At 53.2% G+C, this 56,037-nt stretch carries 55 protein-coding genes, 1 tRNA gene and 3 pseudogenes (1 of these 59 cut by a window edge); 31 read left to right on the plus strand and 28 right to left on the minus strand.

All coding sequences use genetic code 11. The annotated features are described in order from the left end of the window. The first annotated feature begins 479 nt into the window (after positions 1-479). Together AC2FAK_RS05650 and AC2FAK_RS05655 are read left to right on the plus strand one after the other, a co-directional pair. Complete coding sequence (locus AC2FAK_RS05650) at positions 480-731, plus strand: helix-turn-helix transcriptional regulator (protein WP_023620425.1); 252 nt, start codon at positions 480-482, stop codon at positions 729-731. Next, complete coding sequence (locus AC2FAK_RS05655; protein ID WP_023620426.1) at positions 686-1,027, plus strand: DUF3024 domain-containing protein; 342 nt, start codon at positions 686-688, stop codon at positions 1,025-1,027. Before AC2FAK_RS05650 ends, AC2FAK_RS05655 begins: the two co-directional genes overlap by 46 nt. Positions 1,028-1,627: 600 nt before the next feature. Here the strand turns inward: AC2FAK_RS05655 and AC2FAK_RS05660 are convergent. Both AC2FAK_RS05660 and AC2FAK_RS05665 read right to left on the minus strand, forming a co-directional pair. Beyond that, on the minus strand, positions 1,628-2,383 hold the full coding sequence (locus tag AC2FAK_RS05660) for a DUF4225 domain-containing protein (RefSeq protein ID WP_028027969.1): 756 nt from the start codon (positions 2,381-2,383) through the stop codon (positions 1,628-1,630). Between the two features lie 66 nt (positions 2,384-2,449). Further along, positions 2,450-2,903: pseudogene (locus AC2FAK_RS05665) on the minus strand (recombinase family protein); the annotation flags it as partial. Between the two features lies 1 nt (position 2,904). On the opposite strand from AC2FAK_RS05665, the pseudogene AC2FAK_RS05670 reads away from it, so the two are divergent. Then, a pseudogene (locus tag AC2FAK_RS05670) lies at positions 2,905-3,087 on the plus strand (integrase); the annotation flags it as partial. A gap of 15 nt (positions 3,088-3,102) precedes the next feature. Here the strand turns inward: AC2FAK_RS05670 and AC2FAK_RS05675 are convergent. After that, positions 3,103-3,179: transfer RNA gene (locus AC2FAK_RS05675), tRNA-Arg, on the minus strand. 278 nt (positions 3,180-3,457) lie between these two features. Between AC2FAK_RS05675 and AC2FAK_RS05680 the strand changes: the two genes are divergently transcribed. From AC2FAK_RS05680 to fimZ, 3 genes are all read left to right on the plus strand, one after another. Then, positions 3,458-4,156, plus strand: a complete 699-nt coding sequence (locus AC2FAK_RS05680) for an EAL domain-containing protein (protein ID WP_095454682.1) — start codon at positions 3,458-3,460, stop codon at positions 4,154-4,156. 24 nt (positions 4,157-4,180) lie between these two features. Continuing rightward, positions 4,181-4,903, plus strand: a complete 723-nt coding sequence (locus tag AC2FAK_RS05685) for a helix-turn-helix transcriptional regulator (protein ID WP_023622262.1) — start codon at positions 4,181-4,183, stop codon at positions 4,901-4,903. Positions 4,904-5,708: 805 nt separating this feature from the next. Beyond that, positions 5,709-6,341 (plus strand): fimbria biosynthesis transcriptional regulator FimZ, encoded by a 633-nt coding sequence (fimZ, locus tag AC2FAK_RS05690; RefSeq protein WP_013095936.1) that lies wholly within the window; start codon positions 5,709-5,711, stop codon positions 6,339-6,341. 51 nt (positions 6,342-6,392) lie between these two features. On the opposite strand, the gene sfmF is transcribed toward fimZ, so the two are convergent. The 6 genes from sfmF to fimA all read right to left on the minus strand — a co-directional run bounded on the left by sfmF (position 6,393) and on the right by fimA (position 12,428). Continuing rightward, positions 6,393-6,917 (minus strand): fimbria assembly protein, encoded by a 525-nt coding sequence (gene sfmF, locus AC2FAK_RS05695; RefSeq protein ID WP_013095935.1) that lies wholly within the window; start codon positions 6,915-6,917, stop codon positions 6,393-6,395. Between the two features lie 9 nt (positions 6,918-6,926). Beyond that, entirely contained in the window at positions 6,927-7,931 is a 1,005-nt protein-coding gene (gene fimH / locus AC2FAK_RS05700) for a type 1 fimbria D-mannose specific adhesin FimH (protein WP_020685033.1), read from the minus strand. A gap of 13 nt (positions 7,932-7,944) precedes the next feature. Next, positions 7,945-10,509, minus strand: a complete 2,565-nt coding sequence (locus AC2FAK_RS05705) for a fimbrial biogenesis usher protein (RefSeq protein WP_095454683.1) — start codon at positions 10,507-10,509, stop codon at positions 7,945-7,947. 14 nt (positions 10,510-10,523) lie between these two features. After that, positions 10,524-11,216, minus strand: coding sequence for a type 1 fimbria chaperone FimC (gene fimC, locus AC2FAK_RS05710; RefSeq protein ID WP_013095932.1), 693 nt, complete (start codon positions 11,214-11,216; stop codon positions 10,524-10,526). A gap of 34 nt (positions 11,217-11,250) precedes the next feature. Then, positions 11,251-11,796: a type 1 fimbrial protein subunit FimI gene (fimI, locus tag AC2FAK_RS05715; RefSeq protein ID WP_013095931.1), complete on the minus strand. Its 546-nt coding sequence runs from the start codon at positions 11,794-11,796 to the stop codon at positions 11,251-11,253. 68 nt (positions 11,797-11,864) lie between these two features. After that, on the minus strand, positions 11,865-12,428 hold the full coding sequence (fimA, locus tag AC2FAK_RS05720; protein WP_014830938.1) for a type 1 fimbrial major subunit FimA: 564 nt from the start codon (positions 12,426-12,428) through the stop codon (positions 11,865-11,867). A 310-nt stretch (positions 12,429-12,738) separates the two neighbouring features. On the opposite strand from fimA, the gene folD reads away from it, so the two are divergent. The 5 genes from folD (at position 12,739) to AC2FAK_RS05745 (ending at position 17,255) form a co-directional block, all read left to right on the plus strand. Next, complete coding sequence (gene folD, locus AC2FAK_RS05725; protein ID WP_013095929.1) at positions 12,739-13,605, plus strand: bifunctional methylenetetrahydrofolate dehydrogenase/methenyltetrahydrofolate cyclohydrolase FolD; 867 nt, start codon at positions 12,739-12,741, stop codon at positions 13,603-13,605. 1 nt (position 13,606) lies between these two features. Then, on the plus strand, positions 13,607-13,819 hold the full coding sequence (ybcJ, locus tag AC2FAK_RS05730) for a ribosome-associated protein YbcJ (protein ID WP_023621558.1): 213 nt from the start codon (positions 13,607-13,609) through the stop codon (positions 13,817-13,819). A 234-nt stretch (positions 13,820-14,053) separates the two neighbouring features. Next, positions 14,054-15,553 (plus strand): PTS transporter subunit EIIC, encoded by a 1,500-nt coding sequence (locus tag AC2FAK_RS05735; RefSeq protein WP_014830936.1) that lies wholly within the window; start codon positions 14,054-14,056, stop codon positions 15,551-15,553. Between the two features lie 83 nt (positions 15,554-15,636). Continuing rightward, entirely contained in the window at positions 15,637-16,653 is a 1,017-nt protein-coding gene (gene malI, locus AC2FAK_RS05740) for a Mal regulon transcriptional regulator MalI (RefSeq protein WP_020685029.1), read from the plus strand. Between the two features lie 74 nt (positions 16,654-16,727). After that, positions 16,728-17,255 (plus strand): metal-dependent hydrolase, encoded by a 528-nt coding sequence (locus AC2FAK_RS05745; protein WP_045902391.1) that lies wholly within the window; start codon positions 16,728-16,730, stop codon positions 17,253-17,255. A gap of 89 nt (positions 17,256-17,344) precedes the next feature. Here AC2FAK_RS05745 and cysS read toward each other — a convergent pair whose 3' ends face one another. After that, complete coding sequence (gene cysS / locus AC2FAK_RS05750; RefSeq protein WP_020685027.1) at positions 17,345-18,730, minus strand: cysteine--tRNA ligase; 1,386 nt, start codon at positions 18,728-18,730, stop codon at positions 17,345-17,347. Positions 18,731-18,904: 174 nt separating this feature from the next. Here cysS and ppiB point away from each other — a divergent pair, with 174 nt between their 5' ends. The 7 genes from ppiB to mnmH all read left to right on the plus strand — a co-directional run bounded on the left by ppiB (position 18,905) and on the right by mnmH (position 23,626). Continuing rightward, on the plus strand, positions 18,905-19,399 hold the full coding sequence (gene ppiB / locus AC2FAK_RS05755; protein ID WP_020685026.1) for a peptidylprolyl isomerase B: 495 nt from the start codon (positions 18,905-18,907) through the stop codon (positions 19,397-19,399). 3 nt (positions 19,400-19,402) lie between these two features. Further along, positions 19,403-20,125: a UDP-2,3-diacylglucosamine diphosphatase gene (lpxH, locus tag AC2FAK_RS05760; protein ID WP_023620084.1), complete on the plus strand. Its 723-nt coding sequence runs from the start codon at positions 19,403-19,405 to the stop codon at positions 20,123-20,125. A 140-nt stretch (positions 20,126-20,265) separates the two neighbouring features. After that, entirely contained in the window at positions 20,266-20,475 is a 210-nt protein-coding gene (locus AC2FAK_RS05765; protein WP_013095921.1) for a YdgH/BhsA/McbA-like domain containing protein, read from the plus strand. Between the two features lie 65 nt (positions 20,476-20,540). Then, a complete protein-coding gene (locus AC2FAK_RS05770; protein ID WP_095454684.1) occupies positions 20,541-20,726 on the plus strand; it encodes a hypothetical protein in 186 nt (61 codons plus the stop codon). 160 nt (positions 20,727-20,886) lie between these two features. Next, a complete protein-coding gene (gene purE, locus AC2FAK_RS05775) occupies positions 20,887-21,396 on the plus strand; it encodes a 5-(carboxyamino)imidazole ribonucleotide mutase (RefSeq protein ID WP_013095919.1) in 510 nt (169 codons plus the stop codon). Next, a complete protein-coding gene (purK, locus tag AC2FAK_RS05780; RefSeq protein ID WP_095452968.1) occupies positions 21,393-22,460 on the plus strand; it encodes a 5-(carboxyamino)imidazole ribonucleotide synthase in 1,068 nt (355 codons plus the stop codon). Before purE ends, purK begins: the two co-directional genes overlap by 4 nt. Before the next feature lie 95 nt (positions 22,461-22,555). Continuing rightward, positions 22,556-23,626 (plus strand): tRNA 2-selenouridine(34) synthase MnmH, encoded by a 1,071-nt coding sequence (mnmH, locus tag AC2FAK_RS05785; RefSeq protein WP_095454685.1) that lies wholly within the window; start codon positions 22,556-22,558, stop codon positions 23,624-23,626. Positions 23,627-23,749: 123 nt separating this feature from the next. Here the strand turns inward: mnmH and AC2FAK_RS05790 are convergent, their stop codons facing one another. From AC2FAK_RS05790 to ybbA, 3 genes are all read right to left on the minus strand, one after another. After that, on the minus strand, positions 23,750-24,895 hold the full coding sequence (locus AC2FAK_RS05790) for a porin (RefSeq protein ID WP_013095916.1): 1,146 nt from the start codon (positions 24,893-24,895) through the stop codon (positions 23,750-23,752). 182 nt (positions 24,896-25,077) lie between these two features. Next, complete coding sequence (ybbP, locus tag AC2FAK_RS05795; RefSeq protein WP_095454686.1) at positions 25,078-27,492, minus strand: putative ABC transporter permease subunit YbbP; 2,415 nt, start codon at positions 27,490-27,492, stop codon at positions 25,078-25,080. Continuing rightward, entirely contained in the window at positions 27,489-28,175 is a 687-nt protein-coding gene (gene ybbA, locus AC2FAK_RS05800) for a putative ABC transporter ATP-binding protein YbbA (protein WP_013095914.1), read from the minus strand. The genes ybbP and ybbA overlap by 4 nt, the downstream gene beginning before the upstream one ends. Between ybbA and tesA the strand changes: the two genes are divergently transcribed. The 3 genes from tesA to AC2FAK_RS05815 are packed head-to-tail and all read left to right on the plus strand — an operon-like array spanning position 28,146 to position 30,481. Beyond that, positions 28,146-28,769, plus strand: a complete 624-nt coding sequence (tesA, locus tag AC2FAK_RS05805) for a multifunctional acyl-CoA thioesterase I/protease I/lysophospholipase L1 (protein WP_013095913.1) — start codon at positions 28,146-28,148, stop codon at positions 28,767-28,769. The genes ybbA and tesA overlap by 30 nt on opposite strands. 28 nt (positions 28,770-28,797) lie before the next feature. Then, positions 28,798-29,568 carry an SDR family oxidoreductase gene (locus AC2FAK_RS05810; protein ID WP_013095912.1) on the plus strand — a complete coding sequence of 257 codons (771 nt, stop codon included), beginning with the start codon at positions 28,798-28,800 and terminating at the stop codon, positions 29,566-29,568. Between the two features lie 58 nt (positions 29,569-29,626). Beyond that, positions 29,627-30,481, plus strand: a complete 855-nt coding sequence (locus AC2FAK_RS05815; protein ID WP_013095911.1) for a co-chaperone YbbN — start codon at positions 29,627-29,629, stop codon at positions 30,479-30,481. A gap of 48 nt (positions 30,482-30,529) precedes the next feature. Here the strand turns inward: AC2FAK_RS05815 and fetB are convergent, their stop codons facing one another. Together fetB and fetA are read right to left on the minus strand one after the other, a co-directional pair. Next, positions 30,530-31,312: an iron efflux ABC transporter permease subunit FetB gene (gene fetB, locus AC2FAK_RS05820; RefSeq protein WP_020685020.1), complete on the minus strand. Its 783-nt coding sequence runs from the start codon at positions 31,310-31,312 to the stop codon at positions 30,530-30,532. Further along, entirely contained in the window at positions 31,305-31,976 is a 672-nt protein-coding gene (fetA, locus tag AC2FAK_RS05825; protein ID WP_095454687.1) for an iron efflux ABC transporter ATP-binding subunit FetA, read from the minus strand. The genes fetB and fetA overlap by 8 nt, the downstream gene beginning before the upstream one ends. 162 nt (positions 31,977-32,138) lie before the next feature. On the opposite strand from fetA, the gene AC2FAK_RS05830 reads away from it, so the two are divergent. Both AC2FAK_RS05830 and AC2FAK_RS05835 read left to right on the plus strand, forming a co-directional pair. Then, on the plus strand, positions 32,139-33,053 hold the full coding sequence (locus AC2FAK_RS05830; protein WP_008499312.1) for an SPFH domain-containing protein: 915 nt from the start codon (positions 32,139-32,141) through the stop codon (positions 33,051-33,053). After that, positions 33,050-33,502, plus strand: coding sequence for an NfeD family protein (locus AC2FAK_RS05835; protein ID WP_020685017.1), 453 nt, complete (start codon positions 33,050-33,052; stop codon positions 33,500-33,502). The genes AC2FAK_RS05830 and AC2FAK_RS05835 overlap by 4 nt, the downstream gene beginning before the upstream one ends. Here AC2FAK_RS05835 and cueR read toward each other — a convergent pair. Both cueR and AC2FAK_RS05845 read right to left on the minus strand, forming a co-directional pair. Continuing rightward, positions 33,499-33,909: a Cu(I)-responsive transcriptional regulator gene (gene cueR / locus AC2FAK_RS05840; protein WP_013095907.1), complete on the minus strand. Its 411-nt coding sequence runs from the start codon at positions 33,907-33,909 to the stop codon at positions 33,499-33,501. The two genes, AC2FAK_RS05835 and cueR, sit on opposite strands and share 4 nt — an antisense overlap. 70 nt (positions 33,910-33,979) lie before the next feature. Next, positions 33,980-34,246, minus strand: coding sequence for a tyrosine-type recombinase/integrase (locus AC2FAK_RS05845; RefSeq protein WP_095454688.1), 267 nt, complete (start codon positions 34,244-34,246; stop codon positions 33,980-33,982). Positions 34,247-34,301: 55 nt separating this feature from the next. On the opposite strand from AC2FAK_RS05845, the gene AC2FAK_RS05850 reads away from it, so the two are divergent. Next, on the plus strand, positions 34,302-34,595 hold the full coding sequence (locus tag AC2FAK_RS05850) for a replication endonuclease (protein ID WP_375714098.1): 294 nt from the start codon (positions 34,302-34,304) through the stop codon (positions 34,593-34,595). A gap of 252 nt (positions 34,596-34,847) precedes the next feature. Here AC2FAK_RS05850 and AC2FAK_RS05855 read toward each other — a convergent pair whose 3' ends face one another. The 3 genes and pseudogenes from AC2FAK_RS05855 to AC2FAK_RS05865 form a co-directional block, all read right to left on the minus strand. After that, on the minus strand, positions 34,848-36,647 hold the full coding sequence (locus AC2FAK_RS05855; protein WP_095454690.1) for a hypothetical protein: 1,800 nt from the start codon (positions 36,645-36,647) through the stop codon (positions 34,848-34,850). A 64-nt stretch (positions 36,648-36,711) separates the two neighbouring features. After that, the gene (locus AC2FAK_RS05860; protein ID WP_095454691.1) at positions 36,712-38,064 is read right to left on the minus strand and encodes a KAP family P-loop NTPase fold protein; all 1,353 of its coding nucleotides are present in this window, start codon (positions 38,062-38,064) and stop codon (positions 36,712-36,714) included. A gap of 469 nt (positions 38,065-38,533) precedes the next feature. Next, a pseudogene (locus tag AC2FAK_RS05865) lies at positions 38,534-38,788 on the minus strand (phage portal protein); the annotation flags it as partial. Between the two features lie 173 nt (positions 38,789-38,961). On the opposite strand from AC2FAK_RS05865, the gene AC2FAK_RS05870 reads away from it, so the two are divergent. The 5 genes from AC2FAK_RS05870 (at position 38,962) to ybaK (ending at position 44,568) form a co-directional block, all read left to right on the plus strand. Next, positions 38,962-39,294, plus strand: coding sequence for a hypothetical protein (locus tag AC2FAK_RS05870; protein WP_095454694.1), 333 nt, complete (start codon positions 38,962-38,964; stop codon positions 39,292-39,294). Between the two features lie 4 nt (positions 39,295-39,298). Continuing rightward, a complete protein-coding gene (locus AC2FAK_RS05875; RefSeq protein WP_095454695.1) occupies positions 39,299-40,183 on the plus strand; it encodes a type VI secretion system-associated protein TagO in 885 nt (294 codons plus the stop codon). Between the two features lie 264 nt (positions 40,184-40,447). Continuing rightward, positions 40,448-42,946, plus strand: a complete 2,499-nt coding sequence (copA, locus tag AC2FAK_RS05880; RefSeq protein WP_095454696.1) for a copper-exporting P-type ATPase CopA — start codon at positions 40,448-40,450, stop codon at positions 42,944-42,946. 148 nt (positions 42,947-43,094) lie between these two features. Next, positions 43,095-43,889, plus strand: a complete 795-nt coding sequence (locus AC2FAK_RS05885; RefSeq protein WP_046888909.1) for a TraB/GumN family protein — start codon at positions 43,095-43,097, stop codon at positions 43,887-43,889. Positions 43,890-44,088: 199 nt separating this feature from the next. Continuing rightward, positions 44,089-44,568: a Cys-tRNA(Pro)/Cys-tRNA(Cys) deacylase YbaK gene (gene ybaK / locus AC2FAK_RS05890; RefSeq protein WP_095454723.1), complete on the plus strand. Its 480-nt coding sequence runs from the start codon at positions 44,089-44,091 to the stop codon at positions 44,566-44,568. A 122-nt stretch (positions 44,569-44,690) separates the two neighbouring features. On the opposite strand, the gene ushA is transcribed toward ybaK, so the two are convergent. Further along, positions 44,691-46,343: a bifunctional UDP-sugar hydrolase/5'-nucleotidase UshA gene (gene ushA, locus AC2FAK_RS05895; RefSeq protein ID WP_095454697.1), complete on the minus strand. Its 1,653-nt coding sequence runs from the start codon at positions 46,341-46,343 to the stop codon at positions 44,691-44,693. Positions 46,344-46,506: 163 nt separating this feature from the next. Between ushA and AC2FAK_RS05900 the strand changes: the two genes are divergently transcribed. Further along, the gene (locus AC2FAK_RS05900) at positions 46,507-47,727 is read left to right on the plus strand and encodes an MFS transporter (protein ID WP_095454698.1); all 1,221 of its coding nucleotides are present in this window, start codon (positions 46,507-46,509) and stop codon (positions 47,725-47,727) included. Positions 47,728-47,955: 228 nt separating this feature from the next. Further along, on the plus strand, positions 47,956-49,632 hold the full coding sequence (ybaL, locus tag AC2FAK_RS05905) for a YbaL family putative K(+) efflux transporter (protein ID WP_040021505.1): 1,677 nt from the start codon (positions 47,956-47,958) through the stop codon (positions 49,630-49,632). 104 nt (positions 49,633-49,736) lie between these two features. On the opposite strand, the gene AC2FAK_RS05910 is transcribed toward ybaL, so the two are convergent. The 7 genes from AC2FAK_RS05910 to dnaX form a co-directional block, all read right to left on the minus strand. Next, complete coding sequence (locus AC2FAK_RS05910) at positions 49,737-51,041, minus strand: inosine/guanosine kinase (RefSeq protein WP_020685011.1); 1,305 nt, start codon at positions 51,039-51,041, stop codon at positions 49,737-49,739. 62 nt (positions 51,042-51,103) lie between these two features. After that, the gene (hemH, locus tag AC2FAK_RS05915) at positions 51,104-52,066 is read right to left on the minus strand and encodes a ferrochelatase (RefSeq protein ID WP_013095900.1); all 963 of its coding nucleotides are present in this window, start codon (positions 52,064-52,066) and stop codon (positions 51,104-51,106) included. A 124-nt stretch (positions 52,067-52,190) separates the two neighbouring features. Further along, positions 52,191-52,835, minus strand: coding sequence for an adenylate kinase (gene adk / locus AC2FAK_RS05920; RefSeq protein WP_006809841.1), 645 nt, complete (start codon positions 52,833-52,835; stop codon positions 52,191-52,193). Between the two features lie 195 nt (positions 52,836-53,030). After that, complete coding sequence (gene htpG, locus AC2FAK_RS05925) at positions 53,031-54,905, minus strand: molecular chaperone HtpG (protein WP_095454699.1); 1,875 nt, start codon at positions 54,903-54,905, stop codon at positions 53,031-53,033. Positions 54,906-55,015: 110 nt separating this feature from the next. Next, positions 55,016-55,621, minus strand: a complete 606-nt coding sequence (recR, locus tag AC2FAK_RS05930) for a recombination mediator RecR (protein WP_013095898.1) — start codon at positions 55,619-55,621, stop codon at positions 55,016-55,018. Continuing rightward, on the minus strand, positions 55,621-55,953 hold the full coding sequence (locus AC2FAK_RS05935) for a YbaB/EbfC family nucleoid-associated protein (protein WP_003858972.1): 333 nt from the start codon (positions 55,951-55,953) through the stop codon (positions 55,621-55,623). Before AC2FAK_RS05935 ends, recR begins: the two co-directional genes overlap by 1 nt. A 53-nt stretch (positions 55,954-56,006) precedes the next feature. After that, positions 56,007-56,037: the end of a DNA polymerase III subunit gamma/tau gene (gene dnaX / locus AC2FAK_RS05940; protein ID WP_095454700.1), read on the minus strand. 1,895 nt of this gene lie beyond the right edge of the window; the window shows 31 of its 1,926 coding nt (coding positions 1,896-1,926); the start codon falls outside the window, past its right edge — the gene reads right to left on this strand; its stop codon occupies positions 56,007-56,009.

Raw genomic sequence — 56,037 nt, forward strand, 5'->3', positions numbered from 1 at the left:
GCGGTATGGTGGCCCTGACTGGAACTACGCCAATGACCGGTCGATGGCGGAACAAACGTTCTGACCGACAGGCTACAGGGCCGGGTTCAGAATGATACACATCTGGAATTAACCACGCAAATCAGACGGTTAAAAGCAGGCACAGAGTGAAGGATCGGTAGCGGTTGGTCGGTTTGGGGAAGAGTGGGCTGGATTACCCTGTAGGATTGAATATTAAAAATCAACTCATTGAAAATGAATTGAATTATCACATTCAATAATCCTACATCCCCCTAAAGCCCCCATATTCGTCTGCATGGATACTGCGCCAGGAATCATCACGGGAATCCGTAATCAATTACAGCATTACGCCAACAAAATTTTATACGATGGCATAGTTTATGGCGGGGCAACTCGCAAACAAAAATACGCATATATATTCAGAAAACGTTGTTCTGGTTGTTCCAAATAGCGAAATTGGTACAACTGAGGAGGAAAAAATGAAACTAGCGGTTGGGAAGAAAGAGCTTCTGACTATAGTGCCTTTGTCACTGAGCACTATCTACAGGCTGGAAAAGAATGGAGGATTTCCGAAGCGTTGGTACATTACAGATGGGCGCTGTGCCTGGAACGCTGAAGAGGTTGAGCGCTGGCTTGATGAGCGTCAGGCTGCCAACCAAACAGTAAATATTGAACAGGAGGATGCATGGCATTCAATGACATTGAGTTCAACGCCATCAAAAAGGAAGTGAAGCAATTTGTTGAAAGCATCCGACCACCAGTCCATATCCGTTCTAAGCTGGATATCGTCTACAGCATCAGCGACCAGACTGTAGATATTGGTCAGTTACGACCTGTATGGCGAGGTGAACCAGGTGAAACGCACATTCTTCCAAACGTCAGAATCAGATACGTCCGCTCACAGGACAGATGGAAACTCTACTGGATGCGCAAAGATTTGAAATGGCATCTATACAGTACTGAGCTTTCGCTGACGGATGCACTTGAGCTTGTGCGTGCAGACCCGGATTATTGCTTCTTCGGATGACGAAAGAGGCATCTGCGTGATGAAAGAAGTCACAGAGATATGGCCTTTCTTATTAGATGGAATTACAGGTGTGAAAAAATCAGCTGTAATCTGATCATTTTGTTGAAGTTTTTTTTAGCCTGTTACCTCAAGCGTTTTCCAAAGAAAATGATCGCCATAGCACGACGCACACGTGATCGCGGGCTGCAACCTTAACCACACTGGGCAGCCCACTACTGCTTATAAGTGGTTTCTCGGCCACCAAAGCCGGCACGTTGAACTACCGCGTGAAATGCTAAAAATTGTTTCTGGGCGTCGCCAGCAAGTAAAGCATGGAGAAAAACAAGGATCCCCAATATACCGAGTCATATCGATAGGGATCAAAATCAATATGCAAAAATCCTCTTACAAAATCGTATCCATTTGCAAAAATGTTTATCTGAATGGATGCAATAGCGATTACAAATACCATATAAGCAATAAACAATGGATATTTATGAAGCCTGTTAACTTTTAACTTCCCCAAATAAAGCAAGAAAAAAACCACAATAGACACAATGAAATAGACCACAGCAGGCCAGATCGGTGGATAAAGCGAAAATTCTAAATCTTGTGACATAATCAGTTCTCTTTAGCTATCTGGTACATCTGCCAACCTGTAATGCTACTACTGGTCGCATCAAGTGTAATTGCGGTTTTAGATGCCTCTTGCCAGCCTCTGATATAATCAGATTGGATATTGTGAAACAAACTCCATGACTTTTCTCTGGAAGCCAGAACTTTTCTACCTGCACCGTATGCTGATAAAGAAAGATCAATTACACCGTAAATTAAATCTGCTTGATTATTACCATAACCCAGCTTTGTTGCAGCAAATCTGTACGCTTCTCTCACGGTTCCTGATTGTTCTTCACGGAAAAGAAGATAGTACCCGTTTTCGTATACATTATTTAACCCATGAGCAATCATCGGAGCCCCGTATGCAGCACAAGCTAACCCAAGCGATCCAACGCATAAACTAGCCCCACCATAAACTTGTGCTCCGCCTGCAACAAAGCCAATCTGCTTGAGAGCTATAGTCGTTGTTGTTGCCTGATTTTTCTCGACAACTATAAACATTTTTGCTCGGTTAAAGGTAAGCAGATCATCCTGTTCGCGGAGATGTCGTATCTGTTCGTCAAGGATTTGAGTCCCTCCGAGAAAGGTAAGGCAGTGGGATTCGATCTCTCTTTTCAAATGACCCACGAGCTGTTGAATCTCAAAAAACAGACCAGAAGTACCATAAAATAAATGTTTTGCGGAAATTTGCTCTGTAAGAAGCTCAATTTCTCGCACTTTATGCTCAAACCGATTTTTGTCACGGTTATGGTTATACATTCGACCTCCATGTCACAAATACTTTTCAATAATAATACATTCGTTCAGACGACAATCAATAGCTCTTTATGTATCAGCAGTTGCGACAGTCAGAACGGGAAATTTTTTATACAAAGTACACACAGCCACATCATAAATTATCGCTACTTGCTTCCTGTCCACGCCATTCGCTATTAGTCGCCATACATGCGCCCATTGCTCCTGAGTCAGCTTCGGACGCCTCCCACCTATTATCCCCTTTGCCCTGCCATGGCTAAAACTGCTCTCGTTCTTTCAATTATATTTTCTCTTTCCATCTCAGCCGCAGTACTTAGCATTGTGTATGCGAATCGGCCGATTGAAGTACTGATCCTTATTCCTTCGGTGATTGAGACAAATTCAATATTATTAGCCCGAATTAGCGCAGTAAATCGATGAGGTGTATGCGTGAGCGTCCAAGCCGATCCTGCTTCCAGACAATGACAGTGTCACCTGGCCGCAATAACTTCATCTTCTTATCCAGCCCCGGCCGTTTCGACTTCGGCGTACCGCTGTCCGTTCTGCAGGAAACTGGAGGATGGGAGTCTATCGAAATGGTCCGTCGATATGCTCACCTGGCATCGAACCAATTAAGCGAACACGCACGGAAAATAGATGCCATTTTTGGCAACCATGACACAAATACGACACAAGGAGAAAATCAGACTGGTTTGAAACTGGCGTAAGCGCCTGTTTTTAAATGGCACGCCCTGTAGGATTCGAACCTACGACCTACGGCTTAGAAGGCCGTTGCTCTATCCAACTGAGCTAAGGGCGCACTGAGAAGAGTGAACTTCGCGGTGGTGAAACGCGAAGAATTATACGGTCAATGGCAGGTGAGTCAATGCCTTTTCCGTTTTCACCCCCGATTAGGGCTAGCTGATTGTAAATATGGCTGTTTTTTCAACATTCCCGGCCTTTCTTTCGTAGAATTTAGCGCTGCGAAAAGGCTTAGCTGCATTTAAGTAACGCCTGCTGTTTTCCTGAGCGTCAGCTCGTCACACTAGTGTGAGGTATCCCGGCCGCCTGGAGGCTGACAGACAACAGGACAATGGAGTGACAGCGCAAAACCTGATCGATACGTCCCCCGGCTTACAGCACCTCTCTCAGGACATTGCGGGCATCAAACTTGAGCCTATCGTCGCCCTCTCCTCGCAGCGCCAGGTTGGGGTGGAAGTGCTGAGCATTCTGTCAGCAAGAGAGCAAAGCGAAGCATTTTTCAACGATCGGTCTGCGGAGTGGTCACTTACGCTGCTTGAAGCGCAACTTGTCGCGCTAAAAAATACCCCGCACTGTCATAATCTTTACGTCAATCTGCCGATAACCGTATTAACGCAGCCGGACGCCTTTCAGCGGCTTCTCCGGCTGCCTGCCGCACCGCTGAATATAGAAATTGTCGACCCGGCACGCTTTCTGGCGCTGTCTGACACAAAACGGCAGGACGTTCACCAGCGCCTGCTTCAGCTCAGAAGACAAGGCCACGGTATCTGGCTGGATGATATTGATGAAGCGATCGTCCAACCGTTTTTGTCCTACCGGCTGCCGTTAACCGGCATAAAAATCGACAAGGAAGCATTCTGGCGTTTACGCGCCCCCCCTGCGCTCGGGCAACTGGTGACACGTTGCTTTCAGCTTGCCGACAACGTGCTTATTGAAGGTATTGAGACTGAAAAGGATCATAGCCGGGCACGACAGGCAGGAGCAGGACTCGGCCAGGGGTACTACTGGCCGTCCTGGACATGGCCGGAGGAATAAAAAGCCATTTCCAGGAGGGAAGCCATGCGAATGACAGTGCGCCGTTACCGGCGGCGGCGTACAGGAAGTGATGCACTGGGATTTACGCACTCGCCTTTTGCTCCCCCCTTTTTCGACCGGCTCGAATTTTTGAGCCAGTCCATCCACCAACATCGCAAAACGGACGCGCCCTTTATTATTCTGGTCACGGAAGATCATTTCCTGCGCACCGGTTTTCTGAACGGCCAGTTTCCCCTGAGCAGCTGTAGCGACTACCCGACGCTGGACGAAGCTTTTCAGGCGCTGAATCAGTGGCCTGCAGCCCGTCTGGTGGTAGATATTGAAAGCCGCACCACGGCGCTTATGGAAAAGCTGGATCAGTTGAGAAGACACAGTCTGTATCCGCCCTTTCTCACGCCGTATCTGTTGGTCAGGGCGGATAATTACGACACCCGTCTGTTCTGTAAAGCGGCGGGGCCGTTTCATGTCCTTGAACGCCAGTCAACGGCGGCGGCACTCCAGCACAGCCTGATGGACATTAGCCCTCCACAGGGCTCCAGTAAAGAGTGGTTCTCTCGTGGCGAGTGGCCCATTTTACAGGAGCTGTCGCGGGGGAAGTCACTACGTCAGATCGCCCTGCTGCAGAATCGCCCCTACAGCCGCATTATCTATCGCCTGAGCTGCATTCTGGTGAAGCTCGGGCTTAGCCATCGCCAGGAACTGCTGCATCTTCTCAATAATCTCTCCGACTGCCCGTTTTACTCTTAACCTAACCCCTTATTTCCTAAAGATCTTTAGGAAGTTACTTACTGAAAATGTTAATTTTATGTTAACTGTTAACATAAATCTCGAAATTACAACTATTCCTAATTTCTGACTCTGAACCACGTGAAATATTAAAGAATAAGTAAAGCGCAGCACTTTCATCCATGCGTTAAGGGATTGATGGTTCCGTTAACAGGATGATAATGATGTAAAAACAAGCAATTTGGTTGCACGCCCTTGGCGCTTAAAGCGAAGGCCGCAGAAGATTTTGCTCTTCCGGCATAGTATTTTTCTGATATCGGGGAGAGGTATCGGGATGAGGATGAGACGCGCTATCTGTGCAAATTCACGCCACTTCAGCAGCAGGTGAGACGTTTTACTGCCCCGCTATTTCATTAACAATTTTGCAACATATAGTGGTATCTGTTATTTTTTGTTATTACATAAAGATGAAAAGATGCGGTAAATGGAATAACAGGACATTTCCGCTAAATTTAAAAAAATAGCCATTCGGATCCAGAAGATAATACAAATCAATAATCATGAATTAATCTGCAGGCTTTTCGGAGAAAACTTACACGGTATAATAAGACGCGTACCAATTATGAATAAGAAAAACCTTTTTGCCGCCACCAGCCAAATGAGATGACCGCGCTGAGGCAATGACATTACCACTACGTTAACAAGGATGCTTTCGCTCTTTCCAGGGAAATACCACCCTATAAGGATCTGCAAATTTATCCTTCCGGCATTTCGAGAGTTTGAACCAAACTCAGCATAACGCTTTTAACAATCTGAGGCATAAAAAATGAAACCGGCATCCGTTATCATTATGGACGAACATCCTATCGTCAGAATGTCGATAGAAGTCCTGCTACAGAAAAATAAAAATATCACAGTCAAACTGAAGTCTGGCGACAGCCATGAAGTTCTCGACTGTATCCGCAATCACGCCATCGATCTGGTGATCCTGGACATTGAACTTACGGGCACCGATGGCTTCGCTTTATTGAAAAGAATCAGAAACTTAAACAAAGACATCAAGGTCCTGTTCCTCTCTTCCAAATCGGAGTCCTTTTACGCGGGCCGCGCCATCCGCGCCGGGGCAAATGGGTTTGTCAGTAAACGAAAAGATTTAGGTGAGATCTACAACGCCGTGGAAATGATTCTGATGGGCTATTCTTTTTTCCCGTCGGAAACGTTGAACTTTATTAATCATCTGGGCTCAGGGAAAGGGATGGCATCTGATATGCCATTATCGAACCGTGAAGTCACCGTACTGCGGTATCTGGCGAATGGCTTATCGAATAAGGAAATTGCCGAACAGCTGCTATTAAGCAACAAAACCATTAGCGCGCACAAATCCAATATTTATTCCAAGCTCGGTGTGCAAAGCATTGTGGAATTAATTGATTACGCCAAGGCACACGAGCTGCTATAAACTGAATTCACTCCCTGCAGTTTATCTGAGTTGCAGGGAGTGCGGTCAGCGCTAATTATAATTAATCATAAATGTGGCATCCGCATCGGCGCGTCCGGGTCGGGGGTTATCCGCTGTGGCAATATAATTAGCATAGAAAGACAGCACGGCATTACCCTGCGCATCTACCGCCACCGGCTGGCTGGCCTGCTGTAACGCCAGACGCGTTTTATCCGCATCCCTGATCTCCACCGCGACGTTATTCGCCGTACTGGCGTCATTCAACGCCAGCAATCCGCTGTCACTCCCGTCAGTTTTCCCGGAAAACGTAATTGATGCCGAACCTGGCGGACAGCCTGTCAGCTTCAGCGTGAAGGGCATGGGCTGCGTGCGGCTCCCCGTGGTGCTGAGCTGCTTCGTCGGCCAGGTGCCCAGCGTGACGGTCTTGTCGCTGTCGCTGCCCTCTGCCACGCAGGTAAAATCAACGATATTGCCGTACATCTGAATATTGATCTCGCCCAGCGCTGTGGCTGACCACGCGTTTGCCTGACACATCGTCAGGGCCAGCGCAGCGAAAGGCCATTTCCAGTTCCCCATCTCTTCCCCTTAATCGTAATCCACGCGCAGATAGCCGCGAGAGGTGAACCGGCCTTCTGCTGGCTTATTCCCCGTAATGCTCACCGGCCAGACCCGGATCCCCACCTGCGCCTGCGCGCTGTCATCCAGACGGAACGGAATTTTGCTGTTCAGGTTATTAGGCGTCAGAGGCGTACCGCTATCGTTCGCCACGACAAACCCTAAATCCGGGTTATCGGAAACCAGCGCATTGCCCGAGATTTTTTCCGCCTCGATGCGCATCGTCAGATACGCATTGGCCTCCACATTAGTGCACTTAATGGCAATGGTTTTGCTTTGTGGTGAGACGTTCTGAGGACGATTGCCGGCCCCCGCCTGGCTGAACAACGACGCGCCAATATCACCAAAATCAAACTCCACCACCTGCCCGGCGTTAATCGCACAGCTTTGTGGTACCTGAATGGTGCCGCTGTAGCTGATGGTATAGACCGGCGTATTCAGCGGATCGGATGACGTGGTGGTGACATAGACGGTGAACATGGTCTGCTGGGGGATCACCACCATGTTGATAAACCGCCGTGTGACCCGCAGACGAAAGACCAGCTTCGAATCGGTGACAGGAAACGCTTTGTTGTTCGGAACGTTAGGGTGCTGCCCCATCTGAATGTAGTCTGACGGTGGATAGAAAGTGCCCGCGTAGTCATCGTGGATCTGCATTGCGCCATCAAGGTAGTCATTCAGCTTCACATACTTATAGCCATCAATTACCGTCGTTATCGGCAGGCTGGTGACATAACTACGCATCGTGGACTTTCCGGTTGTTCCTTTAGGGCAAATGGCGTTCACGCCCACCAGCCCGGATTTTTGCGCAAGGGTCACAATCTGCCCCGGTTTGTTATTGGAACTGTTAAAGACGTTTGAAAGATCGTATGAGATATCCTTCGGCACGCCCGTGGCGTTCTGGCAAACCGTCGCCCACGCGGGCATCGTGCTGCAGAGCAGCGCTAAGCTAAACACATTGCGTAAACTGCGCATCTTTGGGTTCCTGTTAACGGTCACAGCTTGCCCCCGCCATGGTAATGGCCTGGTTTTGGCTTTCAGGCGATAAACGATAGTGCGCACGACACTGGGACTGCATCCCATTGCCCCACTGAATAAGCAGCTCCCCTTCCAGCGGCAGCCCGCTCAGGTAAATCTGCCCGTCATCGCCCACCATACTGGTGACCCCGCTCTGGGTTTCACGGACCACGGCACCAAACGGCACAGGCTGGTTGCCGCGGGTCACGGTCAGCAGGGCACGCACGCCGATACGGGTATCGAAGCTGGCGCGCACCAGCGCACCTTTGGTCGGTACTACGCTGCTGACGTTATTTTCGATGTCGGTGTTGTTATTCATGGAGTTGGTATCCAGCGCCACGCGGTTATAACGGTAGACGGTGGCATACGGCATGACCGCGTAGCCTCGCCAGTCGGTTTTCACCCCGGTCTGGTTTTCCACGCTGACGCCCGAGGCTCCCGGCGCTTTGATCAGAACGTTAGTGTCGCCCAGCGGCTGGCTGAAGGTGACGCCGTCGGCATGGCCCACCACCCCACCGGAGAGCTGCCAGTTGAGATCGTGCTGATCGCGCGCGTAGTTGTAGCCCACCCCCAGCGTGCCGTAGGTCGCCTGCCAGTTTGCGCTGGCGCTACCGCTTGAGCCGTTGGTGCTGGTGTGCCCCTGCGTAACGCTGTAGTTCAGGTTGCGATCTTCCAGCAGGGTGCCGCTGACCCCGGTTTGCCAGCTGGTATCACCGTCGCTGTTGCGGCTGGCTGAGGCCGTGGCGTAAGCGCGATCGATGGCGCTGTCCCGGCGATATCCCTGACGGGTAAAGAGGCTGAACGGCACCGAGACGTTAAAGGACGCGATCCGGTCCGAGCCCTCTATCCCGACGGACTTGTTCCACGACCATGACAGGGAGTAGTTGATCCCTTTTACACCTCCGGCATAGCCGAGCTGATACCAGAGGTTAGACTGGCTGGTGCCCCAGTAGGTCTGCTCGCTGCCGGAGACATAGACTGAGCCGTAATCACCCAGCGACTGAGAGATATTGAGCTGGAAGCGCCCTTTTTTATTCCACGTCAGGTTGTGATAGCTCTGCACGTCCGGCACGCCGTCATCATCCTTGCTGTCGGCATACTGATAGCCTTCCATCGAACGCCAGGCCACATCATCCAGGGTGTAAAACCCTTTAGTGGAGTAGCGATAGCCCAGCAGCTGGAAGTTGGTGCCGAATCCGTTGAGTGATTTTGCATACAGGAAACGCAGGGACTGGCCCTCATGGCGGCTGTCGTCCGCCAGCTGGCTGCGGGCATGGGTGATATCGACCGACACAGCCCCCCAGTCACCGAGGTTTTTCCCGGCGCCAATGGCCACCGCGGTATAGCGCGACGCCAGCTGCGTACCGCCGTAGAGCGTGTAACCATTGGCCAGACCGGTAATCAGCGTGCCCTGGGTGAAGAACGGCGTGTCCTGATCGCTGTTACCGCTGCGGTAATCCCCGGCCACGAGGTCATACTTCCAGCGACCTTCACGCTGCAACAGCGGCACGGTGGAGTACGGCACGGTATAGCGTTGCTGGCTGCCGTCCTTCTCTTCTACGGTCACTTCCAGATCGCCGCTTGAAGAGGTAGGGTTCAGATCGGTAATGGCAAACGCGCCAGGCTGGACATAGCTCTGGTAGATAACATAGCCGTTCTGGCGAACAACCACTTTGGCCGGGGTACGGGCGATACCGCGCACGGTTGGCGCGTAGCCCTGCAGGCTGTCCGGGTACATGCTGTCGGACGAGAAAAGCCGCCCGCCGCGGAAACCGACGCTGTCAAAGACATCATTGCCGGTATTGCTGTCGCCCAGCACCAGCTCGCTTTTGAGCGGAATGACGGTGCGCTGCGCCCAGGTGCCAATGTTCTGCCAGTTACTGTGCCGCTGGCCGTTGTTTTGCGTATAACGCCAGGCGCCGTTATTGCGTAAACGCCAGGCGCCATAGTTCAGCCCGCTCTGCAGGTTCAGATAGTAGCTGTCGTCCTCGCTTCCCCGGTTGCCGGTAAAGCTGTAGTTCAACAGCGCGGCGGGGATCCCTTCATCCCACTGTTCAGGCGGGATATAGCCACGGGCGCTGTTCTGCATCGCCACCTGCGGCAGGCTGATATTCAGACGCTGCGAGGCGAAATTAAATGCGACCAGGCTGCCGGGGATCGCTGTCGCCAGCGGGACACAGGTGTCGTCCTGCACCTTTACCAGCTCGGGAAACGCGGCGAGGTTAACGCCAAACCGTTCCAGCATTTTACGTGTGATGCACGGCGCCAGTCCGCCCGCCACCGGTGGCGTATCGTCGGCCTGCTCAAAGCGCACGTCCTGGGTCGCGATAAACTCATCGTTACGCCAGATATCCACGCGATACACGCCGGGTGCCTGCTGGTGACCTTGTTCAAAACGCGATAAATCCGCCACGCTGGCGGTATCGTCGGACAAAAAGGCCGGGTTAAAGTAGCTTTCGCTCCAGCCCGACTGCGGCCAGAGCGTTGCCATCAGCGCCAGTGCAACCGGGCAGTAACGCCATTGATGATTATTCATCGCCCTGACTCTGCTCACAGGTTGACGCTACGCGCCGGAGTAATGGCACCGTAGTCATTGACGCTCTGCCAGGAGAGCGTACCACCCGCACCAGCCGGCAGCGCCTGCTGTGCCGAATTTTTTGGCGCAATCATGATGTTATCCAGCGTCTGTCCGCCCAGCTTCAGATTGACCAGCGTGATGTAATACGGTGAGGCGTTGCTGATCTTCAGATGCGAGCCAACGCGCTCAAAGCGCAGCTGAGAGAGCGCCTCTTCCGGCTGCATTGCCAGGTTATTCGGGCGCACAAACAGCTTGATACGCGACAGGATGGCCAGTTGCAGCACGTTGTTGTTTTCGGTTTTGGCTTTGTTCACTGACGGGATCGCTTTCACGTTCATGTAAAACAGCGATTCACGATCGGCAGGCAACGCAGGCCCGGCGTAAATAATGCGCAGCGTGTTTTCGCTGTCCGGCTCGCTGACAAACAACGGTGGCGTGACGGCAAAGGTTTTTTCTTTTTGCCCGTTTGCGTTTTCGATCCACGCGTTAATTAAATAGCGTTCTTGCTTGTTACTGTTGGTGATCGCCAGTGAAGTTTGTTTAGCATCTGCCGGATAAATAACGCGCGTGGCTCCAAGTGCAATACCGCCGGACGCATTCGCGCTTGCAGAAACCATCATTAAAATAAACGATAAAATCAGTCCTGGTTTAATTAGGGTATTCATCAAAACCGTACCTTTAATAATGTGTTCGCAGGTGTTATGGATAAATCAACGTAAACCAGACATCCGACTGAATATTGCCTGGCACAAGGTGTTCGGAAATAGCCCGATATCGGGCGCTAAAATGAAACGCAAGCTCGCGGGTATCAATGGGCAGCCAGCTGACCGCCGTGGCGTTGGGGATTATCTGACGCTGCTGTTCGTCAAAGAGAGCCAGCCCCACCCCGCTGCTGATGGGTGTTTCACCGGGGCGCGATGTTGCCAGAAAAACCTGCGGGTCTTCCGCGGGCGTGATGCCCTGGAACTGGATCCCGACGGTGCGTGAGACATCCACGCTGCAATCCAGCAGCCGCACGGTAAAAGGCACATTTACGGTGGAAAAACTGCCCACCCCGGAAAATGAGTTGGTTCGGTACTGCCCCATATCGATGCGCATATTCTGGCTGTCTGGCGCCACGGCGCAGCCACCGTTCACCAGTTCACCCCGGAGGTGTACTTTGCCGCCGTCAATCACCACCGTATGGGCGAATGCCTGGGAAGCCATCGCAAGGGTTAACAGCAGTAGTGTTCCTGTCCTTGTCATCCTTCGTTCCTGGCCTGAGCGTATGACGGGCCTCATCCCTGAGGCCAAAACATCCCTGTACGGAGGAATTATTCGTATTTCATAACGAAAGTGGCGTCAGCATTTGCCTGGCCTGGTTCAGTGGTCGCAGCAGTGGCTTTATAACGCGCGCTGAAGTTCAGGGTGTTGGTGCCCTGGATCAGGTTCTGCGCAGCAGAGAAGGTGGCACCGTCTGGCGTCAGAACGCTGGATTTGCTGTCGAGGATCTCGATACCAACACCTTTCGCGGTGTTGTCGTTGCTACCGGAAGTCACTGCCAGCAGGGTTTTGTCGGTCGCGTCGATCTGACCGGTAAACGCTACAGCAGCCGTTTTCGCCACCAGCGGATCGCAATCGTTCAGTTCGATGGTGAATGGAATATTAGACGTCGTGTCACCCACTTTGGTGAATTTCGCGGTACGGTATTGACCGAGATTAACAGTCTGCTCGGAAGAATCGGTATTTACTGAACATGCAGCATTAACCAGTTCACCTTTAAAATGCACGGTACCGCCATTTACGGAAACTGGCGTAACCGGATCGGCAGCGTGAGCGGCACCCGCGACCAGGGCCAGTGAAGCAATAACAGTAGAAGCAATGTTGCTGAGTTTCATGTCTATTCCTTTAAAATGTAAATAACCCTTCCCGCGAATTTTCGGGAATAAGAAATACGTTCAATCGAAAAATTGAAAGCTTATTTCGGAGGAGACAAAGTAGCTCAGGAAACTATTTTTAAATATGTCAAAACGCTGCCATTTTACCAGGTCACATCCTAATCCTGCCTAAGAAATTGACCATCACCCGAGAAGGGTCTTTACGCCCGCCGGAGGAAAACTCGCAAAGGGTGACTGACAGCGGCGCTCGCTTCTGACAAAATACAGGCCATCCCCCCTTTCAAACGTTACAGACGGAATCTTCTCTCTGATGGCAGCAAAGATTATTGACGGTAAAACGATTGCGCAGCAGGTGCGCTCTGAGGTCGCGGAAAAAGTGAAGGCGCGTAAAGCGGCTGGTTTTCGCGCACCAGGGCTTGCCGTTGTGCTGGTTGGTAGCAACCCGGCATCGCAGATTTATGTCGGCAGCAAACGCAAAGCGTGTGAAGAGGTGGGGTTCGTCTCCCGCTCTTACGATTTGCCAGAAACCACCACCGAAGCAGAACTGCTGGAACTTATTGACACCCTGAATGCCGATAAAGAGATCGACGGTATTCTGGTCCAGCTGCCGCTGCCGGCAGGCATCGACAACGTGAAGGTACTGGAGCGTATCGCGCCGGATAAAGATGTGGACGGTTTCCACCCGTATAACGTTGGCCGTCTGTGCCAGCGCGCGCCTCGCCTGCGTCCCTGCACCCCGCGCGGCATCGTGACGCTGCTGGAGCGTTATAACATCGACACCTACGGTCTGAACGCCGTAGTGATTGGCGCCTCCAACATCGTGGGCCGTCCGATGAGCATGGAGCTGCTGCTGGCCGGTTGCACCACCACCGTGACCCACCGCTTCACCAAAAACCTGCGTCATCACGTCGAGAATGCCGATCTGCTGATCGTCGCGGTCGGTAAGCCGGGCTTCATTCCCGGGGAATGGATTAAGGAAGGGGCGATTGTCGTGGACGTCGGGATTAACCGTCTGGAAAACGGCAAAGTGGTTGGCGACGTGGTTTACGAAGATGCCGCAGCGCGTGCCTCTTACATCACCCCGGTACCGGGCGGCGTAGGCCCGATGACCGTAGCAACCCTGATTCAGAATACCTTGCAGGCATGCGAGGAGTATCACGACGTAGAGGACGCGTAACATGGCGACATTTTCATTAGGTAAACATCCACACGTTGAGCTGTGCGATCTGCTGAAGCTGGAAGGCTGGAGCGAGAGCGGTGCGCAGGCCAAGATTGCCATTGCCGACGGGCTGGTTTTCGTCGACGGCGTGGTAGAAACGCGTAAGCGCTGCAAGATTGTTGCCGGTCAGACTGTCAGCTTTGACGGCCAGAGCGTGACCGTTACGGCCTGAGTCGTTTGATGCCCTCACCCTAACCCTCTCCCACAGGGAGAGGGGATGACAATCCCCCCATACCCATCACGGTTAATTATCGATCAACTTCAAATAATCACTATTTCATCTGCTGAAAAGTGAAAATTGAGTTGCGCGTTTTTCACGCTTTGCCCACGATAAGTAGAACGTTCTACTAAAACGTTCTACTTACAATAACAGCGCCAAAAAAAGCGCTTCTCGGGGGAAATCAGCATGAGTCTGATATCAGGGTTTGTTAAATCGCTGTCTAAGTTATCGATGATTGGTCGCGCCTTAATGCTGCCAATTTCACTGCTTCCCGCTGCGGGCCTGCTGCTGGCCTTTGGCGATAAGTTCCACCTGCCGCTGATGATGAACGCGGGCGGGGTTATCTTTGATAACCTGCCAATGCTGTTTGCTATTGGCTCCGCCGTGGGTCTGGCATCGGAATCCGGCATTGCCGCGCTCTCTGCCGCCGTCTCGGTGTTTGTTACCAATATCACCATCAGTACTGTGCTGAGCATTACGCCGGAAATGGCCTCTCAGGGCGGCAAATACGCTATGGTGGTCGGCATCCCGACGCTGCAGATGGGCGTCTTTGGCGGGCTTATCTGCGGTATTCTGGCGGCGTGGTGCTATAACCGTTTCCACACCATGCAGCTGCCGGAGTTCCTTGGCTTCTTCTCCGGCAAACGCTTTGTGGCGATTGCCACGGCGTTTCTCTCGTTCCTGCTCGGTCTGCTGCTGCCCTACGTCTGGCAACACATTCAGGCAGGCATCGACGCGCTCTCCGTGGTGGTGAACGGCGATAATCAGGCCGCCTCAACCTTTATCTTCGGCCTGGTCGAACGTGCGCTGATCCCGCTCGGTCTGCACCACATCTGGTATCCCTCTTTCTGGTACTCATTTGGTGATTACACCACCCAGGCAGGCCAGGTGATCCACGGCGACCAGACTATCTGGTTCAAGATGCTGGAAGAAGGGGTGAAATCCTTCAGCAGCGACACCTACCAGAACGCCGGTAAGTTCATGCAGGGTGAATTCCCGCTGATGCTGTTTGCCCTGCCTGCGGCGTGTCTGGCGATGTATCATGAAGCGCATACCAAAAATAAAAAAATCGCGGCCGGTATTCTTTTCTCTGCGGCACTCACCTGCTTCCTGACGGGGATCACCGAGCCGGTGGAGTTCACTTTCATCTTCGTCGCGCCGATCCTCTACGTCTTTAACGCCATTATGGCGGGCCTGGCGTACATGACCATGTATCTGCTGCACGCCCATATCGCCAAGTCGTTCTCGGCAGGCTTTATCGATTATCTGTCGTTCGGGATCCTGCCGTCATTCAACGGCTATCAGACCAACTTCCTCAATGCCATTATCATTGGTATTCCGATGGGCCTGATTTATTACTTCACTTTCCGTTTCGTGATCCGTCGCTTTGACGTGAAAACGCCGGGCCGTACCGAAGTGACCGCCAGCGCGGATGATAAATCCGATTCTGAACTCGCCACCGAAATCATTACCCTGCTGGGCGGTGCGCACAACATCGATTCCGTAGGCTCCTGTATCACCCGTCTGCGCCTGGAAGTGGCAAAAAGTGATGCGGTGGATAAAGATGGCCTGAACGGACTCGGCGCTCGTGGCGTGGTCTTCGTGGGTGATAACGGAATTCAGGTGATTTTCGGTGCCAGAGCACAGTTTATCGCCCAGACCATGTCCACCATGATTGGCAAATAATAAGATGCCGGAACGACACGTCTCCTGTAGGCTGAGAGACGTGTCGTATCTGGCTGATAATCGGTAAATTTCAGGGAGCGGTTTTGAAGAAAGTCAGCATCATTGATGTCGCAAAGCACGCGGGTGTGTCGGTCTCTACCGTATCGCTGGTGCTGCGCCAGAAAGGGAAAATCTCCGAAGCAACGATCGAGAAGGTCAATGCCGCCATCACGACGCTGGGCTATGTTCATAACGTTGCCGCTGCCAACCTTCGCGCCAACACCTCCAACCTGATCGGCCTGATCCTGCGTGATTTTAGCGACAGCTTTTCCATCAAAGTCATGGCGAGTATCGTCCAGGAGCTGGAGAAGCAGGGCTATATGGTTTTTCTCGGCCAGCCGCTGAACGATCGGGAGCATTTAGAGCGTACTCTGCTCTCCTTTAAGCAACAGGGCGTGGCGGGCGTGATCTATCTCGCGTCGGATACGCGCTCCTCAACCCTGCCGGAGCAGATCCGCCAGTGTCCGCTGCCGCTGGTAGTGGTCTCGCAGTCTCTGCTGGACGAAAAATGCAACCTGGTGATGCGCGATAACCGCCAGGCGGCGAACCTGGCCGCGCGCTATCTTATTGAACGTGGGCACCGCAACATCGCCTACATTGGCGGGCGGGAAGGCTGCCTTATTCGCGAGCAACGCCTGCTCGGATTTCGCAGCGCAATGACCCAGAACGGGCTGGTGTGGCGCGATGAAAGCTCCCCGGCCTGCAGCGATGACACGCAAGCCGCGGCGATGGCGACCCGCCAGCTGCTTGAGAAAAACAACACCATCACCGCCCTGCTCTGCCATTCACCGGATGCGATGATCGGCTGCATTAGCGGCATTCATCAGGTGGGCCGCACCGTGGGAAAAGACGTGTTTCTGACGCAGCAGGTCGCACTGGTGGGCTTTGAAGATATGCTGCACGTCAACCTGACCTCGCCGTCGTTTACCTATGTCTCCTCCGCCAGTGACGAGACAGGCCGCCAGGCGGCGGGTCTTATCATCCGTAAGTTGAAAGAGCCAGAGCTGCAGACGCAGCGCATTACCCTCTCCGGCCAGCTTATCGCGCGGGAATCGGCGTAAAAATCGGAATTTAGCACAGGTCAGTTCCAGCAAAATCGCTGCTATATTCCCATGATTTGTCATGGAAAATTACGATGCCTACCGTTATCACTCACGCTGCTGTTCCGCTTTGCCTGGGCTTAGGCCTGGGAACCCGGGTTATTCCTCCCCGCCTGCTTTTCGCCGGTGTCGTGCTCGCGATGCTGCCCGATGCCGACGTGCTGGCGTTTAAGTTCGGCGTTGCTTACGGCAATGTTTTCGGCCATCGCGGCTTTACCCATTCACTGCTGTTTGCCTTCGTGGTGCCGATACTCTGCGTACTGGTCGGGCGACGATGGTTCAGGGCAAGTTTGACGCGCTGCTGGCTGTTTTTAACCGTGTCGCTGCTGTCGCACAGCCTGCTGGATTCCGTCACCACCGGCGGCAAGGGCGTCGGCTGGCTGTGGCCGTGGTCAGATGAACGGTTCTTTGCGCCGTGGCAGGTGATTAAGGTCGCCCCGTTTGCCCTGTCGCGCTATACCACGCCGTACGGGCATCAGGTGATTATCTCTGAACTGCTGTGGGTGTGGCTGCCGGGAGTGGTGCTGATGGGGTTGTTGTGGTGGCGAAAGCGTGCACGCTGATGCCCTCACCCCGGCCCTCTCCCACAGGGAGAGGGAGAACACCTAACAATCCCCTCTCCCTTTGGGAGAGGGTTAGGGTGAGGGGAAAATTACTTACGGCGCCAGGTGGTCCCTTGTGGGCCATCTTCCAGGATGATCCCCATCTCGGTCAGGCGATTGCGCGCCGCATCCGCTGCCGCCCAGTCTTTCGCCTGACGGGCTTCCAGACGCGCGTTAATCAGCGCTTCAATCTCTGCCACTTCGCCGTCATCCGCCTGCGCACCGCTCTGCAGGAAAGCATCCGGCTCCTGCTCCAGCAGGCCAAGCACGGAAGAGAGTTTACGCAGGTGAGAAGCCAGCGCATTCGCCGCCGCCATATCTTCTGACTTCAGACGGTTGACTTCACGCGCCATATCGAACAGCACCGAGTAGGCTTCCGGGGTGTTGAAATCATCGTTCATCACCTCAACAAAGCGGGCCTCAAACGCCTCGCCGCCCGCGGCCTCCACGGACTTGTCGGTACCGCGCAACGCAGTGTACAGACGCTCCAGCGCAGAGCGTGCCTGTTTCAGGTTCTCTTCACTGTAGTTCAGCTGGCTGCGGTAGTGGCCCGACATCAGGAAGTAACGTACGGTTTCCGCATCGTAATACTTCAGGACGTCACGCACGGTGAAGAAGTTGCCCAGCGATTTAGACATCTTCTCGCGGTCAACCATCACCATCCCGGAGTGCATCCAGTAGTTCACATACTCGCCGCCGTGCGCACAGGTGGACTGCGCGATTTCGTTTTCGTGGTGCGGGAACATGAGGTCTGAACCGCCGCCGTGAATGTCAAAATGTTTGCCCAGCTGTTTGCAGTTCATCGCCGAGCACTCAATGTGCCAGCCCGGACGCCCTTCTCCCCATGGAGATGGCCAGCTTGGTTCGCCCTCTTTGGACATCTTCCACAGCACGAAGTCCATTGGGTTACGCTTCACGTCAACCACGTCAACGCGGGCGCCAGCCTGCAGTTGGTCAAGATCCTGACGGGAAAGCGAGCCGTAGGTAGGATCGGTTGGCACTGAGAACATCACGTCGCCATTGTCCGCAACGTACGCGTGGCCGCGTTCAATCAGCTTTTCCGTGATCTCGATAATTTCATGAATATGGTGGGTCGCACGCGGCTCGCTGTCCGGGCGCAAAATGTTTAACGCGTCGAAATCCTTGTGCATCTCAACGATCATACGATCCACCAGCGCGACAAAGCTTTCGCCATTTTCATTAGCGCGCTTGATGATTTTGTCGTCAATATCGGTGATGTTACGCACGTACTTCAGGTTATACCCGAGGAAACGCAGGTAACGCGACACGACATCGAATGCGACAAAGGTACGGCCATGGCCGATATGACAGAGATCGTAAACCGTAATACCACACACGTACATGCCGACTTCCCCGGCATGGATAGGTTTAAATTCCTCTTTCTGGCGCGTCATTGTATTAAAGATTTTTAACATCGAAGATTCCATGTAAACACGTGTGTGGACGAAAACCGGGTATTCTACCCGTAATTCAAACCCGAAGCAGCACACAATGCAAGGTGATCGCATCCTGTGGTTATGCTATAACAGGCCCCTATATCTGACCCGAACGCGGGTCGACGTACCACAATAACGGAACAGGATGCAAAAATGGTTACTTTCCACACTAATCATGGCGATATCGTAATCAAAACCTTTGATGACAAAGCGCCTGAAACAGTTAAAAACTTCCTGGACTACTGCCGCGAAGGTTTCTACAACAACACCATTTTCCACCGTGTGATCAACGGCTTTATGATCCAGGGCGGCGGTTTTGAACCGGGTATGAAGCAGAAAGAAACAAAAGAAGCGATCAAAAACGAAGCCAATAACGGCCTGAAAAACACCCGCGGCACGCTGGCGATGGCGCGTACTCAGGCACCTCACTCTGCCACCGCGCAGTTCTTCATCAACGTGGCTGACAACGACTTCCTGAACTTCTCCGGCGAAAGCCTGCAGGGTTGGGGCTACTGCGTATTCGCAGAAGTGGTTGAAGGCATGGACGTGGTCGACAAGATCAAAGCTGTTTCCACCGGCCGCAGCGGCATGCATCAGGACGTTCCAAAAGAAGACGTTGTGATTACCAGCGTGACCGTCAGCGAGTAATTCGTGGCGACACTCTTTATTGCAGATTTGCACCTGCAAACAGAAGAACCGGCGATCACCGCCGGTTTTCTGCGTTTTTTAGCGGGTGAAGCCAGACACGCCGACGCGCTTTACATCCTTGGCGACCTGTTTGAAGCCTGGATCGGCGACGACGACCCCAACCCGCTGCACCGTGAAATGGCTGCCGCCATTCACGCGTTGGTCACCTCCGGCGTTCCCTGCTACTTCATTCACGGCAACCGCGATTTTCTGGTCGGCCCTCGCTACGCCCGCGAAAGCGGCATGACGCTGCTGCCAGAAGAACAGGTGCTTGACCTCTATGGTCGAAAAGTCCTGATCATGCACGGTGACACGCTCTGTACGGACGATACCGGCTATCAGGCGTTTCGCGCGAAGGTCCACACCCCGTGGATCCAAAAGGTGTTCCTTGCCCTGCCGCTGTTTATCCGGAACCGTATCGCCGCCAGAATGCGCGCGGGCAGTAAAGCCGCCAACAGCAGTAAGTCGATGACTATCATGGACGTCAACCCGCAGGCAGTGGTCAACATGATGGAGAAACACCACGTCCAGTGGTTGATCCACGGTCATACCCACCGTCCCGACGTGCATACGTTGGTCGCCAATGGCGAACCGGCTCACCGTGTGGTACTGGGCGCGTGGCACAGCGAAGGATCGATGGTGAAAGTCACGCCTGAAGGTGTGGAACTGATCGCTTTCCCGTTTTAATCTCCCCCGCAAAACTCATTCTATTTTTTTGAACGATATCGGCAAATTGTTTCGATTTTAATCAGCCCGTGGTCGGCCTATCATTTATCACATCAGGGCAACACGCCCTATCCCAAACAAAACACTTAAGGATTACGACCATGAAATCTATCAAAACTTTCGTTGCAGTTGCCGCTCTGTCTCTGATCTCTTTCGGTTCTTTCGCACAAAGCGTTAGCGCGACAGCCTCAACCCTGGATCGTGCAGAAGCGAAAATTGCCGCTCAGGCTGCTGAACAGGGCGCGTCTTACAAAATCACCAGCGCACAGTTCAATAACCGCGTGCACATGACTGCAGAACTGACTAAATAAGATCGCCGTTTGCCGTGCCGCCAGTAGATCCGCGACAGCGACAAGACGATGAGGAAGGAAAGAGAATGAAAAAAATCAGCATCGTAAGTGCCCTGCTGCTGGCCGCTGGACTGTCCACTGGCGCGATGGCAGCAGAGAATGGCTTCTGTGTACCGGAAGCCGGCTCGAATATCGACACCAGCATGGTGAATCATATTGATGTCAGCCACGCATTCGACAAAGAGAACCTGTCCGCAGGGGATCTTCAATAACCTCTCAAAACAGACCGCCTGAATGCGGTCTGTTTTGTTATTCCCGCGCACCACAACGGCTCGGTTTTTAACCGCGCAACCGTTTTCCTTGCCCGTATTACATGCTATTCTTTGTGCCCTCGAAAGCAGTGTGTTTCGCACCACAGGAGTTTTAAGACGCATGTCTTCCCGCAATAATCCGGCGCGTGTCGCCATCGTGATGGGGTCCAAAAGCGACTGGGCTACCATGCAGTTCGCCGCCGAAATCTTTGAAATCCTGAATGTTCCTCACCACGTTGAAGTGGTTTCCGCACACCGCACGCCGGATAAACTGTTCAGCTTTGCCGAAAGCGCGCAAGAGAACGGTTACGAGGTGATCATTGCTGGTGCGGGTGGCGCAGCACATCTGCCGGGCATGATTGCCGCCAAAACGCTGGTGCCGGTATTGGGTGTTCCGGTGCAGAGCGCCGCACTGAGCGGTGTCGACAGCCTTTACTCCATCGTGCAGATGCCGCGTGGTATTCCTGTGGGTACGCTGGCCATCGGCAAAGCGGGCGCGGCAAACGCGGCTCTGCTGGCGGCGCAGATCCTGGCGACGCACGATAAAGCCTTACATCAGCGTCTGGCGGACTGGCGTAAAGCCCAGACCGACGAAGTGCTGGACAACCCGGACCCGCGGGGTGCGGCATGAAGCAGGTTTGCGTCCTCGGCAATGGTCAGTTAGGCCGCATGCTGCGCCAGGCCGGTGAACCGCTGGGCATTGCCGTCTGGCCGGTCGGTCTGGATGCCGAACCCGAAGCCGTGCCGTTCCACCAGAGCGTCATTACCGCTGAGATTGAACGCTGGCCGGAAACCGCGCTGACTCGTGAACTGGCGCGCCATAACGCTTTTGTGAACCGCGACGTGTTCCCAATCATTGCTGACCGTCTGACGCAAAAACAGCTGTTCGACAAGCTCGGACTGGCGACCGCGCCGTGGCAGTTGCTGTCTGATAAAAGCGAGTGGAACGATGTCTTCGCTATGCTGGGCGAACTGGCGATTGTAAAGCGTCGCGTCGGCGGTTATGACGGCCGCGGACAGTGGCGTTTGCGCGCGCACGAAACCGCCGAACTGCCGGAAGAGTGCTACGGAGAGTGCATCGTTGAGCAGGGCATCAACTTCAGCGGTGAAGTGTCGCTGGTTGGCGCTCGCGGCCACGACGGGCGTACCGTATTTTATCCTCTGACCCATAACCTGCATCAGGACGGGATCTTACGCACCAGCGTCGCCTTCCCGCAGGCCAATGCTGAACAGCAGACCCAGGCGGAAGAGATGCTCTCGGCCATTATGCATGAACTGGGTTATGTGGGCGTGATGGCGATGGAGTGTTTTGTAACGCCGTCTGGTCTGCTGATCAACGAACTGGCACCGCGCGTTCACAACAGCGGTCACTGGACGCAAAACGGCGCATCAATCAGCCAGTTTGAGCTGCACCTGCGCGCCATTACTGACCTGCCGCTGCCACAGCCGGTGGTTAATAGCCCTTCAGTGATGATCAACCTGATCGGTACCGATCTGAACTACGACTGGCTGAAGCTGCCGCTGGTGCACCTGCACTGGTACGACAAAGAGGTTCGTCCGGGGCGTAAAGTGGGTCACCTGAACCTGAACGACAGCGACGCAGGCCGCCTGAGCGCTACCCTGGAAGCGATGATCCCTCTCCTGCCGCCGGAATACGCAAGCGGGATTGTCTGGGCGCAATCAAAGCTCAAATAAGCGATAATTGCCGGGGAGTTGATCTTCCCCTTCCCCGGCCTCTCCTCACGCGCGTAAAATCCCCCTCCATTGCTGTTTTGATTTCTGGAATAACCATGAACGATGGAACGGATTATCGCGCGATACTCGCGTCCGATACCCCTTTGATTGACGTTCGCGCGCCGATCGAATTTGCGCAGGGTGCGATGCCTGCGGCAATCAACCTGCCTTTAATGAACGACGACGAACGCGCCGCCGTGGGGACCTGCTACAAACGCCAGGGGCCCGACGCTGCGCTGGCGCTCGGCCATAGTCTGGTGAACGGCGACACGCGGGAGGCCCGGATCAACGCCTGGCGCGAAGCCTGTCTTGCCCGTCCTGAGGGCTTTATCTGCTGCGCGCGCGGCGGACAGCGCTCGCATATCACGCAGGCCTGGCTGAAAGAGGCGGGCGTGGATTACCCGCTGATCCGCGGCGGCTATAAAGCCCTGCGTCAGACGGCGATTCAGGTCACTATTGAGCAGTCACAAAAACCGATGGTGCTTATCGGCGGCTGTACCGGAAACGGTAAAACGTTGCTGGTGAAGCAGCACGCGCAGGGGATCGATCTGGAAGGGCTGGCCCACCATCGCGGCTCGTCGTTTGGCCGCACGCTCACGCCACAGCTTTCCCAGGCAAGCTTTGAAAATCATCTGGCCGTCGAGCTGTTGAAAAAAGATGCTGCACGTTGGGTGCTGGAGGATGAGGGCAGGATGATTGGCTCTAACCATCTGCCGGAATGCCTGCGCGACCGGATGGCCGAAGCCCCTATCGTGGTGGTAGAGGATCCGTTTGACATTCGTCTTGAGCGCCTGCGTGAAGAGTATTTCGACCATATGTGGGCCGATTTTTCTGCCGCCTACGGCGAAGAGGCGGGCTGGAAGGAGTATAGCGAGTATCTGCACCACGGCCTGTTCGCCATTCGCCGCCGTCTGGGGCTGCAGCGTTATGCGGAATTCACCGCGCTGTTAGATTCCGCACTGCTGGAACAACAACGCTCTGGCAGCACTGACGCACACTTTAGCTGGCTTGCGCCGCTGCTCAGAGATTATTACGACCCGATGTACGGCTATCAGCTGGAGAAAAAGGCAGAAAAGATTGTATATCGCGGGATGTATGGCGAGGTCGCTGATTGGCTTGATCGCTAAAAGAAAGCCGGGTGGCGAGGTAAAAGCAAAACGGCAACCTGGTTGCCGTTTTTAATGTTTGTACCCTCTCCCTGTGGGAGAGGGTCAGGGTGAGGGCATCAGACCGCACCCTGTGCTTCGACCTTAGAAGTCGTAACGCAGACGCACCAGGTTCATATCGCCCAGGTTGTCGGTGCTGGAGGTGAACACGTGTTCGTAATCCACACGGAAACCGTAGTCCAGCTGGAAGCTGATACCCACACCGTTGTCGATGCGCTGGTAGTTACGGCCGTTCACGTACTCGATACGGTCACCCATGAAGTATGGCTGGATGGATTTAACCGCATACTGATTGATTGGGAATTTGTACCCTGCGAAGTATTCGATACCCCATGCGTCACCGGCAAAGTAGTCGTTAACAGACACTTTTTTGGTGGTCAGGAAGTTCTGGTACCAGCCGCCGCCAGCAGAGAAGGTCCAGTTATCCGGTGTCCAGCTGAGCGCGGTACCGAGGATGTTCTGGTCATAGGTTTTGCTGTCGCCGTTGTCCGGGTTACGCATATCCGCACGGGTGTAGTTCCATGCCGCGCCCCAGGTCAGATCGGTGGTCAGGTGGTAATCGATACCCAGGGAACCGCCGCCTTTACGCTTGTAGCGCAGACCGTTGCCCGGCAGGTATTCGCTGTCTTCAAACAGGTAAGAGGCGTAGATATCAGCATCACCAACGGTTTTCTTATATTTCAGCATATTGCGTGAACGATAAGAGCCATCGTAGTCGCCGTTGATACCGTTACCTGGTGCCTGACCGATCATGTCGTAGTCCCAGATATCGGTTTTCACGCCCACCACATCATAGTACACGCTGTTCTGTTGACCGAAGGTCAGCGTACCCCAGGTGTCGCTCTTCAGGCCGGTGTAGAGCATACGGCGCGTGGTGTCGTGGGCACCCTCGGCATAGTGATGATCCCAGTTGAACTGGGCAGGGATATTCACACCCAGTTCGTAGTAGCTGATCCAGCTGATGTCGTCGAACAGATAGTAATCTGCCGCAAAACGGAAACGGGTGCCGCCGTCGAAACCGTTACGTTTGTAGCTGTTTTTACCGTCGTCGCCCGTCATGTTCTGGAACTGAGGACGAATACTGCCGCCAACGGTAAAGTTCAGACGGCTCAGCGGGTTACCCGCCTGAGGATCTTGCTTAAGAACCGTGATTTCCGCCTGAGATGCGAAGGAGGTTAATGCCACTGCTGCGCCAATAGCTGTCGCCAGCGCGGTTGTTTTTATAGTCATTATTTTTCCTTAATAGACACGCTGCTAAATATTTAGCGTGTGAATATTAACTGGAAATAATCGGGCTGTGTGGGCGGGTTTTTAATGTTTTGTGCTACTAAATGAGTGGGTATTATCGATTTGTGCTGTTAACGGGCTGCGCACCAGCATTTAAACCGGCACGCAACCATCACGTCTGTGAACTAACAGACAAACTGGCGGAACAGTGCTTTGTCTTTTAACAGCCGCGTTCCAAGCCAGCCGCCGCAAAGTGAAAGCAAAAGCGCACCGCACACCGGCAGCGTCAGCCACAGGCGCCAGTCTGGCTCCCACGGGAAGTCGAAGACTTTCGACTGCAGCACTGCCAGCGCCGCCTCTGCGCCAATGGCGGCCACCAGGCCTGCCACCAGCCCCAGCAGGGCGAACTCGCTCCACAGCGTAGCCCTCAGCAGGCGCTTGCCGGCTCCCAGCGTACGGTAGACCACCAGCTCCTGATGACGCTGACGCATGCCAACCTGCACCTGTGCCAGCAGCAACAGCACGCCGCAAATCGTCACCAGCACCACCATCACCTCCAGCGCGCGGCTGACCTGCTCCAGCACCTGACCGACCTGTTTCAGTATCGCGCCAATATCCAGCAGGCTGACCGTCGGGAATTCCCGGTTAAGCTGCGTCAACATGCCGTTGCCGTTTTCCCAGCGGAAGCTGGTGAGCCAGCTCTGCGGCTGTCCATCCAGCGCCCCGACAGGGAAGATAAAGAAGAAGTTTGGCCGCAGGCTTTCCCAGTCCACTTTGCGCAGGCTGGTCACTCTGGCGCTGAAATCCTGCGTGTCGCCGGTAAAGGTCACGCTATCTCCGAGCTTCACATTCAGACGCTTTGCCAGCCCCTCTTCCATCGACACTTCCCCGGTCTTTGGCGGCCAGCTTCCGGCGATGATAGGGTTGTGATCCGGGCGCTTCTCCTGCCAGGTCAGGTTTAGCTCACGGTTGAGCGACTCATCTTTATTCCCCTCCGTCGACTGACCGTTGATCTGCGTCAGGCGCGCACGCACGATCGGATAGAACGACTCGGGAATAATGTGATGCTCAGAGAGAAAACCCTTCAGTGGCGTCACCTGTTCTGGAGCAATATTGATCAGAAAATAGTTCGGGCTTTCCGGCGGAAGCTGCTGTTGCCAGCGATCCAGCAGATCGCCGCGCAGCACCAGCAAAAGCGCCAGCAGCATAAACGAGAGCGAAAACGCCGAAAGCTGGCTCAGCGTTGACCACGGCTGATGCAGCAGACGGTTCACCGCCAGCCGCACGGGAAGGGAGTTAATCGTCATCCTTTTCAGAACAGTGAGCAACATCCAGCCCAGCACGCCACACAGCAGCGCCAGAACCACCGCCCCGACCAGCACGGCCCACAGCAGGGTACTCCCGCCCATCAGCCAGGCAAGGAGCCCGACCACCACGGCAACCATCACCGGCAGGTAGTATTTGAGCGGCCAGACGCTGGCCACCACATCGCGGCGCAGCACGCGCAGCGGCTGGGTGGCGAGCAGGAGCCGGTACGGGCGCAACCCCACCAGCAATGAAATCACGGTCATCGCGCCAATCGCCCACAGCCACGGCCAGAGGCTTGCTGGCGGCAGCGCGGCAGGCAGTACCGGTTTCAGGAGCATCATCAGCAGCTTTTCAAACAGCAGACCTGTCGCCCCACCGGTGACGGCCGACAGCGCCAGCACCATCAGCCACTGGCCAACAATCAGCCTCCGCAATTGCGCCCTGCCCGCGCCAAGGGTTTTGAGGATCGCCACCAGATCGTAACGGCTGTGGCAGTAGTGTCCCATCGCCACGGCTACCGCCGCGACGGCCAGCAGCAGGGTTAACAGCGCCGAGAGCAGCAGAAACTGCTGAGAGCGTTCAAGAGACTTGCCGAGCGCGCCCTCATCCTGCTCAAGCCCGTACCAGCGGTGCTCCGGTTTTAACTGCGGCAGAAGCCATTTTTCATACGCCTCCAGCTGCGCAGGCGTGCCGCCAAACTTATAGCGCCAGGTGACGCGGCTCCCCGGCTGGACGGCGTTGGTTTTCGCCACGTCTGCGGTGTTCATCAGCAAGCGTGGGGCGAGCTGGAACGGGTTGAAGCCGGAATCGGGTTCCTGAACCACCTCCCCGGCAATGGTCAGCGTCGCGTCCCCCACGTCGATGCTGTCACCTGTTTTCAGGTTCAGCAGCGCCATCAGTCGCGGTGCCAGCAGCACCGTACCGGGTTTCGGCTTGACGTCTGGCGGGCTGGTCTGCAGTTCACCGTACATCGGGTAGATATCATCCACGGCTTTGACGCTGGCCAGCTGCGGCGTGTCACCGGCAAAGGTCATGGTCTGGAAGCTTATCTGCTCCCCGACCTTAAGCCCCCGCTTGCGCGCTTCGTCGATCCAGCCTGGCGGGACGGCGCGCGAGCTTTGCAGCGCCCTGTCGCCCGCCATAAATTCGCGACTTTGCTGGCTAAGCCCCTTCTCCATGCGATCGCTGACGCTGCCCAGCGCCAGCACGCAGGCCACCGCCAGGCTTAACGCCAGCCAGACGATCAGCAGCGAAGGCGAGCGCCACTCGCGCCAGAACCAGCGGGCAATCATGCTTCCTCCTGCAATTCACCGTTGACCAGCCGCAGGCGGCGATCGCAGCGGGCGGCCAACTGCGGATCGTGCGTGACCAGAATCAGCGTGGTGCCATGTTCCCGGTTGAGCGAGAACAGCAGATCGGCAATCTTATCGCCGGTTTTACGGTCCAGGTTCCCGGTGGGTTCATCGGCAAACAGCACCTCCGGGCGACCATTAAATGCGCGGGCCAGCGCCACGCGTTGCTGCTCTCCACCGGAAAGCTGCGCCGGAAGATGGTCAAGGCGTTTCCCCAGCCCCAGCTGTTCCAGCAATGCCTTCGCATGATCGCGGCTTTCACGGCTGCTTTCTCCGCGCAGCAGCGCGGGCAATTCAACATTTTCCAGCGCGTTCAGGGTGGGGATCAGCATGAAGGACTGAAACACAAAGCCGATGTGACGGGCACGTAGCGCGGCACGCGCCTCTTCATCAAGCTGATGCAGCGGCTGTCCGACCAGGTTAACCTCGCCGCTGCTGCCGTCGTCCAGTCCGGCCAGAATAGCCAGCAGCGTGGACTTACCGGAACCGGATTCGCCAATCAGCGCAATGGTTTCGGCAGGTTTGACAACGAGTTCAACTCCGGTGAGGATGGAAAGCTCGTGTTCCCCCTGACCGACGGACTTCTTAAGACGATGAACTTCAACAATGTTTTCCGCTGGCATTTGCCCTTCCTGTTTTTGATTCTGATGACTTTCCGCGCGGCGGCAGCGGACACGTTACTGGTTCTCGGCGACAGCCTCAGCGCAGGCTATCGTATGGCGGCCAGTGCGGCCTGGCCGGCTCTGCTCAACGAAAAATGGCAGAGCAAAACGTCTGTTATCAACGCCAGCATCAGCGGTGATACCTCGCAACAGGGCTTGTCGCGTCTGCCAGCCTTGCTCAAACAGCATCAACCGCGATGGGTACTGGTGGAGCTGGGCGGTAACGACGGATTGCGTGGCTTCCAGCCTCAGCAAACGGAACAAACCCTGCGCACCATCCTGAAGGACATTAAAGCGGCGAACGCCCAGCCGCTGCTGATGCAAATTCGCCTGCCCGCCAACTACGGTCGTCGGTATAATGAAGCCTTTAGCGCGATCTACCCTAAGCTTGCCAACGAGTTTGATATTCCGCTGCTGCCATTTTTCATGGAAGAGGTCTATCTCAAACCCAACTGGATGCAGGATGACGGGATCCACCCCAATCGCGATGCACAGCCGTTTATTGCCGACTGGATGGCAACGCGGCTGGCTCCTTTAGTTAACCATGACTCCTGATTAAGCGGAGATCCTGACAGGTAAAGTTATGCAAAAATCGGTCTTAATTACAGGATGTTCCAGCGGAATTGGTCTTGAAAGCGCGCTCGAATTAAAGCGTCAGGGATTTCAGGTGCTGGCGGCCTGCCGTAAACCTGACGATGTGGAACGCCTCAACGGGATGGGGTTCACCAGCGTGTTGCTGGATCTGGACTCACCGGAAAGCGTTGAACGCGCCGCAGATGAGGTGATCGCCCTTACCGGCAACCGTCTGTACGGTCTGTTCAATAATGCCGGTTACGGTCTCTATGGCCCGCTGAATACGATCTCCCGCGAACAGCTTGAACAACAGTTTTCCAGCAACTTTTTCGGTGTGCATCAGCTCACCATGCGCCTGCTTCCGGCGATGCTGCCTCACGGTGAAGGGCGTATCGTGATGACCTCCTCGGTCATGGGGCTGATTTCTACCCCCGGCCGCGGCGCGTATGCCGCCAGCAAATATGCGCTGGAAGCATGGTCGGACGCCCTGCGCATGGAGTTGCGTCACAGCGGGATTAAGGTGAGCCTGATTGAACCCGGCCCCATCCGCACCCGTTTTACGGATAACGTCAACCAGACGCAGGCGGACAAACCGGTCGAAAACCCCGGCATCGCCGCACGTTTTACCCTTGGGCCGGAAGCGGTTGTCGCGAAAGTGCGCCATGCTTTTGAGAGCGATAACCCAAAAATGCGCTATCCGGTAACGCTGGTCACCCATGCCGTAGGCTGGTTAAAACGTCTGCTGCCGGGCCGGATGATGGACAAAATTTTACACGGTTGAGTTGAAGCGACGACGCTCACCCCCATGTAAATAACAAACCGATAAAAGAGAATGCCGCATGTCCGTACAGAATATCGTCAATATTACTGAAGCAAACCTGCAACAGGTCCTCGAACAGTCGATGGTTAAACCGGTACTGTTCTACTTCTGGTCTGAACGCAGCCAACACTGTCTGCAGCTGACGCCGGTCCTCGAAAGCCTTGCCGCACAATACAATGGCCAGTTCATTCTCGCCAAACTGGACTGTGATGCAGAACCCATGGTGGCCTCTCAGTTTGGCCTGCGCGCCATCCCCACGGTCTACCTTTTCCAGAATGGACAGCCTGTTGATGGCTTCCAGGGACCGCAGCCTGAAGAGGCGATCCGCGCCCTGCTGGATAAAGTGCTGCCGCGTGAGGAGGAGCTAAAAGCGCAGGAAGCCATGGCGCTGATGCAGGAAGGTAAATACGACGAAGCCCTGCCGCTGTTGAAAGACGCCTGGCAGCTCTCTAAGCAGAACAGCCAGATTGGCCTGCTGCTGGCTGAAACGCAGATTGCCCTGCACCGCTCAGAAGATGCTGAAGCCGTGCTAAAAACGATCCCGTTGCAGGATCAGGACACCCGCTATCAGGGCCTGGTGGCGCAAATTGATCTGCTGAAACAGGCGGCGGATACCCCGGAAATCCAGCAACTCCAGCAGCAGGTTGCCGATAACCCGGCCGACGCAGCGCTGGCAAGCCAGCTGGCACTCCAGCTGCATCAGGTGGGTCGAAACGAAGAGGCACTGGAACTGCTGTTCAGCCACCTGCAAAACGATCTGGCTGCCGCTGACGGTCAGGCGCGGAAAATGTTCCAGGAGATCCTGGCCGCGCTGGGTACCGGCGATGCGCTGGCCTCGAAGTACCGTCGTCAGCTGTACGCGCTGCTCTACTAAAAAAAATGCCCGGTGGCGCTCACGCTTACCGGGCCTACACAAACAGGCTTAATCCGCTTTTTTTAGCTGTGTGACCACCAGCTGGTGGCGCGCGTTGTAGAACTTCCTATACGTCAGATAACAGGCAATGATGGTCGACAGGCTCGCCGTGGAGAGCAGCATAAAGGTCACCATGATCTGATATTTGATCGCTTTCACCGGATCAATGCCAGCGAAGATCAGCCCTGACATCATCCCCGGCAGACTCACCAGCCCCACCGTTTTCGCCGAATCCACCGTAGGGATCAGCGACGCGCGGATACTCTCACGAATCAGCCGCGCCGACGCCACTTTTGGCGTGGCCCCCAGGCTTAACTTCTCCTGCAGCTTCTGTTGCTCACTGCTGAAGCGCTGGCCAAGGTTGTTGTAGCACAGCCCTACCGCCACCATGGCGTTCCCGGCGATCATCCCGGAGATGGGGATCACCTGCATTGGCGTAAACTCAATAGAGCCAGATAGCACCAGCACCGCCAGCGTCAGCGCGGTCCCGGTCGTAATGGCAATAAATGACGAGACAAACGCCTTATCGATATATTTGCTGCGCTTCTGCGCATTCCACGCTGCGTTGAAGCAGATAAACAGCACCATCAGCAGCGTCAGCACCGCGTGGTTGACGTTAAAGATGTACTTCAGCACATAGCCAACGATGATGAGCTGAATCACCGCGCGGCAGATGCTCCAGAGAATATCTTTCTCCAGCCCCAGCTTTTCCCGGTAGCTCACTAAAATCGCCACCAGTACCAGCACCATGGAAAACGCCAGCGATGCGTTGGTGATATTATGCTCACCCATGGTTTGCCTCCTGCCATTTCCCACCCTGCGGCTGCAGCGTGATGACATCATCCGCATGGGCAATTTCATTTGCGTCGTGCGTCACCCACAGCACGGCAATATTTTGTTCACTGACGTAGCGATGGATAATGTCGTTCACGTTGCGCTTGTTGGCCTCATCCAGCGCGCTGGTGATCTCGTCCAGCAGCAGCACCTTCGGTAAAAACTGCAGGTTACGAATCAGCGAAACGCGCTGCTTTTCGCCCCCGGAGAGCTCATTAATGGATTTGGTCAATGTCTCCTGCGCCAGGCCAAAGCGGGCCAGGTCAGCGATAAATTTATTCGGCTCCGGCGTTTGCTGGCGAATCTGCCACGGAAAGATCAGGTTGTCATAGACCGTTTCGCCGAACAGTGAAGGGGTCTGTACACAATAAGAGACCTGCTGGCGATAGCGTTCCGGGGAGAGGGTCGCAATATCGTGGCCCTCAAACAGAACGGTTCCCTCCGTAGGACTTAGCAGTGAAGCCACAATTTTCAGCAACGTGCTTTTGCCGCAGCCTGACGGCCCGGTGATTAATTTAAACTCGCCCGGTGAAAGGCAAAATTCGACGTGCTGAAGGATCGTATTCCCCCCAACACGAAACCCGACATCCCTGAGATGTAATATGTTTTTTTGATCGTTCATTCCGCTTCCGTTAACCGATTCTGGTAAAAATCGTCTGTAGCATAATCCTTTGTCCATTCCCAGCCTATTTTCAGAGGCGAATTTCAGCCCGATAGCCGATATACTGATGAACAATAAACATGCATTTTTACTCATCAACAGCATGCAAAACAGGAGGTTTTTATGCTTATCGTTGTTCCTGTCCTTATATTCGTTGCGCTGGTTATTGTGGGCGCCGGGGTCAAAATTGTCCCGCAGGGATATCAGTGGACCGTTGAACGCTTCGGCCGCTACACTAATACACTCCAGCCAGGTTTGAGCCTGATTGTTCCCTTCATGGACAGAATTGGTCGCAAGATCAACATGATGGAACAAGTGTTGGATATCCCCTCGCAGGAAGTTATTTCGAAGGATAACGCCAACGTCACCATCGATGCCGTCTGTTTTATTCAGGTAATTGATGCGCCCAAAGCCGCCTATGAGGTGAGCAACCTGGAGCTGGCGATTGTTAATCTGACAATGACCAACATCCGTACGGTACTCGGCTCTATGGAGCTGGACGAAATGCTCTCTCAGCGTGACAGCATCAACACCCGTCTGCTGCACATTGTTGATGAAGCGACAAACCCGTGGGGCATTAAAGTCACCCGCATTGAAATCCGGGACGTTCGCCCACCTGCGGAGCTTATCGCTTCGATGAACGCCCAGATGAAGGCAGAACGAACCAAGCGCGCCTATATTCTGGAAGCCGAAGGGGTGCGTCAGGCGGAGATCCTGAAAGCAGAAGGGGAAAAACAGTCGCAAATTCTGAAAGCGGAAGGGGATCGCCAGTCTGCCTTCTTGCAGGCAGAGGCGCGTGAACGTTCTGCCGAAGCGGAAGCCCGCGCAACCCAGATGGTATCCGAGGCCATTGCCGCCGGTGACATCCAGGCCGTGAACTACTTTGTCGCGCAAAAATATACCGATGCGCTGAAAGAGATCGGCTCGGCAAATAACAGCAAAGTGGTGATGATGCCGCTGGATGCCAGCAGTCTGATGGGCTCCATCGCCGGGATTGCTGAACTTATCAAAGACAGCGGAAACGAGCGCAAAAAATGATTGAGCTGATCGTCGCACATCCTCATGCTTTCTGGCTAAGCCTGGGTGGCTTACTGCTGGCCGCAGAGATGCTTGGTGGCAACGGTTATCTGCTCTGGAGCGGTGTGGCCGCGGTGATTACCGGGCTGCTGGTCTGGCTGCTCCCCCTGGACTGGGCGTGGCAGGGCGCGCTGTTTGCCGTGCTGACGCTGGTGGCCGCCTGGCTGTGGTGGCGCTGGCTGAACCGTCAGGTTAACGAGCAAAAACCGCTGGATACCCATCTCAATCAGCGTGGACAGCAGATCGTCGGTCAGCGCTTTACGCTTGAGACTGCGCTGGTGAACGGCCGCGGACATATGCGCGTGGGCGATAGCTCCTGGCCGGTGGTGGCCGACGATGACCTCAGCGCCGGGACGCGGGTTGAGGTCATCGCGGTGGAAGGGATTACGCTTCGGGTGAAAGCCTGCTAAGCCTGCGCCTTACGATGACAGCAGCCGGCAAGATTATCGATAATCGGGCAGTCGGCGCTGTCATCTCCCGGACAGGATTCCGCCAGCGCCAGCAGCTGCTTGCGCATCGCTTCCAGTTCCGTAATGTGCCGTTCAATCTCCGCCACTTTTTCCAGCGTCCGTTTTTTTACATCTGCGCTGTGGCGTTTTGGATCGTTGAACAGATTCACCAGCTCACCGCACTCTTCAAGGTTAAAACCCACCTGACGCGCCTGACGCAGTAACGTCAGCTCGTCCAGATGCAGTTGCGTGTAGCTACGGTAGCCGTTTTCGCTGCGCAGCGGCGGCGTCACCAGCCCCTTCTCTTCATAAAAGCGGATTGCTTTGCTGGTCAATCCGGTTTTTTTCGCAACATCGCTGATATTCACATTTCCCCCTTGACCTTCCCCTTGATGGTGGGATCCTGACAAGCGCAGCCCCGTAAGGCACAGCGCCGAATCAGTATTTTACAGACTTAATTAACCCGCAAATCCCCCGCTTTGCCTCCAGAGTGTGGATTCCGCTGAGAGGATTATAGCTCACAGCATCCAGTAAATAATCTGGTGCGAAGTGTGCGTAAACCATCGTTTGATAAATATCCGCATGGCCCAATATCCGCTGCAAAGCAATTATGTTGCCCCCCTTCTTCATGAAGTGCGTTGCGAACGTGTGCCGCAAAGCATGGGCCGCCTGTCCATCTGGCAAGTTGGGTTTTGCTTCTTTCATCCTCAACCGGAACGTTTTGTAACTTACTCAGAAAAGACGCCCTGATTACCTGTGTTTGATAATCCTAGCATTATCATCCGATATTGGAAAAACGCGCCTTTCACCGTTATTTGTCAGGGTAAACATAACCCTGTTACCGACAATATTCTCCCCTTTCAAAGCGGTATGCCTCTCACCACCTAGCACCAGTAGCCAGCAGCAAAATCGCAATTCGGTAGTAAGTCCACACGAATCACAGCGATATCTCAATCAAATATGGCAACAGATTCGCGCTGAACTCGCACGCCGCGAAATTTCTGTTTTCGGTCTTCCCGTCGCTGATTCCCATCATGACGGTACTCCGCATTGACATGGCCTGCTGTTTACAGCCCCAGAGCACATGTAGTAACACTATGCATGATCCTATTACCTATTACCTATTACCTATTACCTATTACCTATTACCTATTACAATAATAGGTTAAAAGCCCCCCAAAGGAATAACTATATCTAATTGTTACAATCGATCCCTCATACCATAGATATTTAAATATAATATTTCGGAATATTTAATTTTAAAAAGGCTCGAATAACCAAGACTTTTTGAGATGTATTTGATCAGTTATTTCCTATTTCTTCTTCTTGCTTTTTTTTGCTCTCTGTTTTTCTTGTCCTTTGGTTTTTTATTTTTTATTGAGAATATTTTTCGTCTATCAATTTCAACAAAATCAGGCTCAGTTATTTTCAGGGTGTAAGTTTTACCTTCAAGCTTGGCTAAATGGATTTCATCAAAGACAGTTGATTCACTAATATCAAGGAATAATTGAGGGCTATCTTTATTTATGTTTTTAAAACCATTATATTTCAAAAAAGCTCCAGCGATTTCTAATTCATCAGCGGCAATTATTTTCCCCATTAAATTTACTCTTTGTGATAAATAATCAATGAAATACAACCAATCTTTACCAATATATTTCAAGCATGAAATTAAAAACCTCAAATCATCAATATTAATCACCCAAGGAGATTTCACATCATCATTTTTTTCTAATAAGATTGTTAAGTCAGTAGCCAATAAACCAAAATCATCCTTTGTTACGCATATACAATATATCTCATCAAAGTCTTGTTTTGAAATAGTATGCAGCACATTTCCTTTTCTATCATACAAGATGGTGATTTCATTTTTTTCAATGAGAGTTTTTAGATTCAATGCTTGATCACAACCGCTTTGAATCCCAGACTTCTTCTTAAAGTCATCTTTTATTCTTGTAAATGCTCTAGAAGGATCTCTTAGTGGTTCGCGCCTTGGTGCCGCTTTTGCTTCAACAATCAATATAGTTCTGTTGGTGATTATTACGAGATCATGTTCATTAGATGATTTATTATTTTCAAAAACACTTTCTAATACAATCGAATTTTCTGGAAGTAATTCACTGAATGCTTCCTTCGCATCTTGCTCTAGTTTTATATCCCTAGCTTTTCTGAAGCGATCATTGAACTTACTGTCTTTGAAATACTGATCTATTTTATTCTGAACGGCAAGCAACATAAAATTGATTGAGCAAAGAGCATAATTCTTTTCATCAACAGTTATAATAGGATTGGTTTCTAAAGAATTCTCATCAGTAATATAATTGATATCATTAGCAGTGCCTTTCTTCAAAACAAAATGCTGTTTAAATTGTTCGATTTTTGCAGGGTCGATGCCATCAATTTCATCAAATTTGAAGATGCAAATCTCCTCAGATAACCTCATGAGCTTTAACATTAATGGGCCGCAACCTTCTTGTAAGGCTTTAAGATTTTCATGATATTCATTTACATCTGAATTGGCGAATTCTAATCTTTTTGTATCAACGTCACCTAAAATTTTGTAGATATAATCGATTCTATTTTGAAGAATAGAACCAATACGATCTGTAATTTCAATCATATCTTTGTGCGATAAACCAAAATGAGCAGAAATAATATCTTCAAATTGTTCATAAGTTTTTAAAAGATCTTTTCTTAGTTCATCAGTTGCAATTTTTTTGCTTTCAAAAAAATATCCCAAAAAAGCTGGCATAGATGCATGGCGAGTTTTTAACCAAGAGTTATCGATTCCTTGCTCAAAATCTTTTTTATCAGGAAAATAAACACTTAAATACTTACTGTAAATGTCATTAAGAAGAGAGTATATTTTATTCAATTTTTCATCAGAAAGCTCTTCAGTATTACAAATACTTTGGGAAGACATTACCCCCAACAGATACAGACTTTGCCGAGCAGGAGAGTTAAGTTTCCCCCGACTCCCCATTTGACCAAACATCATAAGCTCATGAAATAAACTATTGGCCACCTTATAAATATCAAGCTTTGCTGTAAGTGATTTTAATTCTTCAATCTTCTTATCAAGACTGATAAAGTTAGTCTTATTCATTTTACACTCCTTGTTTTAAAAATGTTAATAATATCATAATAGCATCTTGTTTATTGAGAGAGGATTACCGACTAACAGTAAAACCTTCTACCTTTTCGGACATTGTTTCGAACCATTTAACTCGTCTTCCAGTCATATCTGTCATGAATGCGTAACGTTCTTTCATTTCATTTTTTGAAAGCTGTTCATCCGTTGAAAAATGATAATTCAGCAACATTAAAATATAATTAACCTCAACAGTACTCATGATACTTGTTGATATAGAGAGTCGGGCTAAAATACCTTCCAGTGTAATAGTTTTCCTACTAATCTCGATTAGGAGAGCTTGGTCGAATACTTTTATGAAAGCTACCAGCCCAAAAGCCACACAGAAAATATCGTGTCTAAAGAAATTGATTTCACGTGGTTCTATCATAACAGCGAAGGTTGAATAACAGCGCTCTGCTTCACGTAACGAACAGTTATTTGCCTCCAAGAGATATGCCAAAGTTTTCACGAGGGCACCATTGCTTGTAAGTAAATTGTTTCCTTGATCGAGAGTAAGAAGATATTGTGTTAGTGTTGAACGTTCATAACCATCTTTACATCCATCAGAAAAAATGCTTTTTTTGGGGAGAGTAAACCAGTAATGAATGAATTTATTGAGGTATAGTCGTGCATTAATATTTCCATATCTGCATTCTATACTCTTTTCAAATTGTTCGCGATTAATCACCAGGAGGAATATGAATCCTTCAACTGAGAAAATATGTTTTATTTTCTCTAACAAATCAAGGGCGAAGTCGGGACGAGCTCTATCCAGTTCATCTATAATAAAAATTATTTTTTTGTCACTATTTTTATGTATTCTGGTTAACAAACCTCTAAACTGTTCAATTGTGACCAATTCACTTTCGCTTTTCTTTATTTTCTCCTCAATATAGTCTTCTATAGGTGTCGAGAGAGCGTCGCTTATAACATCACTAGCTTTTTCTAAAGTGCTTCCAGAAACCAGGCCGCTTGTGAGAGTGCTGACAGCAAACTTGGCACCATTTAGCGCAAAAGAGGCTCCTAATTTTTTACCAATTGCTAATAACTCTTGCCCAAGATTTTTTAGCTTACCTTCTTCTTTTTTTATGAGTGAATAAATTTTTGATGTTAGAGAGACAAACGGATCTGACTGATAGTCATTTTCAAAAGCATCAAAATAGATTACATCAAATTTATCTGAAGCATTATTATTTATTTCTGAGGACATCATTTTAACAAACGAAGTTTTTCCATTTCCCCATTCGTCATTGAGAGCCAGGACTAAGCTTTTATCTGGTGCATTTGTTGCTACTCTCATAATTGTATCATGTAGCTTTTTTCGACTAAAAATGTCATCGCATTCACTAAAACCATCTGTAAACTTCTTCACAGGTGCAGTCAATCGCATTTTCTATTACTCCATATAGCCAAGAGAAAACAGCGTCATAACGAGTAAAAATATAAAACTTCAACGGACAAATAGCTGCACAATAGTGCACAAAATTGCACAAACTTTTTGAAACTAATTTTACCCTTTCCGCATGGTGGCGGTGCGGTCTGAAACCGGATCAGCAAATGCACAAAAAACGAAGCAAATTTCACGCGCAGGTGACGGGGGAACAGCCCACGCGACAGGAGTCATGGAGGGGATACCTTTAAATGCCATGCTTCAGCCTTTCCTGCTTTCTAGGCGTGCTTTCCCGCTTCGGGGCGCGTACCCGTCGATTGCAGCTTGCGCCTGCTAGAATGGCGCTCATGCGTTCTGAGTTAGGGGCGTTAAAGGTCGTGCTGAATGGTGCTCAGATGGTGGCCGAACATGCGGAGATTGAAAATTACTGAAGGAACACCGCCGCACGATGTGCGCCGAGTGGATCGGGCTACTCGTCTTTGAGCAGAGCGTAGGGATTGAAGCGGATCATTTCCTGACCGAGCCAGCCATTAATGCCGTTAATTGCTTCCATCACGGGCAACATTTCGTTGATGGCGAAGACGCGCTCGGCCTTCTCAACATCACCGAGCGATCCATTGCCTTCCGGCATTGTACCAATCAGTTGCTGCGAGATACAGTGAGCGTCGCACAAATCGTTGCGCGTTGCCGATTTGATGTTAAGAAACTCATCCTTTGCCGATATCCCCACCGATGCCTTTCCCGCCTCACACTATGGAAATAATCAACTTAGCCTGATTATTTAAACAAAAGCTCCGTAATGCAACAGGGCTTTTCACTTGTCAATGCGTCCAAATCCGATAAAATCCCAATGATTTGTAACAAAAAGATAAGATTTTCACCTAAGGAGATTGATTTATGGCATTGGTTAACTGTCCAGAGTGTCTTAAGGATGTAAGTGATACAGCATTACGTTGCCCGTCATGTGGGAAGCAGCTTAAAAAGCCACGGCGTTCACTTTTTGGAAAACTCATCAAGTGGGCTTTTATACTGTTCAACTTATTTATGATCTACTGCCTCTTCGCAGGATTAGGTGGTAGTGGTGAAGTAATAAATCACGCAACTTCTGATGCAGAAAGAGCTGGGGCTGCAATTGGTACCGGTCTAGGTTTAATGGCAATTGCTAGTGTCTGGGTTATAGGCGACATAATCATCGGTATCCTTGTATTCCTCACAAGACCAAAGGGATGATTAAATGAAAAAGTTTTTTTTAAACGTAATAGCATCATTTATGGCATTCAATGCAGCGTCTGTATATGCAGGAAGTGAACATAAAAACTTCAATGCAGTCCTTGAATGTCGGGCTATAGAAAATAATGCTGAACGACTTTCTTGTTACGACAAATCAATACCGCCATCACGAACACAAGATGCTGATAAATTCGAGAGTAGAGATCAATGCCCTGAGGAGAAAGATAACGATAAACGACTATCTTGTTACGATCGCTTCTTCTCACCAACGTTTAAAGCTACAACAAGCACGATAAACATGTCAGCAAAAACTGATTATCAGCAACCAGACCGAGCTGAGTTGTTAGAGTGCCAAAGTGAAATTAATGGCACTAAAAGGCTGGCATGTTTCGACAAGTTATTCCCGCAGACTTCATCCGCAGAAACTGAAGTTGTAGAAAATTCTGTTTCTAACCCTGGCAAGTGGCAAACATCAATTAGCACCTCGCCGGTAGACGACTCAAAAAACATAATCCTGTCACTTAACAGTAATGATTACATTCGAACGCCTTTTGGCGAAAGTGTGATGCCAACAATGTATGTAGCCTGCCGCGAAAAGAAAACGGAGGTATTCATTAACTGGGATGTTTACCTGGGTCTTGAGCAAACGAGCATGCTCTACCGCCTGGATAAGCAGAAAGCAGTTGAAAAAGAATGGTCTATCTCAACTGATACCAAAGCGGTTTTTTACAAGGGTAGTGACATCGATTTCATTAAATCTCTAGCTAAAGCAGACAAAATGTTCACCAGAATCACCCCATACAATGAAGCCCCTGTGAGTGCAACCTTCGATCTGAAAGGCCTTTCAGATGCAATGAAACCGCTTCAAAAAGCTTGTGGTTGGAAGTAAACAAAATTTATGTCATTAACCAGAGCTACTTTCAGACGATGAAGAGTAACTTGTTATGAAAAAAGCCCCGCTCAATAAGCGGGGCTTTGTCATTGTAATGTGGACATTTTTGTCGAAGTGTGGATGCTGATTTTAAAAATCCCTTTCAATCAGCAATTCAAAAGCTTGACCTTCCCCTTGATGGAAGGTTTAACCTTCATAACAGTTAGCGAAAAGCGTTACTCCGGTCAACAACTGACCAGTTCATTATACGGGAGTTTTGTTATGTCTCACACAATTGACCTGACACTGGACGGCCTCTCCTGCGGCCACTGTGTCAAACGCGTAAAAGAAAGTCTGGAACAGCGTCCTGATGTCGAAAGCGCTGACGTCACTATCGATCACGCCTCTGTCACCGGCAGCGCCAGTGCGCAAGCGCTGATTGATACCATCAAACAGGCAGGTTATGGGGCGGAGCTGAGCCACCCAAAGGCTAAACCGCTGGCAGAGTCATCATCCCCGTCGGAAGCACTGACAGCGGCCACTCCTGAGCTTCCGGCAGCTGATGATATCGATGACAGCCAACAGCTGCTGATCAACGGCATGAGCTGCGCCAGCTGCGTCTCCCGGGTGCAAAATGCCTTGCAGGCGGTACCCGGAGTCGCGCAGGCACGGGTCAATCTTGCGGAGCGTACTGCGCTGGTCATGGGCAGTGCCTCCGCCGCAGAATTAGTGCAGGCCGTTGAAAAAGCGGGCTATGGCGCAGAGGCCATCGAAGATGATGCCAAACGCCGCGAACGCCAGCAGGAAACGGCTATCGCCACCATGAAACGCTTCCGCTGGCAGGCCATTGTTGCGCTGCTGGTCGGGATCCCGGTGATGGTGTGGGGCATGATCGGTGACAACATGATGGTCACCGACGATAACCGCACGCTGTGGCTGGTCATTGGTATTATTACGCTTGGTGTAATGGTATTTGCAGGCGGACATTTCTACTCCAGCGCCTGGAAGAGCCTGAAAAACCGCACCGCAACCATGGATACGCTGGTGGCACTCGGCACGGGTGCGGCATGGCTCTACTCCATGAGCGTGAACGTCTGGCCACAGTGGTTCCCGATGGAAGCCCGCCATCTCTATTATGAAGCGAGCGCGATGATCATCGGCCTGATTAACCTGGGCCATATGCTGGAAGCCCGTGCCCGTCAGCGCTCCTCAAAGGCGCTGGAGCGGCTGCTGGATTTAACCCCACCAACCGCCCGCGTGGTCACTGACGACGGAGAAAAAAGCGTTCCGCTGGCCGAGGTTCAGCCCGGTATGACGCTGCGTCTGACCACCGGTGACCGTGTTCCCGTGGACGGAGACATTACGCAGGGCGAAGCCTGGTTTGACGAAGCGATGCTCACCGGGGAACCCATTCCGCAGCAGAAAACACAGGGTGATAATGTGCATGCCGGTACGGTGGTGCAGGACGGCAGCGTGCTGTTCACCGCCAGTGCGGTGGGAAGCCACACCACGCTGTCCCGTATTATCCGCATGGTGCGCCAGGCACAGAGCAGTAAGCCTGAAATAGGTCAACTGGCCGATAAAATCTCCGCCATTTTTGTGCCAGTGGTGGTGGGCATTGCGCTGCTGAGCGCGGCTATCTGGTATTTCTTCGGCCCGGCGCCGCAAATTGTCTATACCCTGGTGATCGCCACCACGGTACTGATTATCGCCTGTCCTTGCGCGCTCGGCCTTGCGACGCCGATGTCGATTATCTCCGGCGTGGGTCGCGCCGCCGAGTTTGGCGTGCTGGTACGTGATGCCGACGCCCTGCAACGCGCCAGCACTCTCGACACGCTGGTCTTTGATAAAACCGGTACCCTGACCGAAGGTAAACCGCAGGTTGTATCCGTGCATACCTCAGGCTTCGCGGAAGCTGACGCGCTGCGTCTCGCCGCGGCCCTGGAACAAGGCTCCAGCCACCCGCTGGCGCGAGCCATCATTGAGAAAGCCGGTGAGGCCAGCCTGCCGCAGGTGAACAACTTCCGCACCCTGCGCGGATTAGGCGTCAGCGGTGAGGCCGAAGGACACACACTGCTGCTGGGTAACCAGGCCCTGATGAATGAAAACGGCATAGCAACTTCAGCGCTGGAAAGTGAACTGAATGCCCAGGCATCACAGGGCGCAACCCCTGTCCTGCTTGCGGTGGACGGTCATATTGCGGCCCTGCTGGCCGTGCGCGATCCGTTACGTCAGGACAGTGTGGATGCCTTACAACGACTGCACCGCGCGGGCTACCGTCTGGTGATGTTAACCGGGGATAACCCAACCACGGCCAACGCCATCGCCAGAGAGGCGGGGATCGATGAAGTCATTGCCGGTGTCCTGCCGGACGGCAAAGCGGATGCCATTAAGACGCTGCAACAGCAGGGGCGCCAGGTCGCGATGGTTGGCGACGGTATTAACGATGCGCCGGCGCTGGCACAGGCAGAGGTGGGGATTGCCATGGGAAGCGGGAGCGACGTTGCCATTGAGACGGCAGCCATCACACTGATGCGACACAGCCTGATGGGTGTTGCCGATGCGCTGGCGATTTCGAAAGCCACGTTGCGCAACATGAAGCAGAACCTGCTGGGTGCGTTTATCTATAACTCGCTCGGTATCCCGATTGCTGCCGGCATTCTGTGGCCCCTGACCGGTACGCTGCTTAACCCGGTGGTCGCAGGTGCAGCGATGGCGCTCTCCTCCATTACCGTGGTGAGCAACGCCAACCGGCTGCTGCGCTTTAAACCGAAAGCGTAATACGTTGCAGGCCGGGTAAGCGCAGCGCCACCCGGCTTTTTTGCCTGATGGCGCTGCGCTTATCAGGCCTACGAAACGTGCCGACGTTCACCTGTTGCGCCGCCCTTCCCCACGCGTTAGCATGAACCTTTCCGTTTATGGAGCGCGTATGAGTCTGTTTCGCCGTATAAAAACATCGTTTCGCGCCCTCTTCCCCCGCCGTTATTCCTGGCCCGGAATGGATATCTCGCTACCCGGCGGTCAGCATCTGCACCTGGTGGGCAGCATACATATGGGCACGCAGGATATGTCCCCGCTGCCCTCTGGTCTGTTATCCCTCCTGAAGCAGGCCGATGCGCTGGTGGTTGAGGCGGATATTTCAGGCCACGAGTCTCCCTTTGCCGGGCTGGAGAGCGATCTCACCCTGGCCGACCGTCTGGACGAGGCTCAGCTCGCCGAACTGACGCGCGTGGCGGATGAAACCGGCGTATCGCTCTCGATGCTGGACACCCTGCCGCTCTGGCAGATTGCCATGATATTGCAGGCGACGCAGGCGCAGCGTCTGGGTCTGCGCGGTGATTACGGTATTGATTACCAGCTGCTGAATGCAGCCCGTGCACGCCGTCTGCCGATCATTGAGCTGGAAGGTACCGATAGCCAGATTGCCCTCCTTCGCCAGCTGCCTGATGACGGTCTCATTCTTCTTGATGATACGCTGACGCACTGGCATACCAACGCCCGTCTGCTGCAAACCATGATTGGCTGGTGGCTGGATGCCCCGCCTGCTGAGGGGAAATTAACGCTGCCGTCGACGTTCAGTGAATCGCTGTATGATGTGCTGATGAACGCACGCAATGCGGCATGGCGGCAGACGCTGCATGCGTTACCTGCCGGGCATTACGTGGTTGCGGTGGGGGCATTACATTTGTACGGAGAAGGAAATTTGCCGTCGCTGCTGAAATAAAAAAATGGCCAATATTTCTATTGGCCCGTCAAAGAGGAATTTCATCGTTTTTATTATGCCGAAGGAGACCTTCGGTTGAGCCGATTGTCGCTCAAAGTGACCATCACTGCCAATACTATTGCGCAAGATGGTGCTATTTTTTAGACAAACGTCAGGCGTATGCTGTCAGCATGAATTGTCTGTCGTAAGAAGGATAGCTATGACTCCCGCCGTTAAATTACTCGAAAAAAACAAAATTTCTTTCCGGATCCACACTTACGATCACGATCCGAACGAAACCAATTTTGGTGATGAAGTGGTGCGCAAACTGGGGCTGAACGCCGACCAGGTCTATAAAACGCTGCTGGTGGCCGTGAATGGCGATATGAAGCATCTCGCCGTCGCAGTCACGCCCGTGGCTGGGCAACTGGATCTGAAGAAAGTGGCCAAAGCGCTGGGAGCGAAAAAGGTAGATATGGCAGACCCAATGGTTGCGCAACGCACCACGGGTTATCTGGTGGGCGGGATCAGCCCGCTCGGGCAGAAAAAACGCCTGCCAACGCTGATTGACGCCCCTTCGCAGGAATTTGAAACCATCTATATTTCCGGCGGCAAGCGCGGGCTGGATATCGAACTGGCCGCAGGCGATCTGGCCAAAATGCTGGATGCGAAGTTTGCGAATATTGCGCGCAGGGATTAAAAGAAAAAGCCGGGTGGCGGCTGCGAGGTAAAAGCAAAACGGTAACAGACGTTACCGTTTTTTGTGTTCGCGCCCTCTCCCGGTGGGAGAGGGTTGGGGTGAGGGCATCAGGCCGCACAACTTTACTGCCAGCTCACCTCGCCTTTCGGCTCATACGCATTCACGTCGATCGGTGAATTCTGCTCGATAAACTGCTTCAGAACCTCGGCATCAATAAAGCCGGTATTCACATAGCCCGGTTTATTATCGATGTGCGGATAACCGTCGCCGCCCGTGGCGTTAAAGCTTAAGGTTGCCAGACGGTAGGTTTTCGCGGGATCAACCGGCTCACCCTTGATTTTGAGATCGTTGAGCTTGCCGTCTTTGGCCACAAAGCTGACGTTTGCGAATTGCGGATAGGCGCCAGAGTCCGGCTTCATCTGCGCCACGGCGGTAAGGTACTCAATCACCTCTTTCCCGCTCATATCGGCATAAACCACCACGTTGCCAAACGGCTGCACCTTCAGCACATCTTTATAGGTGATATTCCCGCCTTCGATGGAATCACGGATCCCGCCGCCGCTCATCACACCAAAATCAGCGCCGGTGCGCGCGATTTGTGCCGCCAGCACCAGGTGACCCATATTGGTCTGTACGAAACGGACTTTGCTGCGGTCCCCTTCCAGACGCCCGTTCAGCGTACCGATTTTCACGTCCAGCTGCGCTTTGCCTTTATTCTGGAACGGGGTTAAGAGAGAGAGCATCTGTGGGTTCTCGGGGATTTCCGGGGTGTAGAGTACGCGCTCACTTTTCCCGTCCGGATAGGTCACTTTTTTCTTCAGGTTGACCGGGATGAGCTGATAATGCACCAGTTTCATCTCGCCGTTACGGAACTCAAAGTCGGCACGGCCAACGTATTTACCCCACTCGTGCGCCTGCACAATCCAGATCCCGTTCTGACGGTCTGGTGCACACGGCGTGCCCGGAACATAATCCACCTGCTTTTTATTCTCCGAGGCCATGCACACCGGATCTTGTGAGTGACCACCCACAATCATTGCCAGCGAGCCCGCAGGGAGGCTGCGCGCCATTTCAACATCGCCCGGCGCGTTAGAACCATGCTCGCCGTTGTCGTAATGTCCCATATGGGTGGTGGCGATGATCACGTCCGGTTTTTCGTTTTGCTGCAACTCCTGAATCACCAACTTCGCTTCGTCTGCCGGTTTACGGAATTCGATATCGGTAAAGAACTCCGGGTTGCCAATTTTTGCCGTATCGTCCGTGGTGAGGCCAATCACCGCAATTTTCAGATCCTGACGCTTAAACAGCGCCCACGGTTTAAACAGGCGTTCACCGGTGCTTTTCTGATAGATATTGGCGGAGAGGAATGGGAATTTGGACCATTTTTCCTGCTGGCGCAGCACGCTCAGCGGGTTATCAAACTCATGGTTTCCGACGGCCATTGCATCGTAACCGATTAAATTCATACCGCGAAAATCAGGCTCAGCATCCTGTAAATCGGACTCCGGCACGCCGGTATTGATATCGCCACCCGATAACAGCAGCACGCTGCCCCCTTCGGCGGCAACCTCTTTACGAATGCCATCCACCAGCGTTTTTTGCGCGGAGAGACCATATTCGCCGTACTCGCTGCGCCAGAAATGGCCGTGGTGATCGTTGGTATGCAGGATCGTAATTTTATACGTTTTGTCTTTTTCATACGCCTGTGCGGGCTGGCTTGCCAGACCCCAGGCGGCGAGCAGCGCCAACGCGACGCCATGCTTCATTAACTTCATCTTCTCTCTCCCTGACCAATAGACAAACGCAAAAATTACAGTGAGTAACAAGAATAGACAAATAAGTTTTCATAATTGCGACTTTCTTCAAATGTCGCTGGCAGGTATGTTAGTTGGATAATAATTACCCCCTGCATTTTTCATCACTAACGACGTGGTATTTATGGCAATCAGTGAATCAACCCAGCCCGTTTCGGGCGCGCCGGCGTCGCCGCCACCCTCGCGCACCTCATTTAAAGTCTTAGGCGCTATTAGCCTCTCCCATTTGCTCAACGACATGATCCAGTCGCTGATCCTGGCGATTTACCCGCTGCTGCAGTCCGAGTTTTCATTAACCTTCGTGCAGATCGGGATGATCACCCTGACCTTCCAGCTGGCCTCTTCGCTACTGCAACCTATCGTCGGTTACTGGACGGATAAATATCCGATGCCGTGGTCGCTGCCGATTGGCATGTGCTTCACCCTGAGCGGGCTGGTGCTGCTGGCTATGGCGGGCAGTTTTGAAGCGGTGCTGCTTGCCGCCGCGCTGGTGGGGACCGGCTCGTCGGTCTTCCATCCGGAGTCCTCCCGCGTGGCACGTATGGCCTCCGGCGGGCGCCACGGGCTGGCGCAATCACTCTTCCAGGTGGGCGGTAATTTTGGCAGTTCCCTCGGCCCGCTGCTGGCGGCAGTGATCATCGCCCCCTACGGCAAGGGTAACGTCGCCTGGTTTGTGCTGGCCGCCCTGCTGGCGATCGTTGTGCTCGCCCAGATCAGCCGCTGGTATGCCGCACAGCACCGTGTAAACAAAGGCAAACCAAAAGTGACGGTTATCAATCCCCTTCCACGCAATAAGGTTATCCTGGCCGTGTCCGTGCTGCTGGTGCTGATTTTCTCGAAATATTTCTATATGGCGAGCATCAGCAGCTATTACACCTTTTACCTGATGCAAAAATTCGGATTATCGGTACAAAACGCGCAGTTCCATCTGTTTGCTTTCCTGTTTGCCGTCGCAGCAGGGACGGTGATTGGCGGGCCAGTCGGGGATAAAATTGGCCGTAAATATGTTATTTGGGGCTCTATCCTTGGTGTTGCCCCTTTTACCCTTATTTTGCCTTACGCCAGCCTTGAATGGACGGGCATTTTAACGGTGATTATTGGTTTTATTCTGGCTTCGGCGTTCTCGGCTATCCTGGTGTATGCGCAGGAGTTGTTACCGGGGCGTATTGGTATGGTTTCCGGGCTCTTCTTTGGTTTCGCCTTTGGCATGGGCGGCCTTGGTGCAGCCGTGTTAGGCATGGTTGCCGACCACACCAGTATCTTCCTGGTTTATAAAATCTGCGCTTTCCTGCCACTTCTGGGGATGTTGACCATATTCCTGCCTGATAATCGTCATAAAGCGTAATTTCATGGCTGCCAAAGTGAAACTTTGGCAGCCTGATGCCCTCATGGCATAAGGCTTTCCTGTTCATCCCTTCTCTGAATTTATCAAAACCTGCCTTTTCTGAGGCATATTGCCGTTTTATTCAAACTTCAACAATTATTCATAAACACAAAGGTAAAAATTGTCATAAACTATTACTCGGTTTTTGGTTTTCACCAAAATGGAACACCCACAACGAAAGGAGACGGAATGCACCACGCCACACCGCTTATCACCACCATTGTTGGTGGACTTGTGCTCGCTTTTATTCTCGGCATGATTGCCAATAAACTGCGTATTTCCCCTCTTGTGGGCTATCTGTTAGCCGGGGTACTGGCGGGACCGTTTACGCCTGGCTTCGTTGCGGATACCAAACTGGCACCTGAACTGGCGGAACTGGGCGTGATTCTGCTGATGTTTGGCGTGGGGCTGCATTTTTCCCTGAAGGACCTGATGGCGGTAAAGTCTATCGCCATACCGGGAGCGATCGCCCAGATAGGGGTGGCGACGCTGCTGGGCATGGCGCTTTCAGCCGTACTGGGCTGGTCGTTAATGACCGGCATCGTATTTGGACTGTGTCTCTCAACCGCCAGTACCGTGGTGTTGCTGCGCGCGCTTGAAGAGAGGCAGTTGATAGACAGCCAGCGCGGACAAATCGCAATCGGCTGGCTGATTGTTGAAGATCTGGTAATGGTGCTGACGCTGGTCCTGCTGCCTGCCGTCGCCGGAATGATGGAAAAAGACACCCTCGGCTTTGCCTCGCTGGCGCTGGATATGAGCATCACCATCGGAAAAGTGGTGGCGTTTATCGCCATCATGATGCTGGTAGGCCGCCGTCTGGTGCCGTGGATCATGTCGCGCAGCGCGGCCACCGGCTCGCGTGAACTGTTCACCCTTTCCGTCCTTGCGCTGGCGCTGGGGATTGCCTTTGGCGCAGTGGAGCTCTTTGACGTCTCCTTTGCCCTTGGCGCGTTCTTTGCCGGGATGGTGCTGAACGAATCCGAACTGAGCCACCGCGCGGCGCACGACACCCTCCCCCTGCGTGATGCCTTCGCGGTGCTGTTCTTTGTCTCCGTCGGGATGCTGTTTGATCCGATGATTCTGGTTCAGCAGCCGTTGGCCGTACTGGGGACGCTGGCGATTATCATCTTTGGTAAGTCGGTCGCCGCCTTTTTCCTGGTGCGAATGTTCGGCCACTCGCCGCGTACCGCTCTTACCATCGCCGCCAGCCTGGCACAGATTGGTGAGTTCGCCTTTATTCTGGCGGGCCTGGGGATGGCGCTGAACCTGCTGCCGCAGGCCGGGCAGAACCTGGTGCTGGCGGGAGCGATCCTCTCGATTATGCTGAACCCCGTGCTGTTCGCGCTGCTGGAAAAATATCTCGATAAAACCGAAACCCTTGAAGAGCAGACGCTCGAAGAGGCCATTGAAGAAGAGAAGCAGATCCCGGTGGATATTTGCAACCACGCCCTGCTGGTCGGCTTTGGCCGCGTGGGAAGCCTGCTCGGCGAGAAGCTGATGGCGCAGGGGATCCCGCTGGTGGTGATTGAAACCTCGCGCACCCGCGTCGATGAGTTGCGCGAGCGCGGTATCCGCGCGGTGCTGGGCAATGCGGCGAACGAAGAAATTATGAACCTGGCGCATCTGGACTGCGCCCGCTGGCTGCTGCTGACCATTCCAAACGGCTACGAAGCGGGTGAGATTGTGGCCACTGCACGTGAGAAATGCCCAACGATTGAGATCATTGCCCGCGCCCATTACGACGACGAGGTGGATTACATCACCGAACGGGGTGCGAATCAGGTGGTGATGGGTGAGCGCGAAATTGCGAATACGATGCTGGCGCTGCTGGCGAAGCCGCCGGTTGAAGAAGAGGTGACGGGCTAGCTTGTGCGGCCTGGTCCCCTCACCCCAGCCCTCTCCCCACAGGGGCGAGGGTGTTTGAGTTCCCTCTCCCCTGTGGGGAGAGGGTTAGGGTGAGGGGTTTTCTTTTACCTGTCCCAGTACGCCTCTTCGAGGCTGTCTTCCCTTTCCGGCAGGCCACGCGTTAAGCGCGGGGAGTGCTGGTTCAGCACCTGATAACTGACGCGGTTCGCGTATTTACACACCTGCGCCAGCGACGAATAGGTGAGCCAGCTGAACTTATGTTTGCTGGAATTCGGCACGTTGGTTTTGTGGTAGGCATTGGCGGTGATGTCATGCAGCAGTGCCGCCAGCGCGCCGTCGCCCGCGCCGTTGGTGTTCATGATCTTCTCCGGGCCGCCCATGTACGGGGCGATGTGCGAGTAGATCCGCAGCGGATTAACACAGTCTTTATAACGCATGCCACGGCTGAACTCATACTGGTTGAACTCGGCGATGGCGCCAGGCAGCAGCGGATGCTGGGTTTTGCGTTTGCTCTCTTCTTCCGTGAAGCCTGCCATATACAGCCCTACCGGTCCGGCGGTGCAGAGCACCAGATCCACCCAGTCCAGCGCTTTATCGGAGGCCAGCAGCGGATCGCTCTCGCCGGTGAGGGCCTCAGCTTCTTCTTCGTTCATCGCCAGAATCGAGACATGCTCTTTCAGGAAGGCCTGCCACCACTCCGGGTTGTCGGCAATCACAAATTTCGTTCCCAGCGTCAGGACCACCGGCACATCGTACTTTTTCGCGTACTCAATCGCCTTCATGGTGGCTTCCGGCATCGGCTCGCCCGGCTTGCAGCGCACCAGGTAGGAGGTGAGCACCAGCGCCGACGCGCCCGCAATCACCTCTTCGGGAATGCTCTCGGCACGCAGCTTGTTCATGTGGCCGGGGCTGATGGCAAAGGTACGCTCGCCGGATTCACCGATCAGCGTAAAGCAGCGGCCAATGGGGCCATCGACGCCCTGCAGATAGTTCAGGTCGGTACGGCTGGAGGTGTTGCACAGGTAACGGTAGGCGTAGCCACCAATTTCGATGTTGCTGCACATCACGCCGAGCAGCACTGAGCGATCGTCTGCCAGAACGGAGTAGTTGTGCATGGTATTGCCGATAGTGCCACCGGCAAACTGATGGGTGATCAGGTTGTCACGCACCAGCTCCTGATAGAGCGCCTCCGCAACGTCGTCTTCGATCACCAGCGAGTGGCCGGCGCTCAGACCGTAACGGGCGACAAACGCATCATCCACTTTCGCTTCAATGTCCACCAGCGTCTGATCGATACCGACGACCCATGCCGCGCTGGTTTCATTTTCAGGCTGGATTTGCTGCAGGAGCGGATCGCGGGCATCAACAGGGAAGTAGTGTTTGGATTTGCGTTTACCGGGAAATTTCATGGTCTGAACTGTGCATAGAATATGGGCCGGGAATGGTAGCACAAACCCGGCCCTGAGTGCGATCAGCGGCTGTTGGTCACCAACGAGACCATCATGTCGATATGTTCCGGAGCGTCGTTAAGTGCCGGAATGTACTCGTACTTCTCACCACCAGCCTCAAGGAAAAACTCCCGGTTTTGCACCGCGATCTCCTCCAGCGTTTCCAGGCAATCGGCCGAGAAGCCCGGCGACATCACCTGAATATGCTTCACGCCTTTCTCGCCGAGCATTTTGAGGGTTTCATCCGTATACGGTGTCAACCACGGCTCGCGACCAAAGCGCGACTGGAAAGTCATCATCACCTTCTCCGGCGGCAGGCCGAGCGCGGACACCAGCTCACGCGTGGTATCGCGACAGCGCTGCGGATAATCATCCCCTTCGTTAGCAAAACGCTGCGGAATGCCGTGATAGGACAACAGCAGCAGATCCGGCTCGCCGTGTTTTTCAAACGACGCGCGGGCACTGCTGGCAAGCGCTTTGATATAGAGTTCGTTATCGGCGTAGTCGCGTATAAAGGTCACGCCCGGAATGCGGCGGCGGGTCGCCAGAATGCGGGCCAGTTCGTCCCACACCGCAGCGACTGTCGAGCAGGAGTACTGCGGGTAGAGTGCCAGCACCACAATGTGCTCAACCCCCTGCGCCAGCAGCGCGTCGACCGCACTTTCCAGAGACGGTTTGCCATAGCTCATGCCGAGTGCGACAGGCATATCCGGCAGGCGGGCAGCCAGCGCTTTCTCCTGACGACGGCTGTAGACCATCAGCGGCGAGCCCTCTTCCATCCAGACAGACTGATAGAGTTTGGCGACGCGCGGTGAACGAATGGGCAGAATCACGCCACGCAGTAATGGCCACCACAGCAGTCTTGGGGTATCCACAACGCGCGTGTCGCTTAAAAATTGTCGCAGATAGCGTTTTACCGCCTCTGGCGTAGGTGCTTCTGGGGTGCCCAGATTGGCAAGCAGGATGCCGGTTTTCGCCTGACTCATTCACGCCTCTTAACCATTTGAATGGTTGTCAATTGTAGCGGAAATGCGTTTAAACGGAACCCATTGCTGTAATAGGTAAGATGAGAAATATTCTCACCCGGGGATCCGGGTGAGAGCAGTGCGATTAGCCGAGGATTTTTTCCAGCTCTGCACGAACGTCAGCCACGGCTTTGGTGCCGTCAACTTTCGCGTATTTGGTGTTACCCGCCTGCGCTTCTTTGGTGTAGTAGCCGATCAGCGGCGCAGTCATCTGATGGTATTCCACCAGGCGCTTACGCACGGTCTCTTCCTGATCGTCTTTACGGGTGGTCAGCTCTTCGCCGGTTACGTCGTCTTTACCTTCAACCTTAGGTGGGTTGAATTTAATGTGGTAAACGCGGCCAGAAGCAGCGTGCACACGGCGACCAACGATACGATCAACGATCAGCTCGTCTGGTACGTCGAACTCCAGCACGTAGTCTACGTTGATGCCCGCTTCTTTCATGGCGTCAGCCTGAGGAATGGTGCGTGGGAAGCCGTCCAGCAGGAAACCGTTACGGCAGTCTTCCTGAGCAATGCGCTCTTTGACCAGAGCGATAACCAGCTCGTCGGTCACCAGTTTGCCAGCGTCCATGATGTCTTTCGCTTGTTTACCCAGCTCAGAGCCAGATTTAACAGCGGCGCGCAGCATATCACCGGTGGAGATTTGCGGAATACCGTATTTCTCCATGATGAACTGAGCCTGAGTTCCTTTACCCGCGCCCGGAGCGCCAAGCAGAATAATACGCATTGCGAAAATCCCCTCAAAAGTCGATTCAATTTTTCAAAAGCGCTAAACAATACCACCAGAACGGATGCGGCTCAAGGAAGGCGGGAAGGCTGAAACGGTTAATGGGGGGAGATAATTTGGGGGAGTGCGGTCTGGAGCCCTCACCCCGGCCCTCTCCCACGGGGAGAGGGAGAAGACCAGGGGAGGCGTGGTCAATTACGCCAGCAGCAGCGCATTCACACGTTTAATGAAGAGGTTAGGATCTTCCAGCGTGCCGCGCTCGGCCAGCAGAGACTGATCCAGCAGCAGTTCAACCCACTCAGCAAAGCGGGTTTCGTCCTGGGTATCCGCCGCGCGTTTCACCAGCGGGTGATCCGGGTTCAGCTCGAAGATATATTTCACTTCTGGCATCGCCTGACCTGCCGCGGCGAACAGTTTCGCCATCTGGGTACCCATTTCGTCCGCATCGGTAGTCACAATCGCCGGCGTATCGGTCAGACGGTGGGTGAAGCGCACCTCTTTCACACGGTCGCCCAGCAGGGTTTTCACGCGCTCAACGAACGGCTCCAGCGCCTTCTCGGCTTCTTTCGCGCTTTCATCCACTTCATCCGCCAGCTTGTCGATGGATTCATCGGCTTTGGCAACAGACTGGAATGGCTTACCGTCGAACTCGGTCAGGTAGTTCATCATCCACTCGTCGATGCGGTCAGAAAGCAGCAGCACTTCGATACCTTTCTTACGCAGCAGCTCCAGGTGCGGGCTGCTCTTCGCCGCGGCGTAGCTGTCGGCGGTGATGTAGTAGATCTTCTCCTGCCCTTCTTTCATGCGGGAAACGTACTCTTCCAGCGACACGGTCTGCGCGGAGGAGTCAGTGTGCGTAGAGGCAAAGCGCAGCAGTTTGGCGATCGCTTCTACGTTCGCGGTATCTTCCGCCGGGCCTTCTTTCAGCACCAGGCCAAACTGCTTCCAGAAGGTCTGGTATTTTTCCGCGTCGTCTTTCGCCAGTTTTTCCAGCATCTGCAGCGTACGTTTGGTCAGCGCGTTACGCAGGTTGCGGGTCACGGTGCTGTCCTGCAGAATTTCACGGGAGACGTTCAGCGGCAGATCGTTGGAATCTATCAGGCCACGGACAAAGCGCAGGTAGTTCGGCATGAACTGCTCGGCGTCGTCCATGATGAAGACACGCTGAACGTAAAGCTTCAGACCGTGCTTGTGATCGCGGTTCCACATATCCCACGGTGCCTGCGACGGGATATACAGCAGGCTGGTGTACTCCTGCTTACCTTCCACACGGTTATGGCTCCAGGTCAGCGGATCGGTAAAGTCGTGGGCGATGTGTTTGTAGAACTCGTTGTATTCGTCGTCCTTGATTTCAGCCTTATTGCGCGTCCACAGTGCCTGCGCCTTGTTGATTTTCTCCCAGGAGACCACGGTTTCACCGTCTTTCTCTTCCTGTTTTTCAATCTCAACCGGCAGGGCAATGTGGTCGGAATATTTGCTAATGATGGAGCGCACGCGCCAGTCGTTCAGGAAATCGTCTTCGCCTTCGCGCAGGTGCAGGGTGATTTCGGTGCCGCGATCCGCTTTGGTGATGTCATCAACGGTGTATTCACCTTCACCTTTAGATTCCCAGAACACGCCGTTTTCCGCGCTGTCGCCCGCCGCACGTGTACGCACGGTGACTTTGTCCGCCACGATAAACGCCGAATAGAAGCCCACGCCGAACTGGCCGATCAGCTGGCTGTCTTTCGCCTGGTCAGAGCCCATTGATTCCAGGAACGCTTTGGTCCCGGATTTGGCGATAGTCCCGAGGTGGTCGATCACCTCGTCGCGGTTCATGCCGATGCCGTTATCGGCGATGGTCAGGGTACGGTTCTCTTTATTGAAAGAGACGCGCACGTGCAGCTCGCCGTCGCCTTCATACAGATCCGGGTTAGACAGCGCGCGGAAACGCAGCTTGTCCGCCGCATCGGAGGCGTTGGAAATCAGCTCACGCAGGAAGATTTCTTTGTTGGAATACAGGGAATGGATCATCAGGTGCAGAAGCTGTTTTACTTCTGACTGGAAACCACGGGTTTCTTGTCCTTTCATCTAAGTCGACCTCAACAATGCCATTTAATGGGGTTGTAAAACGTTGAGGGAGAGATGGGGATAAGCAGGGAAATTTTCAAGCGGAGGCTGCGAATGCCGCCTCCGTTTGGTCAGAAAATAATCTTGTGACGTCCGGCCAGAGAGTGCGACAGCGTGGTGCCGTCAACCATCTCCAGTTCGCCGCCAACCGGCACGCCGTGAGCGATACGGCTGGCGTCAACGCCGTACTGCGCGCACAGCTCGGCGATGTAGTTGGCGGTTGCCTCCCCTTCCACCGTGGGGTTGGTGGCGAGGATCACCTCTTTGATGGTCTCGGACTCCAGACGCTGTTCAAGGCGATCAAGACCGATATCATCCGGGCCAATACCGTCCAGCGGGGAGAGATGCCCCATCAGCACGAAATAGCGGCCAGAAAACTGCCCGGTTTGTTCGATGGCATAGATGTCCGCCGGACTCTCCACCACGCAAATCTGACCGTTCTCCTGACGACGCGGATTCGAGCAAATATTACAGACGTCCTGCTCGGTAAAAGTACGGCAATCCGCGCAGTGACCAATTTCTGACATGGCGCGGGTCAGAGCCTGCGCCAGGCGCATCCCGCCGCTGCGGTCGCGCTGCAATAGCGTAAACGCCATACGCTGCGCCGACTTCGGGCCTACGCCCGGCAGGCAGCGCAACGCTTCCATTAACTGCGTGAGCAGCGGACTGGTTTGCATCAGAACGGCATCTTGAAGCCCGGCGGCAGTTGCATACCGCTGGATACAGAGGCCATTTTCTCTTTCTGGGTTTCGTCGATACGGCGAGCGGCATCGTTAAACGCGGCTGCAACCAGATCTTCCAGCATCTCTTTGTCGTCTTCGAGCAGGCTTGGATCGATTTCAACGCGGCGGCAGTTATGCGCACCGTTGATGGTCACCTTGACCAGACCGGCACCGGATTCACCCGTGACTTCCAGCTGAGCGATCTCTTCCTGCATCTTCTGCATTTTTTCCTGCATCTGCTGAGCCTGCTTCATCAGGCCACCCAGACCGCCTTTTCCACCAAACATAGGCTTCTCTCTCTTTCACGTTTAACGATGACAACCGTAAGTCAGACTCACGATCAAATGGGGCGAATACTCTCTTCATCCAGA

The sequence above is a fragment of the Enterobacter cloacae complex sp. 394F7 genome, from assembly GCF_057320385.1.

Excerpts from the sequence above, each read along its gene's own strand:
- AC2FAK_RS05650 (WP_023620425.1), top strand. The coding sequence starts at position 480 with ATGAAACTAGCGGTTGGGAAGAAAGAGCTTCTGACTATAGTGCCTTTG.
- AC2FAK_RS05655 (WP_023620426.1), top strand. The coding sequence starts at position 686 with ATGGCATTCAATGACATTGAGTTCAACGCCATCAAAAAGGAAGTGAAG.
- AC2FAK_RS05660 (WP_028027969.1), bottom strand. The coding sequence starts at position 2,383 with ATGTATAACCATAACCGTGACAAAAATCGGTTTGAGCATAAAGTGCGA.
- AC2FAK_RS05685 (WP_023622262.1), top strand. The coding sequence starts at position 4,181 with ATGCGAATGACAGTGCGCCGTTACCGGCGGCGGCGTACAGGAAGTGAT.
- fimZ (WP_013095936.1), top strand. The coding sequence starts at position 5,709 with ATGAAACCGGCATCCGTTATCATTATGGACGAACATCCTATCGTCAGA.
- sfmF (WP_013095935.1), bottom strand. The coding sequence starts at position 6,917 with ATGGGGAACTGGAAATGGCCTTTCGCTGCGCTGGCCCTGACGATGTGT.
- fimH (WP_020685033.1), bottom strand. The coding sequence starts at position 7,931 with ATGCGCAGTTTACGCAATGTGTTTAGCTTAGCGCTGCTCTGCAGCACG.
- AC2FAK_RS05705 (WP_095454683.1), bottom strand. The coding sequence starts at position 10,509 with ATGAATAATCATCAATGGCGTTACTGCCCGGTTGCACTGGCGCTGATG.
- fimC (WP_013095932.1), bottom strand. The coding sequence starts at position 11,216 with ATGAATACCCTAATTAAACCAGGACTGATTTTATCGTTTATTTTAATG.
- fimI (WP_013095931.1), bottom strand. The coding sequence starts at position 11,796 with ATGACAAGGACAGGAACACTACTGCTGTTAACCCTTGCGATGGCTTCC.
- fimA (WP_014830938.1), bottom strand. The coding sequence starts at position 12,428 with ATGAAACTCAGCAACATTGCTTCTACTGTTATTGCTTCACTGGCCCTG.
- folD (WP_013095929.1), top strand. The coding sequence starts at position 12,739 with ATGGCAGCAAAGATTATTGACGGTAAAACGATTGCGCAGCAGGTGCGC.
- ybcJ (WP_023621558.1), top strand. The coding sequence starts at position 13,607 with ATGGCGACATTTTCATTAGGTAAACATCCACACGTTGAGCTGTGCGAT.
- AC2FAK_RS05735 (WP_014830936.1), top strand. The coding sequence starts at position 14,054 with ATGAGTCTGATATCAGGGTTTGTTAAATCGCTGTCTAAGTTATCGATG.
- AC2FAK_RS05745 (WP_045902391.1), top strand. The coding sequence starts at position 16,728 with ATGCCTACCGTTATCACTCACGCTGCTGTTCCGCTTTGCCTGGGCTTA.
- cysS (WP_020685027.1), bottom strand. The coding sequence starts at position 18,730 with ATGTTAAAAATCTTTAATACAATGACGCGCCAGAAAGAGGAATTTAAA.
- ppiB (WP_020685026.1), top strand. The coding sequence starts at position 18,905 with ATGGTTACTTTCCACACTAATCATGGCGATATCGTAATCAAAACCTTT.
- AC2FAK_RS05765 (WP_013095921.1), top strand. The coding sequence starts at position 20,266 with ATGAAATCTATCAAAACTTTCGTTGCAGTTGCCGCTCTGTCTCTGATC.
- AC2FAK_RS05770 (WP_095454684.1), top strand. The coding sequence starts at position 20,541 with ATGAAAAAAATCAGCATCGTAAGTGCCCTGCTGCTGGCCGCTGGACTG.
- purE (WP_013095919.1), top strand. The coding sequence starts at position 20,887 with ATGTCTTCCCGCAATAATCCGGCGCGTGTCGCCATCGTGATGGGGTCC.
- purK (WP_095452968.1), top strand. The coding sequence starts at position 21,393 with ATGAAGCAGGTTTGCGTCCTCGGCAATGGTCAGTTAGGCCGCATGCTG.
- mnmH (WP_095454685.1), top strand. The coding sequence starts at position 22,556 with ATGAACGATGGAACGGATTATCGCGCGATACTCGCGTCCGATACCCCT.
- AC2FAK_RS05790 (WP_013095916.1), bottom strand. The coding sequence starts at position 24,895 with ATGACTATAAAAACAACCGCGCTGGCGACAGCTATTGGCGCAGCAGTG.
- ybbP (WP_095454686.1), bottom strand. The coding sequence starts at position 27,492 with ATGATTGCCCGCTGGTTCTGGCGCGAGTGGCGCTCGCCTTCGCTGCTG.
- tesA (WP_013095913.1), top strand. The coding sequence starts at position 28,146 with ATGAACTTCAACAATGTTTTCCGCTGGCATTTGCCCTTCCTGTTTTTG.
- ybbA (WP_013095914.1), bottom strand. The coding sequence starts at position 28,175 with ATGCCAGCGGAAAACATTGTTGAAGTTCATCGTCTTAAGAAGTCCGTC.
- AC2FAK_RS05810 (WP_013095912.1), top strand. The coding sequence starts at position 28,798 with ATGCAAAAATCGGTCTTAATTACAGGATGTTCCAGCGGAATTGGTCTT.
- AC2FAK_RS05815 (WP_013095911.1), top strand. The coding sequence starts at position 29,627 with ATGTCCGTACAGAATATCGTCAATATTACTGAAGCAAACCTGCAACAG.
- fetB (WP_020685020.1), bottom strand. The coding sequence starts at position 31,312 with ATGGGTGAGCATAATATCACCAACGCATCGCTGGCGTTTTCCATGGTG.
- fetA (WP_095454687.1), bottom strand. The coding sequence starts at position 31,976 with ATGAACGATCAAAAAAACATATTACATCTCAGGGATGTCGGGTTTCGT.
- AC2FAK_RS05830 (WP_008499312.1), top strand. The coding sequence starts at position 32,139 with ATGCTTATCGTTGTTCCTGTCCTTATATTCGTTGCGCTGGTTATTGTG.
- AC2FAK_RS05835 (WP_020685017.1), top strand. The coding sequence starts at position 33,050 with ATGATTGAGCTGATCGTCGCACATCCTCATGCTTTCTGGCTAAGCCTG.
- AC2FAK_RS05845 (WP_095454688.1), bottom strand. The coding sequence starts at position 34,246 with ATGAAAGAAGCAAAACCCAACTTGCCAGATGGACAGGCGGCCCATGCT.
- AC2FAK_RS05855 (WP_095454690.1), bottom strand. The coding sequence starts at position 36,647 with ATGAATAAGACTAACTTTATCAGTCTTGATAAGAAGATTGAAGAATTA.
- AC2FAK_RS05860 (WP_095454691.1), bottom strand. The coding sequence starts at position 38,064 with ATGCGATTGACTGCACCTGTGAAGAAGTTTACAGATGGTTTTAGTGAA.
- AC2FAK_RS05870 (WP_095454694.1), top strand. The coding sequence starts at position 38,962 with ATGGCATTGGTTAACTGTCCAGAGTGTCTTAAGGATGTAAGTGATACA.
- AC2FAK_RS05875 (WP_095454695.1), top strand. The coding sequence starts at position 39,299 with ATGAAAAAGTTTTTTTTAAACGTAATAGCATCATTTATGGCATTCAAT.
- copA (WP_095454696.1), top strand. The coding sequence starts at position 40,448 with ATGTCTCACACAATTGACCTGACACTGGACGGCCTCTCCTGCGGCCAC.
- AC2FAK_RS05885 (WP_046888909.1), top strand. The coding sequence starts at position 43,095 with ATGAGTCTGTTTCGCCGTATAAAAACATCGTTTCGCGCCCTCTTCCCC.
- ybaK (WP_095454723.1), top strand. The coding sequence starts at position 44,089 with ATGACTCCCGCCGTTAAATTACTCGAAAAAAACAAAATTTCTTTCCGG.
- ushA (WP_095454697.1), bottom strand. The coding sequence starts at position 46,343 with ATGAAGTTAATGAAGCATGGCGTCGCGTTGGCGCTGCTCGCCGCCTGG.
- AC2FAK_RS05900 (WP_095454698.1), top strand. The coding sequence starts at position 46,507 with ATGGCAATCAGTGAATCAACCCAGCCCGTTTCGGGCGCGCCGGCGTCG.
- ybaL (WP_040021505.1), top strand. The coding sequence starts at position 47,956 with ATGCACCACGCCACACCGCTTATCACCACCATTGTTGGTGGACTTGTG.
- AC2FAK_RS05910 (WP_020685011.1), bottom strand. The coding sequence starts at position 51,041 with ATGAAATTTCCCGGTAAACGCAAATCCAAACACTACTTCCCTGTTGAT.
- hemH (WP_013095900.1), bottom strand. The coding sequence starts at position 52,066 with ATGAGTCAGGCGAAAACCGGCATCCTGCTTGCCAATCTGGGCACCCCA.
- adk (WP_006809841.1), bottom strand. The coding sequence starts at position 52,835 with ATGCGTATTATTCTGCTTGGCGCTCCGGGCGCGGGTAAAGGAACTCAG.
- htpG (WP_095454699.1), bottom strand. The coding sequence starts at position 54,905 with ATGAAAGGACAAGAAACCCGTGGTTTCCAGTCAGAAGTAAAACAGCTT.
- recR (WP_013095898.1), bottom strand. The coding sequence starts at position 55,621 with ATGCAAACCAGTCCGCTGCTCACGCAGTTAATGGAAGCGTTGCGCTGC.
- AC2FAK_RS05935 (WP_003858972.1), bottom strand. The coding sequence starts at position 55,953 with ATGTTTGGTGGAAAAGGCGGTCTGGGTGGCCTGATGAAGCAGGCTCAG.